This is a genomic window from Tissierella praeacuta (assembly GCF_040396155.1).
Taxonomy (GTDB): Bacteria; Bacillota; Clostridia; order Tissierellales; family Tissierellaceae; genus Tissierella; species Tissierella praeacuta_A.
The window spans coordinates 1-57671 of sequence record NZ_JBEBOY010000019.1; the positions used below are offsets into that span (position 1 = coordinate 1).

Consider the following 57671-nt stretch of genomic DNA (forward strand, 5'->3'; position numbering starts at 1 on the left):
GTAATATGTATACCAAGTACTCCGACCCCACCAACATGCCCAACAGGCACATTTGCTTATACAATAAGATCAGGAGATACATTATTTAACTTAGCAAATAGATTTAATACAACAGTAGAAGCTATATTAAGAGCAAACCCAGGAATAGATCCAAATAATTTACAAGTAGGTCAGGTAATATGTATACCAAGTACTCCGACCCCACCAACATGCCCAACAGGCACATTTGCTTATACAATAAGATCAGGAGATACATTATTTAACTTAGCAAATAGATTTAATACAACAGTAGAAGCTATATTAAGAGCAAACCCAGGAATAGATCCAAATAATTTACAAGTAGGTCAGGTAATATGTATACCAAGTACTCCGACCCCACCAACATGCCCAACAGGCACATTTGCTTATACAATAAGATCAGGAGATACATTATTTAACTTAGCAAATAGATTTAATACAACAGTAGAAGCTATATTAAGAGCAAACCCAGGAATAGATCCAAATAATTTACAAGTAGGTCAGGTAATATGTATACCAAGTACTCCGACCCCACCAACATGCCCAACAGGCACATTTGCTTATACAATAAGATCAGGAGATACATTATTTAACTTAGCAAATAGATTTAATACAACAGTAGAAGCTATATTAAGAGCAAACCCAGGAATAGATCCAAATAATTTACAAGTAGGTCAGGTAATATGTATACCAAGTACTCCGACCCCACCAACATGCCCAACAGGCACATTTGCTTATACAATAAGATCAGGAGATACATTATTTAACTTAGCAAATAGATTTAATACAACAGTAGAAGCTATATTAAGAGCAAACCCAGGAATAGATCCAAATAATTTACAAGTAGGTCAGGTAATATGTATACCAAGTACTCCGACCCCACCAACATGCCCAACAGGCACATTTGCTTATACAATAAGATCAGGAGATACATTATTTAACTTAGCAAATAGATTTAATACAACAGTAGAAGCTATATTAAGAGCAAACCCAGGAATAGATCCAAATAATTTACAAGTAGGTCAGGTAATATGTATACCAAGTACTCCGACCCCGCCATGCCCGCCATGTGATGGAGTATATTATACAGTTAGACTAGGAGATACTTTATATAGTATTGCATCTATGTTCAATATACCTTTGGCCACATTAATAGCAGCTAATCCAGGAGTTGATCCAAATAATCTTCAGGTAGGACAATTAATTTGTATTCCTAAAGGAGAAACACCTGTTATTTGTCCGGGAGGAACAATATACGAAATCAGGCCAAATGATAATTTATCAGCTATATTATTAAGATTTAATATATCTGTAATGGACCTTATGACAGCTAATCCAAATGTAAACTGGGATAGCTTAATGCCAGGTCAAAGGATTTGTATAATGCCACATAGAGATATGGGCTGTCCTTGTCCCACGGGAACTAGGAAGTATACTATAGTTAATGCAGATATTCCATCAAGTGGAGCAGCAGTAGTAGCATTAGCTCAGAGGTTTAATATCTCTGTTTCCGCATTAATGATGATGAATTCGAATTTAACTCCAGCAGATTTTATAGTAGGAAAGATGATTTGTGTTCCAGCATAATTAAAAGCCCCCAATTTGGGGGCTTTTAAAATTCATAGTAATTTAGTATGAATTTTTTATTGACATTTAATAATTAGTTTGATAATATACTATACAAAGTCAACTGTAATTTATATACTACTCGCTAGTATTTTTTTAAAAGCAAGCACTGATAATGATTATCAATATCGGTGGTCTTGATTTAATTAATATATAAACGTACTGATCAATAATATAATTTTATATGAAAGGAGGGAACCCGTTAAGAGATCATTATATCTTTATAACGGTACATAATGTCTATAGTTTTAGTAGGTGGGCATGACAGAATGCATGATGAATATAAAGAAGTTGGCAACAAGCACGGATACAAAATGAAAATTTTTACACAAATGCCATCAAGATTTAATAAAAGTATCGGAAAACCAGATGCCATTGTTCTGTTTATAAGTACAGTTTCCCATAAGATGGTACTTACTGCAACGAAAGAGGCAAAAAGAAAGAGCATACCTATATTGAGATGTTATACGAGTAGTAGGAATTCTCTTGAAGAAACATTGATAAAATTAAAAAGTAATGCAAGTTAAATTTTTTTTGAATACCAATTGATAATGATTATCATTATTGATAATTATAATAAACAAGGAAGGAGATGGGTTATGCTTCCTCTTACATTTGTTAATAAAGGTGAAATAGCAGCAATTAAAAAAATAAATGGAAAGGATGATACTAAGAGATTTTTAGGTACTTTAGGGTTTGTAATTGGAGAGGATGTAACGGTGATATCTGAATTCCGGGGAAATCTGATTGTCAATGTTAAAGGCACTAGAGTAGCTATTGATAGTCAAATGGCTAGTAGAATTATGGTTTAAAAGGAGGATATAGAAATGAAGACACTTGAAAATGCTCTTCCAGGAGAGAATGTAACAGTAATAAAATTGGAAGGTGAGGGAGCTGTAAGAAGGAGAATTATGGACATGGGAATTACAAAGGGAACGAAAGTCTATATTCGTAAAATTGCTCCTTTAGGCGATCCAATTGAAATAACTGTAAGGGGATATGAATTATCCTTGAGAAAGTTTGATGCGAGTAAAATATTCATCGAATGATGAAGTAAGAAATTTAAATATAGGAGGGAAAGATTTGGATATGAAAATTGCATTAGCTGGTAATCCCAATAGTGGTAAAACAACTATGTTTAATGAACTAACAGGTTCTCAACAGTATGTTGGAAACTGGCCTGGGGTTACTGTAGAAAAGAAAGAAGGAAAATTAAAGAAGCATAAGGAAGTAAAAATCATTGACTTGCCTGGTATATATTCATTATCTCCATATACACTAGAAGAAGTTATTACTAGAAATTATTTAATAGATGAGAAACCAGATGCAATAATAAATATAGTAGATGCTTCTAATATGGAACGTAACTTATATCTTACAACTCAAATTGTAGAAATAGGTATACCTACAGTAGTAGCATTGAATATGATGGATATTGTAGATAAGTACGGAGATAAAATAGATACAGCAAAATTATCTAAAGAATTAGGCTGTGCAGTGGTAGAGACTTCAGCTATTAGTGGGAAAGGATTAGATGAATTAATAAATATAGCAATGGAAATGGCAGCTAATGGCTCAAGCATAAAACCATTACATAAATTTGATAAAAGAGTTCAGAATTCAATAGATAGAATACTGGAATTAATAGAAAATAAGGTGGCAGATAGAGAAAGAGCATATTGGTATGCAGTGAAATTATTTGAGCAAGATGAAAAAATCTTAGAGAAGTTAAATTTAGATGGAAGTATTTTAAATGAGATAAAAAGAATAGTAAATAAATGTGAAAATGAATTTGATGATGATATAGAAAGTATAGTTACTGGGGAAAGATATAGTTATATAGAAAGAACTATTTCTAAATGTTATAAAAGAAAACAAAGACATGCGACTACATCAGATAAAATAGATTCAATAGTAACTAATAAGTGGTTGGCGCTGCCAATTTTCTTTGGAATACTTTGGTTTATTTATTACGTGTCTATATCTACAGTTGGAGATTGGACAATAGGATATATAGAGTCTTTTACTGAAGCTATGCAAGAGTCATCTATTAGTTTTTTAGAGAATGCTGGAGCAGCTGATTGGATAGCTGATCTTATAGGTAATGGAATAATTGCAAGTATAGGGGCTATATTCACGTATGTACCGCAGTTAATGATATTATTCTTCTTTTTATCACTTTTAGAAGACAGTGGATATATGGCTAGAATTGCATTTATTATGGATAGGATTTTCAGGAAATTTGGTCTTTCAGGGAAATCATTTATTCCAATGTTAATTGGTACAGGTTGTTCCATACCAGGTATCATGGCAAGTAGGACAATTGAGAACGAAAAAGATAGAAAAATGACTATCCTTTTAACACCATTTATACCATGTGGTGCTAAACTACCTGTATTTGCAATGTTTATAGCCATGATGTTCAAGGAACAAACTTGGGTAGGACCTTCTATCTATATAATTTCAATAATGGCAGTTATTGTATCTGGAATACTACTTAAGAAAACTAAGTTTTTTGCTGGAGAACCAGCACCATTTGTAATGGAACTTCCAACATATAAGCTACCAAGGATTAAGGGTGTAGCAATTCATATGTGGGAGAAAGCAAAATCATTTATTAAAAAGGCTGGATCAATAATATTTGTGGCATGTGTAGCTATATGGGTACTTCAATCATTTAGCTTTTCATTTGAATATTTAGAAGGTGAAATGATAGAGAGAAGTATGTTAGCAAAAATCGGAGAAGGTATTAGATGGATATTTGTACCTCTTGGATTTGGAGATTCTTGGGCACCTGCTGTTGCAACATTTACTGGTCTTGTTGCTAAGGAAGTAGTAGTAGCTACATTTGCATCCGTAGGATCAGTAGTACCAATTGAATTTACACAAGTTACGGCATTTGCTTTTATAGTATTTACTATTTTTGCGGCACCTTGTTTTGCTGCTATAGGAGCTATGAAAAGAGAGTTTGGAAGCTGGAAATTAACATTGCTTGCTATAGGATATCAAACAGGACTTGCCTATATATCAGCACTGATAGTTAATGTTGTAGGAGGAATTATATTTAAGGGAACTGCTGCAACTACTCCAGTAGTATTGGATATAGGAGCTATGGAAGAGGCTTCTGAGGGAGCAATAGTAAATGGAGATATAGTATTAATGGTATTTGGAGCTTTGCTAGTTATTGCAATAATTATAGGAATAGTGAACCAATTTAGTAGTAGTCGAAGGGAAAAGGCAGTTGCTTCTAAGTAAAGGAGATAATAATTATGATAAATTATATTATTATTGGATTAATTATTGTAAGTTTATTTTTCGCCATAAGGAGTATTATAAGAAATAAAAAAAAGGGTGGATGCCCTGGATGCGGATCTTGTAGCGGATGTGAAACTATAAAAACACATAAATTCAAATAAAGTTAAATATGTAAAAACATTTTAGCTATGACTAATTATTATGAAAGGAAGGTATAATATGAAAAAAGTATCTATAATATATTGGACAGGAACAGGTAATACAGAGGAGATGGCTAATTTAATAGCTAAGGGAGCAAAAGAAAAGGATTCTGATGTAAAATTAATCCCTGTTGCAAATGCAAAATTACAAGATGTAGAGGAGGCTGATATCCTGCTACTTGGCTCACCTTCAATGGGAAGTGAGTCTATTGAAGAAGACGAGATGGAGCCTTTTGTAGAATCTATAAAGGATGTTGTAAAGGATAAGACAGTTGGATTATTTGGTTCTTATGATTGGGGTGATGGTGAATGGATGAGAAATTGGGTTGAAAGAATGAATTCCTACGGAGCTAAAGTATTTGAAGAAGGCTGTATAGCTAACTTATTCCCAGAAGGAGAAGAAGCAGATAAGTGTATAAATTATGGTAGAAATATTATAGGATAAGAGATCTATGGCTGACAATTTATTAATGAGTTTTTTGAAAGAAATTGAATTATTAAATGAAAATGATTATGCAGAAAAATTTATTGGATATATGCTGTCGCCAGTTATTACAGGAATTAAGCCGGCTTCTACAATAACATTAAAAAATTGCAGAAGGAAGCTTTATAGCTTTTGGAATGAAAGTGGCAGCAATATATTGAAACAATATAATCTAGAGTCTATGGTTCTTCAAGAAACAAAAGAAGGAATTATTTTGTTGGTCTATGATAGATTTAATCTTACCCAACATTTGGAATTACAGAAAAATCATAAGCTATTATGTGAATTTGGGTATAACCATAATTTTAAATTAGAAAGATGCTTAAATTGTCTAAAAAGAAGAGTAGTGAATGGTAAGTTTCCTCACGAAAGTGGTATATTTTTAGGCATACCTTATGAGGATGTAGTTGGATTTATCAATGGAGATGAATGTTTATTTAGCGGGTATTGGAAAGTATATAAAAATAATAATAAATATAAAGAAATATTCGATTTATATGATAAATCAAAACAAATTTACATGTTAAATGCTTTAGGAAATAAAAAAGGTAGAATTAAAAACCTATATGTAAATCATAGACTAGCCTTATACGCGTAGTTAAAACAATGCTATATATTATAGGCTAAAGGCTAGAAAACAATTAATAAAGATGTCATAAAGACATTAAATAATCTAAAAGAACTATTTCAAAACAAAACTTTGAGATAGTTCTTTTTCATCTGCCATGGATATTTATAACTAATTTTTAATAAAAATCATGGACTAATTATTTACAGCTTATTTAATAATATAATACTAAATTAATTCATATATTGATAAAATTATTATAGCGCTAAATCCTATAAAAATAATTATAGATATAAATAAAGGTAAATTGAAAATTCTTTCCTTGGATAATTCCTTATTTTCTTTGAAAGGAATATGGTTTAATTTAAATAATAGATTAATTAACTTAAAAACAAATATGATACCTAATAAAGCGTAGGATGTAAGCAATAAGAAATTTGTACTATTTTCATATACCATATCTGGATTAACTGGATATAGGTAATTTAGTATAATAGGCAGACCATTATTTATCATATGGATAAAGATACCTGCGAATATGGAATTAGTGGCAAATACCACAAGAGATGCTACAAATCCAGCTATAAATGTATGAAAAAATTGAAAAGAATTTAAATGCAGCATACCAAACATAAAACCATTCATTAAAGCTGCTACTATTCTGGATTTATTTCTGTACCCATCTAATATAATTCCTCTCATCAAAATTTCTTCTAAGATTGCAGGAGTAACAGCAGTAAAAAATATATTTAAAATAAAAGATTCATGGGCATCTTGGCTAACTAAATCAACTAAAGTATTTCCAAAGAAATACATATATAACTCAACTATGAGAAATATAAGCGGTAATGTTGCTAGCCATATGATAAATACGATTATTATACTGCTAAGGTTTAACATATCTGGTTTTAATATCCTATCTATTTCATTTCTATTTAAAAATAAGTAAATGCTAATAGGTATTAAAAATGCTATATATTGATATGAATTATCTGGTATAGGTAAGAATTGAACAACTATAGACCATATAATGGTACAAAGAAAAAATAGATTTACCCTATATATGGAGCTTTCTTTTTTTAATATTTTAGCTTCCATAGTGACCTCCCTTCATATAGACATCTATACTATTGTACAATAAAATATGGAAAATAGAAATAATTTAGGGTGTTTGTAATAAAATTGTAACGATTTATTATTTGGCATATGTTATAGTTTGGGTATAATAAGATTAATTAAAAAAATTAGAAAGTGGTGATGTTATGAAGAAGTCTATAAATATAGCTATTATTTTTATTTTGATTTTATCAGTTGTAACCCTTTCATCTTGTAAGAAGAAATCTCCAATAACTGAGCCACCTAAGGAACCGGTAGAACCTACAGAAAACTTAGGTGAAGATGAAAAGAGCAGAGAAAAGATAATGGCAGACTTTGATAATGTTGTAGATGGAAAGGAATCAGAAAAAATAGTATCATTTATAGATGAAAATATAGGAAAGCTTTCCCAAATAGAAGGAGATAAAATGGTATCAGAATTGGAGACAGTACTTTCTAAATCCTTAGATTCTGTGACAGATACTATATTAAAAGCTGATACCAATGGAGAATTAATTAAAATTGGAGGAACAGAATTTTTCTTTCCTGAGGATAAGGTAAAAGATATAAAAGATGAAAATCTTCGCAATGAAATAACAAAATTGATAAATAATAAATATAAGTTTGTTAATCTTGAAGGAAACTATTATCCATTAGTAGATTATGAAAAGTTAAAACAATATAATAATTATGTTTCAGATGAAATGAAAGAATATATTGCAATTAGAGCTATTGATTCAAATGAACCAGTAGCAGTAGATGCAGGACTAAGGATCTCTTACGATGAGCTAGCAGCAAGAATAATAAAGATTGAGAAGTATGTTGAAAGATATTCACAAGGTCAAAGACATGAGGAAATGCTAGGAAGTTATAAAAATAAATTTGCTATTTATTTAGAAGGATTAGATAATACACCAATAGCAGATCCTGAAACTAAGAAGATATATAATGAGGTATTGGAAAGTTATAAGAAAACAGCAAAGGTAAAGGATTCAACTACTGCTTTTGTAATGAGTAAATATCTCAATGTTATTGAAGAAAATAAATTGATAATAAATAAGAATGTAGAAGATAAAATAGTATCCTTTATAAATGAAGCACTGGATTTATTAGAGGTAAGTAAATAAGTTAGAGTTGAAATTATCATAAGAATAAGAAAGACCACCATTAGGTGGTCTTTCTTATTCTGCTGCTCCTTCTGCAATTTCTATTTGTCCATCTTCAATTAATTTTTTTGCTACCCATTCTGCAACTTTTCCAGTTATTTCAATACAATGCTTTCTTCTCTCTGGACTTTGGAAATTATCTCCTGCCCATTGTCTGGTAATAACTCTACAACAAGTTGCACCATATTCGTCTTTTATAAAATCATGTAGAGCTGCAGCAACAGGGAACATTTTTTCATTCATAGGTTCGCCATGAACTCTACCATATGCCATTCCAAGAGCCATTTGCCCACCACTTACTGCACCGCATAAACAACCTGATTTCCCCATGCCTATTGGGAAACCTGAAGCCATTTTTACAATATTGTTGTCATATGGATTGTTTAGTAGATTGTTAATGGTTTGAGCTACTGCTTCTGAACAGAAAAATTCTCCCCTTGCGAAATATCCCTCTGCTTCTTCTTTAACCTTTGCCAATAATTCTTCCTTTGTCATTGAAAAATACCTCCTTAAATTCATTATATTGATATTTTAGAACTAGATTATTTAGCTTTTTCAGTTTTAGTAAATAGAAAGCTTATATATCTAATTAATACATAAAATGTAATACAAACTGCTATTAGTTCTTCAAACTTAACAACATATTTTAGAACAGCAATTGGTTTCTCAGCATTAATTAGAAAACCATTGGTTAATTTAATAGAAATTGCACTAATAACCATTGGGAATGTAAAAGCTGAATAAGATGGATAGAATTTTAATTTCAACAAACTTGGTAACTTAGATAGTACATATAAATATGACAATTGTGATAGAGCTACTAATAACCATACAATTATCATATTTTTATTTTGGAATGAATTCATATATCCTGCCAAACAAAGAGCAACAGGTGCAGCAAAGATTGCAAGAGTTGGCAATGCTGGATCAGGTATTTCTTTAATGATAGTAACTCTTTTAATAACTATTGGTAATAATAAGAAATAAGATATAAAACCAAACCAAAATAGAACTTGTCCAATATTTGCTTTGTCAAATGCAGGAGCAGTTACTGATCCAACTACTATTCCAACATAAACAATAAACCAAGATGGGAAAACCTTTTTGATGTTAAAATCAAAAATATACTTTTTAGTAAAGTAAATAATTAGAACTGCGTGTAGTATTAGCCCAGCAATCCACATACCAAATGCTAATAATGGAGCAAATGGTTTAAGATACGTAGATAAAAGCATGATCCCCATAGAAAGAGTAGGGAAAACACTTGCAACTACAGGATTATCTAGACTTTCAGAAACTCCTTTTGGAAACATGAGAACTTTAAGTAGGATTAGAAGTAAAATAATTGCTGATAATATACCAAAGATATTTCTGTATATTTCTCCGTAAGATAAGACTAAATTTCCAGCAGCTGCTAAAGCAAGCATTAGACCTACAATGGGTACTGGTAATTTTCTGATGATATCCTTCATAGCATCTCTCCTTTTTTAATTTTTAATAGTATTTCCCTCGATATACTACCATACAAATAAAATTTAATCCAATAAAATATATCTATAGTAAGAAACATATTATCGAGATGAATTATTGTGCCATTATTTTACTATGGATATTTAAAATGGATATTTAAATAAAATTTTTATATAATCATATGATATGCAATTTATTTTTATTAGATATTAAAGAAAATTTCAAATATTCATATTAATTATTGTAATTAGCAATATTTCGTGATATCATGGTAATATGATAAAGGAAAGAGATGAAAATATAATAAAAAATGAAGGGAGGGACTCTTATGTCAGATAATATTAATAAAAAACATTCTGGCAAAGATTATTCACGATTCATACTTCCATCTTTAATAGGTATTATGCTCTTTATGATTCCTTTAAAGTATAATGGGGACTATACGATTCCAGTTGCAATATTATCTAAGGGGATTGCTGGATTATTAGAACCTGCATTACCAACTATAATTACTTTGCTTATTACATTTACCGGAATTATGACTATAATTTATAAAATAGCAAAGCCAAACTTCATTGAAGAATCTAAAGAAATGAAAGGATTATTTAATGTAAATGGATTTTGGTTTACAGTTAGAGTTGTTGGCATGATATTGGCTGTTTTGACATATTTTGAAATTGGACCTAGTTGGATATGGAATGAAAATACTGGGGGGCTATTATTGCATGGACTTTTAACAACATTACTTACTATATTCTTTTTCGCAGCATTTTTGCTTCCTTTATTATTGGATTTTGGATTACTTGAATTTGTAGGGTCAATGTTTACACCAGTTATGAGACCAATATTTAAACTTCCTGGAAGATCCTCAATAGACTGTATTACTTCTTGGCTAGGGGATGGAACCATTGGAGTTTTGCTTACAAATAATCAATATGAGGAAGGCTATTATTCTACTAGAGAGGCATCAGTTATAGCTACAACCTTTTCAGCAGTATCTATTACATTTGCGTTGGTAGTATTGGCGGAAGTAGGATTAGAAAAACTTTTTGTTCCTTATTACTTGGCAGTTACTTTTGCAGGGGTAGTGGCAGCTATTATAGTACCTCGTATACCACCATTGTCATGGAAAAAAGATGATTATCTAACAGAGATTAGTAGAGATAATATGGAAAGTGTACCTGTAGGCTATACTCCTTTTACTTGGGGACTTGAACAGGCAGTTGAAAAGGCAAAGAATAGCACAGATTTCAAAGGTTTTGTTAAAAGTGGATTTCACAATGTCCTTGAAATGTGGGTAGGGGTTATGCCTGTTATTATGGCTTTCGGAACTGTGGCAACAATTCTTGCTGAATTTACACCAGTATTTACTTGGTTAGGTATGCCATTTATTCCAATATTAAAGCTGTTACAGATACCTTTTGCAGCAGAAGCAAGTCAAACTATGATAATAGGTTTTGCAGATATGTTTTTACCATCTGTAATAGGAGCTAGTATAGAATCTGAATTAACTAAGTTTGTAATCGCTGGAGTATCAGTTACTCAACTTATTTATCTTTCAGAAGTAGGTGCTGTTATTTTAGGTTCTAAGATACCTGTAAATGTAGGAGAGTTATTTATTATATTTATTGAAAGAACTTTGGTTACATTGCCAATTATTGCATTAATCGGGCATTTATTGTTTTAATATTAGATAGTTCCATTTTTAAATAAGGAATCACTTCTTTTTTGAGGCTTTAAGCCTCTTTTTTTTTGTGGAAAAAATTATTGTATTTAAATTGTAACTTTATTTTGCTGTGTTTTTAATTGTAATTAGTCGACATATGTAGTATCATTTAATGTATAATTTAATTGCTAGAGGTGTAACAATGAAAAAAAAGTTTATATTATCATTTGTATTATCTTTTATATTTTTCGCCATAACTTTTACTTTTGTTGGTGAAAAATTATTCTCAAAAAGCGACTCTTTTGCAACTACTGACGATGATATCGGTGGAGAAGTGAAGGAGGAAAATAAACCAGATCCAAAAAATAAAGATGAAATTCTATTCCTGATGATGGGTGTAGATGCTGAAAATGTTAAAAAGTCAAAGGGTACAAGAACAGATACTATGATGCTCTTTAAAGTTAATTTTGAAACAGGTGAAATAAGTTTACTATCTATACCTAGAGATACAAGGGTATTAGTAAAGGGTAAGGAAGATAAAATCAATCATGCACATGCCTATGGAGGACCAGAACTTACTATGAAAACTTTAAGGGATTTCCTTAACCTAGATATAGATTATTATGTAAAGGTTGATTATAAAGCTGTAATGTCAATAGTAGATGCAATAGGTGGAGTAGAAATAGATGTACCGCAAAGAATGAAATACGATGATACAACACCTGGAATCCCACCCCTTCATATAGATTTAAAAAAGGGACTGCAGACATTAAATGGTAAGCAAGCACATGATTTTTTAAGATTTAGGAAGGGCTATGCAGAAGGGGATATAGGCAGGATAAAAGCACAGCAAATGTTTATGAAGGAATTAATTAAGCAAACTTTAACACCTAAAAATATAGTAAAATTACCAAAGTTTATTGAGACATATTATGATTATGTGGAAACCAATATTCCATTTAAGGTTATTGCAAAAGGTGCATTATCGGCTACAAAAATTGATATGCAAAATATGACAACAAATACAATTCCGGGAGAAGGTAAGAGAATTTCAGGAGTTGACTATTGGATATATTATAAGGAAGAAACAAGAAAAATTGTAGAAGAAATGTTTGAAGACTATTTATTAACTCAATAGATAGAGGTGAAGATATGAGAGAAAAAAGGAAAAAAGAACATGTGGAGAACTATCTAAGAACTACCTATAAAGGTGTTACATTATTAGAAGATGTATTTTTACAACATAATGCTTTACCAGACTTAAATTTTGAAGATATAGACACTAAAACAGTTTTTTTAGGGAAAACTGTAGATTATCCAATTATAATCAATGCTATGACAGGAGGTTCTGACTTTTCCTGGGAAATAAATCGAGATTTGTCATTACTTGCTAAAGAATTTAATATTCCTATGGCTGTTGGTTCTCAGACCATAGCATTATATGATGATGACAAATGTAAAGAGTCATTTAAAATAGTGAGACAAACTATTGGAGATGATGGTGTAGTTATAGCCAATCTCAATGCACAAGCATCATTAGAGGATATAAAAAAGGCTTTAGATATGATAGAGGGTGATGCAATACAATTGCATTTAAATCCTGCTCAAGAAATAGTTATGGTTGAAGGAGATAGAAAATTTAGAGGAATTTTGGATAATATTGAAGTCATTGTCGAAAAAGTTGACAAGCCTGTTATAGTAAAGGAAGTTGGTTTTGGCATATCAAAGGAAGCTGCTTCAAAATTATATAATGTTGGAGTTAGAAATATAGATATATCAGGATATGGGGGAACTAATTTTATTGAAATCGAAGATATTAGATATAATAATATAGATTTTTCTGATCTTTATTCATGGGGTATTCCCACTGCTTTAGCTCTAATTAAATGTAGAGAGTTGCCTAAGGATTTAAATTTAATTGCTAGTGGCGGTATAAGGACTAGTATGGATATTGTAAAGTCATTAGTAATTGGCGGAAATATAGTAGGTATATCAGGAGAGATACTATCATATCTGCTTCATGGCGGATATGAAAATGCAAGAAATTATTTAGAGGCAACTTTGTATAAAATGAAGATATTGATGTTACTTTTGGGTAAGAAAAATATTGAAGAATTAAAAGCTGCTGATTATAAAGTAATTGGAGATTTAAAAGATTTATTGAGTGATTAATGATGAAAAAAATGAATAGCTAAAAATTAAAAGAGACCTATCTATAGTTAGTTTGATATACTATCATACTTAATTTAGTAACGGGTCTTTTTTAGAATCATTATATAAATAGTATATTTAATGTAATATTTAACAGTCATCTCATATAATAACAATATGATAATGATTAAGGTAATTATTGTTTAGAAAGTTTATAGGAGATATAATATATTTATGGTTTATCCAAGAATAGGAGTGATATAATATGGGTTTAGTAATTGGTATTGTAGGTGCTACAGGTGCTGTAGGTCAAAAGATGATTGAAGTCATTATGGAAAGGAATTTGCCTATATCAGAACTAAGACTTTTTGCATCTGAAAAATCAGCAGGAAAAACTATAAAATTAGATAAATATAATAGAGAGGTTACAGTTGAACTTTTAACTGAGGAGGCCATGAAGGAACAATATGATTATCTATTATTTTCTGCAGGAGGAAGTATATCAGAAAAATATGCACCAATAGCAGCTAAGGCAGGTAATATGGTAATAGATAATTCATCACATTTTAGAATGGTGAAAGATATACCTTTAGTAGTACCAGAAGTAAACTCACATGTATTAAAGGGATATAGAGGAATAGTAGCTAACCCAAACTGTTCTACTATTCAAATGCTTGTAGCCATAGCTCCTTTATATAGGGAATATGGTATAAAAAGGATTGTTGTATCTACTTATCAAGCAGTATCAGGTAGTGGGTACAAGGCTATAGAAGAATTAAAAAATCAATTAATAGATGAAGAATACCCAAATAAGATGTATACAAGAAAGATAGCAGGAAATTGTATACCTCATATAGATGTGTTTAATGAGAATGGATTTACAAAAGAAGAATTGAAGATGGTTTATGAAACCCATAAGATTTTTGAGGATGACACTATAGAAATTAATCCTACAGCTGTTAGAATTCCAGTTTTTTATGGTCATAGTGAATCCATATACTTAGAGCTTAAGGAAGAAGTAGAGATAGATAAAATCAAGAAAACATTAGGGGATTTTAAGGGTATAATAGTAGAAGATGAACCAGAAATAAATAAATATCCTACTCCTAGAGAAATAGCAAATACTGATTTTACTTATGTTGGTAGAATAAGAAAGGATCTTTATAATCCTAAGGGTCTATCTCTTTGGGTAGTAGCGGATAATCTTAGAAAAGGAGCAGCTACTAATGCTGTTCAAATTATAGAGGCAATAGAAAATATTAAAGTGGAGGGATAATTATGTTTAAAGGAGCAGGTGTTGCCATAGTCACCCCATTTAAGGATGGGAAATTTCATAAAGAAGCTTATGAAAAATTAATTGAGTTTCAAATTGAAAATGGAACTCAGGCTTTAATAGTATTAGGTACTACAGGTGAAGCAGCAACATTAACCTATGAAGAAAGGGAAGAAGTAATTAAATCAGCAATAGATAAAAATGCAAAGAGAATTCCTATTATAGTAGGTACTGGTTCTAATTGTACTGATACTGCAGTTAAATATACTAAACAAGCAGAGGAATTAGGTGCTGATGGAATACTAATTGTGACACCTTATTATAATAAATGTACAAATAAGGGAATGATAGAACATTTTACAGCAGTGGCTAATACTACAACTTTACCAGTTATACTGTATAATGTACCTGGTAGAACGGCAGTAAATATACCTCCAGATATAGTTGTAGCAATGTCAAAGGTGAAGAATGTAATAGGGGTTAAGGAAGCTAGTGGAAATATTTCACAAATTTTAGAGATAAAAAGATTGGTTCCAGAGGACTTTATGATTTATTCAGGCAATGATGACCAAGTAGTACCTATATATGCTTGTGGTGGTCATGGAGTTATTTCCGTTGCATCTAATGTAATTCCTAAGGAAATGCAGGAAATGTGTGAAGCTTTTATGAATGGAAATGTGGCTAAAGCATTGGAACTTCAATTGGAATATAAGAAGTTTATAGATTTATTATTCTCTGAAGTAAATCCTATACCAGTTAAGGCAGCTTTGGCAGAGATGAAATATATCGAAGATGAACTAAGACTTCCTCTTACATCTATGGAAGAGAACAATAGAATCAAATTGATTCAAGAGATGAAAAGGTTGAATCTTATTTAGGAGGTTAATATGAATTTATTAATCAATGGGATAAAAGGAAAGATGGGGAACATAATTAAAGAACTAGCGATAAAAGATGTTTATTGGAGTAATGTTTATGGTTTATGTAAAGATACTCCCATGCCAAAAGATGATATTGAATTTGATGTATTGGTAGATTTTACTCATGAGTCTGCTTTAGATAAAGTACTTGAGATTGGATTAAGTAGAAATCTACCTATTATAATAGGTACAACTGGATATAGTAAAGAACAATTAGAAAATATAAATAAGGCAGCAGCTACAATACCAATTCTTTATGCAACTAATATGTCTTTAGGTATGAATCTACTTTTTGCATTGGTAGAAAAAACGGCAGAAATACTTGGAGATAATGTAGATATTGAAGTAATAGAGGCTCATCATAATAGAAAAAAAGATGCACCATCAGGTAGTGCTGTAACAATAATAGAATCCATAGAAAAAGGCTTAGGTTCAATTAGGAAACATCAATATGGAAGAGTTGGAGAATGTCCTAGAGAAAAAGGTGAAATAGGAGTTCATGCCATAAGAGGCGGAAATATAGCTGGATATCATGAAATAGACTTTATAAATGAACTAGAGTCTATTAAGATTTGTCATGAAGCTTATGATAGAAAGGTATTTGCCAATGGTGCATTAGAAGCAGCTAAATTTATAATTAATAAAGAACCGGGATTATATAGTATGAAAGACATATTGAAAATATAATTGATAAGATTAAAATTAACTAAGGAATAATAATTTATAGAAGGGGCGAAATAATTCGTCTCTTTTATAAATTAGATCTATTTGTTAATGTTAGGATAATTTGAGTTTTAGTACAAGTTAATGGATTTAAATCTATACTTACTATACAGATAAAAATAAGAGTTTTATTTCTTGATTATAAATAAAAGAGGGATGATAAATTGAAAAATAAAATTTTAGAAATTTTAAAAAATAAAGATGATTTTATTTCAGGAGAAGAAATATCTAAAGAGTTTCATATGACTAGGGCGGCCATATGGAAATATATGAATATGTTGAAGGAAGATGGATATATTATAGAATCTGTTCCTAGAAAGGGCTATAAGATTATATCACTGCCAGATATACTTACATATGAAGAGATAAAAAAATATTTGGATACGGAATTTATAGGGAGAAATATATATTATTTTGATTCAATAAATTCTACAAATAAAAAAGCAAAGGAAATGGCTTTAGAAGAAAAAGAAGGAACTGTCGTAGTTGCAGAAGAACAAATAAGTGGAAAGGGCAGATTAGGCAGACAATGGATATCACCTAAGGGAAAAGGCATATGGATGAGTATAATTCTAAAACCTAAGTGTGAACCGATGACAGTTGCGAAGATAACATTATTAGGTGCAGCAGCAGTACATAAAGCTTTATCAAATATGAATATTAAATCTCAAATAAAATGGCCAAATGATATATTAATAAATGGAAAAAAGATTTGCGGTATATTAACGGAGATGAGTGCAGAATTAAATATGATTAATTATGTAGTCATGGGCATAGGGATAAATGCTAATCTTTCTGAAGAGGACATACCTGAAGATTTAAAAGATAAAGGCACATCAATTAAGATTAGTGAAGGGAAAAAAATAGATAGAAAAGAATTATTAGCTAATATTGTAAATGAATTTGAGAAATTTTATATAGAATTTAGGGATAATAATACTATATCTATAGCAATAGATATATGTAAAGAAAACTCTGCTTTAATAGGTAGAGAGATTAGAGTAATTAAAGGACGGGAAATAAAATTAGGAAAAGCAGTAAATATAAATGAAGAAGGGGAATTGGTTGTAGAATTTGAGGATGGAGTTATTGCAAATCTTTATTCTGGAGAAGTGTCAGTTAGAGGAATAAATGGATATAATTAATTATAGAAATTTATATGTTGAAATAGTTGCACAATTTTCAAATTTATGATACAATTTAAAAAAATTTTTAAATTTGAAGAGGTGATGTTTTGAAAAAGAAAAGAAACGATGCATTTATTTTAGGAGCGGCATTATTTTCTATGTTTTTTGGTGCAGGAAATTTAATATTTCCTCCATTTTTAGGGTTGCTAGCAGGTCAGAAATGGAATTGGTCAATTTTCGGTTTCTTTATTACAGGAATTGGATTGCCACTTTTAGGCATAATGGCTTCTGCTAAGGCTGGAGGAGATGTAGATAAACTGGGAAGAAGAGTTTCTCCTTTATTTAGTAAATTTTTAGGTATAACAGTTGTTCTGGCTATAGGACCATTACTAGCAATTCCAAGGACAGGAGCAACTGCTTTTGAAATAGGAGTTTTACCTATCATGCCTAATGGAAATCCTACAATATTTGCTATACTGTATTTTGGATTAACTTTATTATTAGTTATAAAACCAAATGGAGTAATTGATAAAATAGGTAAGATTTTAACACCTACATTACTTATATTATTAGGTTTAATTATAGTTAAAGGTATTCTAGATCCTATGGGAATGCCTGTACCGGAAAGTTTTGCAAGACCATTTTCTGAGGGGTTCATTAGTGGATATCAAACTATGGATGCTTTAGCATCTATATTATTTGGCGGAATAATAACTACATCTCTAATTCAAAGTGGATATGATGATGAAAAAGATCAAATCAGTATGACTAAGAAGGCTGGTCTAATAGCAGTAGGAGGTTTAACTATTGTTTATGGAGGATTAGGATATTTAGGAGCCACTGGAGGTTCTTTATTTTCAAAGGATATAGAAAAGGTAGAGTTAATAGTAAATATAGCAGATAATTCTTTAGAGAGCTTTGGAAAAATAGGTTTAGGATTAGTAGTATCCTTAGCTTGTTTGACGACTACCATAGGACTTACTGCTACAGTTGGGGAATACTTTAGTAAAATAAGTAAAGGAAAATTAAAATATGAAACAATAGTAATAGCAACTACAATATTTAGTGCTATTATGTCTGTAAGAGGAGTAGAGTCTATAATCTCTTTTTCAGAACCAATACTGGTATTCATGTATCCAGTTGTAATAGTAATGATTTTATTAACTATGATCTTGGGGAACAAACCAAATAAGAACATTTACAGACATGCAATATATGCCACTTTAATAGTAAGTACTTTGGAGCTTTTATATAGGTTTAAGATATGGACATATTTTACTCATATAGTTAAATATTTACCTTTGGCATCATGGGGATTGTCATGGCTAGTTCCAGCAATATTGGGCGCTGTTTTAGGAATGCTCCTACCAGATAAATCAGATATTCAAATAAGCTAATTAAAAATAGCTGACTCAAAATAAAAATTTGAGACAGCTATTTTTTATGTTTTTATAAAATGAAAAGAAAAAGGCTTTTAAAGCCTTTTATAGTAAAATTTGAGTATAATAAAGAATAAGTTCCATAATAAGTATATAAAAGATATATAATTATCTTAATCTAAGGATAATCCTTTTTGATTAAGTGTAGGTAAGGTCTTTATGGCAACAATTGAAGCTATTATAAATTTTATAAAATCTCCAGGCAAGAAAAGTAAGCACCCCGTTTTTATAATGAGATTAAATGATAGCCCCTTTGCCATTACTATATTTACTATATAATACATATAAGGTAGCCCAAATAAATATATTATTATGTTTCCAACTAAAGATGCAATCCAGATTTTTCTAGGTGACAACTTATTTCCTGAATGTGATATTTTTCCTACAATATAAGCTGCAAAGATAAATCCAATAGCAAATCCAAAGCTAGGTTTCATTATATTTTGAAGACCACCGCTAAAACCTGCAAATATTGGTATTCCTATTAATCCTAAGATTATGTATACTATTTGGGATAGAGCACCTAATTTAGGTCCTAAAATAAGACCAGATAAAATAACAAACAAAGTTTGCAAAGTAATAGGTACATCACCTAAGGGTATACTAATAAAAGCTCCTATGGCAGTAAGGCCTGTAAACATAGAGACTAAAGCCATTTCCTTTGTAGACATTTTCATTTTATTACCTCCCCATTGTAAACTATAATATATAAAAGGGTTTACATTAGTATAATAGATGAATTTTATATAATTGTCAACTGAAAAATTTCTTGACAAAGGTATAATATATGTATATACTGTATATATAGATTATATACAGTATATACAACAATAACAGTTATGTTAGGAGGCTGATTATGAAAATAATAGTATCTAATTCTTCTAGTGAGTCTATATATGAACAGATAGCCAAGCAGATAAAAGCCATGATAATAAAGGGAGAATTAGAAGAGGGAGAGGCTTTACCATCTATAAGAGGTCTTGCGAAGGATCTTCAAATATCTGTTATTACCACTAAGAGGGCATATGAGGAATTGGAAAAAGAAGGATTTATAGAAACAATGCAAGGAAAAGGTTCATTTGTAGCTATGCAAAATAAAGAGCTGTTAAAGGAAAAGAAGTTAAAGATTATAGAAGATAAATTATCTGAAGTGGTACAAGAATCTAAATTATTAGGACTTAGATATGCAGAGATAAAAGAAATGTTGAGAATTTTATTTGAGGAGGTTTAACTATGCTAGAAATTAAAAATTTGTCTAAGAATTTTAAGAAATTTAAACTTGATAATGTATCATTTAAATTAGAGTCTGGCTATATTATGGGATTTATTGGACCAAATGGTGCAGGTAAGAGTACAACTATAAAGCTTATAATGAATTTACTAAAAAAAGATTCTGGAGAAATAAAAATATTTGGCAAAGATAATATAAAATTTGAAAAAGAAATTAAAAATAGAATAGGATTTGTATATGATGAATCTTACTTTTACGAGGATTTAACTATCAAACAAATGAAAAATATAATAGCACCTTTTTATAAAGAGTGGGATGAGAGATTATTTAATCAATATATGAAGGACTTTGATTTAGACATTAGCCAAAAAATAAAGAAGTTATCTAAAGGGATGAAAATGAAATTTTCCTTGGGAGTAGCTTTATCTCATAATGCAGATTTAATAATAATGGATGAACCTACTTCAGGACTAGATCCAGTATTTAGAAGGGAAATCTTAGATATATTATATAATATAATTCAGGATGAAAATAAATCTATTTTCTTTTCTACTCATATAACTACAGATTTAGAAAAGATTGCAGATTATATTACATTTATAAATAATGGAAAAATAATTTTCTCTAAATCCAAAGACGATATCTTGGAATCCTATGGAATAATAAAAGGTGGAAATAATCTATTGGATGATGATATAAGAAAAGAATTTATAGGTATTAGGGAAACAAAAGTTGGATTTGAAGGTTTAGTAGAAAATCCACAAAAATTAAAAAAGTTATTTGGTGATGAAGCAATAATAGAAAGACCAACACTTGAAGATATAATGGTTTACAGTGTAAGGAGGTAGAGAGATGTTAAACTTAATAAGGAAAGATTTAATGTTGAACTTTTCAAATAAAAAAAGTGTAGTTTTTTTAATATTATTTTTTCCTTTTCTCTTATTAATATTGGAAATCAATAGTACAAATATATCTCCTTTGATGATATTAAGTTATGGCTATATATTAACTAATATGCCTTTTAAATATGAAATAAAAGATAATACTCATACTCTAATACAATCCTTACCAATTACAAAGAAGGAGGTTGTAATAAGCAAGTATATATCCATATTTATAAATTATTTTTTAAGTGTTATATTAGTTGGAGTATATTTTTGGATTATTAGTATTTTTAAACTTAAAATAGCTGGGGGATTAAATATTTCCGTAATAAAAGAGACATTAATTATATTTACCATTATTACATCAGTATCTTTACCAGCATATTTTAAGTTACCACCTAAATTGGGTAATATTGTAAATATAGTAATGTATATGATAATTATAAATATTTGTGTTATTGGATCTAGTGAAGATATTAATATATTTAACTCATTAAATATTCAAGGAATAAATTCACTAATTATAACAGCTATAGTATATCTGGTATCAATGGTAATATCTATCGGATTATATAAAACAAGGGATTTGGCATAGGAGGGATAGAGATGAAACAGCTTGTGATTAAGGACATACGATTACTTAGAATGATAAATTTATTTGTATTCTGTGGAGTGGCGATTTTTGGTTATATTGGAATGGTTACTGAAAATATATATAAATCTAAACTTATATATGGATTTTCTGTTTTTATAATGATATATATAGTTTCAATATTTTCTACTCACCATGAGATAAGAGCTAAATCAGATGTGATGTTAAATTCTCTGCCAGTCAATAGATATGATATAGTTGGAGCAAAATATATATCCATGGGGTTTTATATATTTGCCATATCAGGAGTTGGATTTATAACATCAAATATATCTAAAATTATCATAAGCAGTAAAGCCATAGGTAGTCCAGTTACTATATTTGATATATTTTTCATTATTGGATTATCTTTAGTATTTTTTTCAATATATTTACCATTTCAATATTATAGTATAGGAAAATCCCAGGCCTTTAGCCAAATATTTTACATGCTTTTGATTATTTTGCCTAATGTAATAAGTAGATTTGGAAGAAAAATTGAGACTACAAATTTATTTAAAAATATAATAAGAATGGATTTAAAATTATTTGCACTTATATTTGCAGTTAGTGGAATAATATTATATTTAATATCTTTACAGATTTCAAAAAGAATATATAAGATGAAGGAATTTTAGAAAAAAGGTATTGATAAATAGAATGATTTATCAATACCTTTTTTACTGTACAGCTGTAATACAAGTTTACTTTTGTGTAGGAATATAGTAAACTATATATGAATATGCGAATAATTTTAATATTCTAAAATCGTTATAAACTTATCTATAATCAATACTTTTAGGAGTGAAAATAATGGGCCATATACAGTATTTTGATTGGGGTAGTATAGAGTGGATTTATGAACCAGATATTAAGAATTCGACAAATATAATGCATATAGGGATTAGTACAATTTTACCGGGGAAAAGGCAGAAAGAGCATATTCATTATGGAGATGAGCAATTATTATATGTGTTATCTGGACTAGGAGAACAAGTTATAGGAAAAGAATTAAGTATCAAAGAACCTGGCTCCTTATATCATATAGATGCAGGCTCAGTACATGAAGCTATAAATACTGGAGAAATACCAATAAAAGAATTGTTGATATCTGTTCCAGTATATTATAATCAGCGTACTCCTTCAAATTATATTTTAAATAATGGGCAGATGTATATAGAAGATTTTGAAGATACCATAGTATTAAATCATAAGATTAAGCATCTATATGATGAGGCCAGTGAGATATTAGCAATTCCATTATCGATATTTGATAAAACAAATAATCCGGTTATTATTTCTGATAATTATCCAGAATTTTGTATGAAAAAATGTAATGTACATAAAGATACAAGAAACTGTAACTTATATAATATCTATGATGAATATATGCCTCCCCATTATAAAGATCCATTTGCCTTTGTTTGTCAATATGGATTGAGGGTATTTGTTATGCCGATTATTATCAACAATAGTCTAGTTGGTACTATAAAAGGAGGACATATTAGGATATATGATGAAAATCATATGGATATGAAAGAAGAATTGGGACAAGACTATGAATCATTTCGCAAGATTCAAGTAGTACATCAAGGACGTATTATGGCTATATTACAGCATATAAAAACTTTAAGCAAAAATATCTCATATTATTATTTATTGGAAAACACTGAGATGGAATTATATAAAAAAGAAGAGATTATCAAAGATATTGCCAAAAATGAATTATTGCTTGAGGAGAGTCTAAAGTCTACAAAAGAGCAAGTTTTAAGTATACAAATTAATAATCATTTTCTTTTCAATACATTAAATGCAATTGCTAGTTTAGCCATAAAAGAAGGTAGTATAAATACTTATGAATCAATAGTTAGATTATCGAAGATTTTTAGATATTCATTAAAATCCAGCAGTTCTATTGCTACATTAAATGATGAGATTTTATTTATTATGGATTATTTAGAATTACAAAAATTAAGATATGGCGAAAGACTTAATGTAAATATCAATATTTGTGCAGATGCTAAATTATCAAGAATTCCCTTTAATTTTATTCAGCCAATAATCGAAAATTCCTTTGTTCATGGTTTTAGAAACAAAGTGGACAATCTTAATATTGAGATTAATTGTACAAAACGACAAGACAGGATTTCCATTATGATACAAGATAATGGAACTGGGTTAGATGAGGAGGAAGTTAATAAGCTGAATAATATGATTAAAGGACAAGCAGAAGGATTTATAATCAGTGGATTGATGATGATATATAGAAAGCTAGAATTACTTCATCATAATAATTTCGAATTCAAAATTTCAAGTAAAAAAAACATTGGGACTAAAGTAACAATAGTAATTCCAGCTATAAAGGAGGAATTATGATTAAGACATTAGTTGTTGATGATGAAGCCTTAGCTAGAGATTTATTAAAGATTTTAATAAAGAATAATAATATGCCATTGGAAGTAGTAGGAGAGGCTGAAAATGGAAAAGAAGCTATAAAGCGAATATTTGACTTAAAGCCAGAACTGGTTTTTTTAGATATAGAAATGCCTAGTAGTGATGGGATAGATGTTATGGAGTATATAAATAATTACTATATTGAACCAATAACTTTTATTGTAGTTACTGCTTTTAGTTATTTTGAGTATGCTCAGTCTTCTTTAAGATTAGGAGCAAAGGATATATTGTTAAAACCAGTGGAGTCTAAAGGATTAGAACAATCAATTTCTAGGGTTATAGGGTATAGATTTACTGATAATCCATTGTTAAATGATATTCTTCAATATATAAATATTAGTTATAGAGATGAAATTCAATTAAATCAATGTGCTAAAGATTTTCATATTAGTGTAAATCAAATTAATAGATTATTTAATAAATATTTTGATATGACTTTTATAAAATATTTAAATAAAATTAGAGTTGATAAAGCAATAGAACTGATGCATAGTGAAGAAATCCCTATTAAGGAAGTGGCAAGTCAAGTAGGGTTTAATAATCTAAATTATTTTTATAGAACATTTAAGATGATAACTGGAAACACACCTAAAAATTATAGGCAGTAGCATAAAGCTACTGCCTATTTAATAGATGATTTAGTTCAATTAAATAGTGATTTAGTTAATTTAAAATAATTTGAATATTTGAAATAATGTATTATACCAACTATGTAAAGGAGAGACCAATATGTTAGATACTTTAAAGAAAACAGATTCTACATTATTTCAAATAGTAAATGAGGAGTTAGAGCGTCAGCGAACAGGTATTGAAATGATTGCATCAGAAAGTTATGTACCAACTGAGATACTAGAACTGCAAGGTAGTATATTAACAAACAAAACTACAGAAGGCTTTCCCGGAAAAAGGTATCATGCAGGATGTCATGTAATAGATAAAATGGAAACTCTAGGTATAGAGAGGGCAAAACAGCTTTACAATGCTGGACATGCAAATATACAGGCACATTCAGGTTCACAGGCAAATCAGACAGTTTATGCTGCAGTACTAGAACCTGGAGATACAGTATTGGGACTAAGACTAGATCAAGGTGGACATTTAACTCATGGTAATAAAGTAAACTTTTCAGGAAAAATTTATAATTTCATTGCTTATGGATTAAATAAAGAAACAGAGTTAATTGATTATGATGAAATTGAAAGACTTGCAAAAGAGCATAATCCAAAACTTATAGTTACAGGAGGAAGTGCTTATCCAAGAATTATTGATTTCAAGAAGATATCAGAAATAGCAAAATCTGTAGGGGCATATTTATTAGTAGATATGGCTCATGTTGCAGGACTTGTAGCAGCTAAAATATATCCTAATCCTATGGAATATGCAGATTTTGTGACATCTACTACTACTAAAACCTTATGTGGGGCAAGGGGCGGTTTTATATTATGTAAAGAGGAACATGCTAAGGCAATTGATAAAGCAATATTTCCAGGCTCTCAAGGTTCACCTCATCTTCATACTATGGCGGCGAAGGCATATACATTTAAACATGCTTCTACAGAAGAATTTGCAAATCTAATGAAGCAAGTTGTAAAAAATGCTAAAAAATTGGGAGAAGTATTATCAGAATTTGGATTTAGAATTGTATCTGGCGGCACTGATACACATTTATTGTTAGTAGATTTAAGACCAAAGAGACTAACAGGTAAACAATTAGAAACAGCATTGGATTATGTTGGGATTACAGTAAATAAAAATATGATACCTTTTGATCCTGAAAAGCCAATGGTAACTAGTGGAGTTAGAATAGGAACTACTGCAATGACAATAAAGGGAATGAAAGAAGAGGATATGAATGAAATAGGTTCAATAATAAATAAAGTAGCTAATAACATAGATAATGAAGATCAACTTAATGAAATAAAGAAGGAAGTATTAGAAATAAGTAAAAGGTTTCCGCTTTATAAAGGATATTTTGAATAGTCATAGATATTAGATAAATTGTACTATTTGTTCAAGGGGATATAGATTTTACAGAATAGGGTCATTAAATAAGGAGGTCTATTATGCTAAATCTAGAAGAGCTGAAAAGATTATATGAGAAGGAAGTAATTGAATTTAGAAGAGATCTTCATATGTATCCAGAGTTAAGTTTTAAGGAGTATAAAACTACTGAGAAGATTAAAGAAAAGCTTGTTTCTTTAGGAATTGAAATATTGGACTTAGGAATAGAAACTGGTGTCGTAGGATTGTTAAGAGGAAAAGAATCAGGACCTACTATTGCTTTAAGAGGAGATATTGATGGACTTCCAATTCAAGAATTAAATGATATCCCATATAAATCTAAAATAGATGGAATAATGCATGCCTGTGGTCATGATTTTCATACTTCATCTGTAATAGGTGCTGCAATAATCTTATCTAATATTAAAGATAAGTTGCAGGGTAATGTAATATTTGTGTTTCAGCCAGCAGAAGAAGTAAACAAGGGAGCAAAATTAATGGTTGAGAAAGGCTTATTTACAGATGTTAAGGCTGATTTAATATTTGGACTTCATAATAATCCAGAGATACCATGGGGGAAGATTGCCATTAAAAAAGGTGGATTAATGGCAGCTGTTGATACTATAAGAATAAGAGTGAAAGGTAAGGGAGGACATGGTGGCATACCAAATGCTACAAGGGATCCTATTATAGCAGCATCTGCTATGGTAATGAATTTACAAACAATAATAAGCCGCAATATTAGTCCTTTAGATTCAGCAGTTATTTCCATAGGCACTTTTAATGCTGGAACTGCTAATAATGTTATTTCAGAACTTGTGGAAATGTCAGGTACTGTAAGAAGCTTCAATCCATATGTAAGAGAAATGCTGCCAAAGAGGATAAAGGAAGTATTAGAATATACGGCAAAGGCATATATGGTAGAGGTTGAGCTAGACTATATTTTTGATTTGCCAGCTGTATTTAATGACGATGAGCTAACAAAATTAGCATATAATGCAACAAAGGAAATAGTAGGAGATGAAGGAATTATTGATCCAATACCTTCAATGGGCGGAGAGGATTTTTCAATTTTTACTGAAAAAATACCTGGATTTTTCTTTTGGCTTGGAGTAGGAAACAAGGGAAAAGATATGAACTATGTTTGGCATAATCCAAGATTTGATGGTGATGATAGAGCAATTATTATTGCATCAGTGGTAATGAGTAATATGGTATTACATGGAATATCTTATGTAAATCAAAAGAAAATGAGGTGAGAAAATGAGGAATGTAAAACTACATTTATTGGCATTAGGGCTAGTAGTTATTTCTGAATTTATTGGTGTTGTAAATATTCCCATTGGAATCGGAACAATCGTACTGTTACCAATGTTATATGCTATGATTTTCGGTGTATTATTGACTCCTAAGTTTTTAAATATTGCAAAAGAAAAAGAAATGGATGATGCTGGGTCTTTAATAAGTTTAACTCTAATGCTTCTAATGGCTAAGTATGGTACAAATATCGGACCTACTTTGCCTAAAATATTGGCTGCTAGTCCTGCTCTTATTTTGCAAGAGTTTGGAAATATAGGAACTGTTTTATTGGGAATTCCAATTGCTGTATTCTTGGGGTTGAAAAGGGAAGCCATAGGAGGAGCTCATTCAATAGCAAGAGAACCAAATGTTGCTTTAATAGGAGATAAGTTTGGACTTGATAGTGAGGAAGGACAGGGAGTACTAGGAGTATATATAGTTGGAACTGTATTTGGAACTATATTTATTGGATTGATGGCAAGTTTTCTTGCTGCAAATACACCGCTGCATCCCTATTCTTTAGCTATGGCCTCTGGAGTAGGTTCAGGCAGTATGATGACAGCGGGAGTAGGTTCACTAGTTGCTATGTTTCCAGAAATGGAAGAGATGATAACAGCTTTTGGAGCTGCAAGTAATATGCTCTCTGGACTAGATGGTTTATATATGTCACTATGGATAGCACTGCCAATGTCTGAATGGCTATATAAGAGGGTGTATAAAATAAAATATGGGCAATTACCTGAAGGTCCTGTAGCTAAGGAGGAAAATTAATATGAAATTAAAGGATTCAATTATTATATTGTTGATAACAGCATTAATCTCAGTTGTAGGAAACTATGTTGGTTATAAGGTCAATATGATAGAAGCAATTCCGGGTATGTTGATTTTAGTATTAATAGCAGTAGTTGGAATCCTATTAGCTAAGATAATTCCAGCTAAAATTCCTAGTGTGGCATATATTGTAACATTGTCTACATTATTTACAGTACCTGGAGTTCCTGGAGCAGCAACTATATCAAATTTAGTTTCAAAAGTTAATTTTCTAGCATTAGCTACTCCTATATTGGGATATGCAGGAATCTATACTGGAAAAAATCTAGATTCTCTTAAAAAGACGGGATGGAGAATTGTAGTGCTTGCAATTTTTGTAATGGTAGGAACTTATTTAGGTTCTGCAATTATTGCAAATATTTTATTGAAGATGTTAGGACAAATTTAGATCATATATTAGATAGGTGTAGTTTCATCGAGATGAACAGTCGAATAAACTATACTTTCATTTCTATATCTGTTACATAAAAATTCATAGTTTTCTTTAAAAAATTTTCTTATTTCAATATCAGTTAACTTGTTATAGAATTTTGGATCAGAGGTAACTACAATATCACACAATCTAACTGCATCTTTTCTAATTTTTTTATCTGTTTGCACATTTTCTTTTATAATTTCATCTGCTTTATAAAAAATAGGCGAAGGTGACAAAGATATAAATTTAAATTTAATCTTTCCCTTCGCTATAAAAATTTTAGCAGATGAAAACATTCTCTAAGTTTTTGATAATAAAAAAACCTGTAGGCTCAGGCTTTAAAGATATACTGAAATTATTAAATTTTCTTATCAAAATTAAAATAGACAGTTTTTGACAAACTTATCATAGTGCTTATGTTATCATATATTAACCCTATAGAAAAGGGGAGGATTTTTATGAAAATTAAATTGAGCTCTAAAATAGTATGTTTATCAATGGCATGGCTTTAGTATTTATAGGTAATAATGAGTCTTATGCATATAGTGAAAAGTCAGATGGAGGAAATAGAACTGCAAAATTTTTAGTAACAACAGATATTGGTCTAATTCCATGTGCTGCAAAGCATAGTTATTTTAATACAGAAGAATATTATATAAATAGTGATGAAGTAGTAATTAAGACAAGTATTATGGGATCATATTATACAGATTGGACAGGGTGGGTTTTATTAGATTTAAATAACTCAACAATAAATAAAGTGAATTTTTATAATTCAAATGATAAATATGTTGGAACAAGTGATCTATTAGATAAAGTATATCAGATGATTTTACCAGGAGATGCCGAAGGAATCTCAACTAGACAAAATAATAAAGAAGTAAGAATAAAACCATACTCGGCTAAAGCCAAAACAACTTTCTCATTAAAATGTGATGATGCTGTAAATCCAATATCATCTGTAAACACAAGTATAACTATGAAGTAGTTAAAACAGTTATTTAAAAATAAAAGGGGCTGAATAAAATGAAAAAAAAATATATGTATGGTACTGTAATTACTTTAATAATGTTAACTATAATGTCAAGTATAGTGTATGCTAGTAACACTATAAATGGAAAAGGTATAGCAAAACAAGTTAAAAATTTATTTATAGAACAGCTAGAGAAAGATGATGATATTTTATGCTATGTTAATGGTATAGAAATATCACAGAAGAAATTTGATATATTTAGAGAAACAAGAAAGTCATATAATGGAGATAAAGATGATGATACTTTGCTTAAAGAGTATATTCAATTTATATTGATAGTAAATGAAGCAGAAGAGGAAGGTTTTACTGTTTCGGAAAGTGAAGTTGAGGATTACACGAATGACTTATTTGAATCCTTAGAAGAAGATGATGATGAAAATATGAAAATACTAAAAGAATATGTAAAGGAAATGAATATTACAATGGATCAATATAAAGAACAAGTAAGAGATTACAATTATAAAATATTAAGTACTATGAAATTACAAGAAAAATTAGTTTCTAAATATATGGAAGAAAATATAAATATAATGCACTCACGAAGTAATAATGAAGAAGATATTCAAACAGATATAAATGAATTTTTAAAGGATTATAAAGAGAATCTTTATAATAATGCAGAAATAATTATGAATAAATAAAAGGAGCTATTTCAAAATAAAAAGTCCATAAAAGTAAAACAGGGCTGTTTCATAACTAATTTAATTAGTTATGGAACAGCCCCTTTTTTACTTATAGGGTTTCTAGTAATCATTAGTTAATTTTAGTTAATAGATGATTTAGTTCAATTAAATAGTGATTTTGTTAATTCAAAATAGTTTAAATATTTGAAATAATAACAATATAGCAATCGGGAAGGGAGAGGTGGATATGTTCCATTTTATCTAAATAAGATATAAAAATTGCACTAAAGTTCATAGGTTTCCTTCAAACCTAAATATATTGTATAAGGAGAAAAGTATATGGATATTAAAGGCATTGTAACATTTTTAGAGACTATTATTTGGAGTAAGTATCTAGTAGGTTTATGCCTATTAACAGGAATTTACTTTTCATTGAGGATGAAATTCCCACAAGTTAGACTTTTCAAAGATATGATAAGATTATTAACTAAAGGAGAAACATCAGAAACAGGAGTTACACCATTTCAAGCTTTTGCAACAAGTGTGGGAGGAAGAGTTGGTGTAGGAAATATTGGAGGAGTTGCTGTTGCTATTGCGTTAGGTGGTCCAGGCTCTATTTTTTGGATGTGGGCAATTGCATTTCTAGGAGCCGCTTCTGCCTTTGTAGAATCTTCTCTAGCTCAAGCATATAAGGTAAAGGAAGGAAATATTTATATAGGAGGTCCAGCTTATTTTATAGAAAAAGGAATAGGAAGTAGACTATATGGAATTGCTTTTGCAATAATGACTATTTTAGCTCCAGGTATATTGATGCCAGGTGCTCAAACCCATACTATTGCAACTTCTATGAAAGAAGCTTTTGGAATAAATATCTACTTAACAGGATTAATTTTAGCTGCATTAATTGCAGTTGTAATATTTGGTGGAGTTAAGAGAATTGGCAAAACTGCAGAAATAATAGCACCAATTATGGCAGCTGGATATGTGATAATGGCTTTCATTATTATAGGTGTCAATATAACAAAAGTTCCACAGGCATTTGCCTTGATATTTAAGTCAGCCTTTGGGAAAGAGGCTTTATTCTCTGGTATTTTAGGCAGTACCATAGCATGGGGTGTTAAACGTGGAGTTTATTCAAATGAAGCTGGACAAGGTTCCGGTGCAATAGTGTCAGCGGCAGCTGAAGCCTCTCATCCTGCGAAACAAGGATTAGTGCAAGCATTTTCCGTATATATAGATACATTGCTAGTGTGTACGGCAACTGCATTAATGATAATATTGACAAATTCATATAATGTGTTAGATGCAAGTGGAAACTTTATAGTAGAGAATTTGCCTGGTATAGAATATGGTGTACTATATACGCAGTATGCTGTAGATACATTATTTTTAGGATTAGGTAGCAAGTTTGTAGCAGTAGCTATATTTTTGTTTGCTTATACATCTTTACTTGCATACTACTATCAGGCAGAAAGTAATATAATGTATATGTTCCCAAGAAATAAAACTGCAATATTTATTATGCGTATAATATTTATATTATCATCTTTCTCAGGAGTTTTAAATACAAGTGATTTAATTTGGACATGTGGAGACTTAGGTGTAGGATTAATGGCATGGTTAAATATAATTGCAATATTAATTTTATCTAAACAAGGAATTGAAATATTAAAGGATTATGAAGGACAGATCGCTAAAGGAATTGATCCTGTTTTCAATCCTAAGTTGTTAAATATAAAGGACAGTATATGGGAAAAAAGGTATAATAATACGAAGAAAACTGTATAGGGATAATAGATAAAATAACCCTTAATAGACTAAAATTTTTCGAGAGTTATTTTTTAGTTAGTATTTGCCTTTTTTCTTTTCTTATCTATATTTATCATATATACTAAATATAAAAGATATCGTATTGGAGGTTTTTCACATGAATTTTCCATTATTAAATGAATTGAGATCTGCGAAGGAAGTAGTTTGGTATAATAACAATTATACTAGTTTTGATGAGATTAAAAATTCATTACCAATATCCTTTGAAGATGTATTTGAAGCAGAAAATAGACTTAAACGATTTGCACTATATATAAAAAAGATGTTTCCTGAAGTAATAGATGGAATTATTGAATCCCCCATATCTAGAATTGACAAAATGAAGACTCTAATGGAGAAAGAATATGGAACGAAGATATATGGTAATTTAATCCTCAAAAGAGATGATCTTCTTCCCATAGCTGGTTCAATTAAAGCCCGTGGTGGCATATATGAAGTATTAAAACACGCTGAAACTTTAGCTATAGATAAAGGGGCTCTTAAATTAGATGATGATTATAGTATAATGGCCAATGATGATTTTAAGGAATTTTTCTCCCAATATACGATACAAGTGGGAAGTACAGGAAATCTAGGATTAAGTATTGGCACCATATCTGCAAGAATAGGATTTAATGTAATAGTTCATATGTCTCAGGATGCTAAAGAATGGAAAAAGGAATTACTTCGCTCTAGGGGAGCAAATGTAATTGAGTATACATCAGATTATTCAAAAGCTGTTGAGGAAGGAAGAAAGCTATCTGATAATAACCCTCAATCCTATTTTATAGATGATGAAAACTCAAAGGACCTTTTTATGGGATATGCTGTTGGAGGCATAAGGACTAAAAAACAACTTGATAACATGGGAGTCGTTGTTGATAAAGACCATCCTCTTTTTGTATATCTACCTTGTGGAGTAGGAGGAGGCCCTGGAGGGGTAGCCTATGGATTGAAATTAATGTATGGAGATAATGTAAATTGCTTCTTTGCAGAACCAACTCATTCTCCTGCCATGTTATTAGGACTCTTTTCAGGTCTTCATGATGAAATTTCAGTAGAAGACATAGGCCTTGATAATAGAACTGATGCAGATGGTTTAGCTGTTGGAAGAGCTTCTTCTTTTGTAGGCAAAATCATGGATAAAATATTGACTGGTGCATTTACTATTGATGATTATAGATTGTATGATTTCTTAAATGCATTATATGAAGAAGAAAAAATATTTTTAGAACCTTCTGCTTTGGCTGGATTTTTAGGTCCTATAATTACAAGTGCAAAATATAAAAATGAAAATATAACTCATATATGTTGGGGTACTGGAGGAAGTCTAGTCCCTGAGGAAATTAGACAGTCGCTTATTAAGAAATAATAGATAAAAATGATGTAAAATAGATATTCTTGCTTTCTGTTGTCATTTTATTTTATATTTTAGCCATTCTAATTTACAGCAAAAAGATGTATAATAAGGGATGGAAACTTTTATGTATTTAAAAAGAAAGTAGGAATTATTATGAAAAAATATTTGAATTATATAATATTAATAGGGCTTATAGTACTTACCTTATGTATTTTTGTTAACAACAATGATTTTAATAATTTTTCTGAATTGATTAAAAGCACAAACACACTGTTTTTATTGGCAGGTGTCTTATGCATGGTACTATATTGGTTCTTTGAGGCATATATACTCTATAAAATGAAGAAAACATTAAATATTAAAAGTACCTATGGATCATCCCTTAAGCTTTGTATGATTGGTCAGTATTATAGTGCCATTACTCCATTTTCCACTGGAGGGCAGCCAGTTCAGATATATTCACTGGTAAATGATGGGGTTCCTATAGGTACTGCATCATCGTTATTTGTTAATAGGTTTTTAATATACCAATTAGTAGTTACTTTCTATGCATTGTTTATGTTTATAATAAGGTTCAACTTACTTTATTCTGAGGCTCGATTGGCACTGCCATTTGTTGTAGTTGGCTGTCTTGTAAATATAATAATCTTAATTATGATATTTGGATTTTTGTTAAATGAAAAATTCATCAGAAGTATCTTAGAAAAATCAATTAGAATTTTACACAAATTTAAAATAGTAAAGGATATAAAAAAATCTGAGGAAAAAATAAATAATACTTTACTAGATTATAAAAAAAGCGTTGAAGAAATGAAAAAGGACAAGAAAACTACATTAGAACTAATTATAGTGTCTATAATACAATTAACAATTAGTTTTTCTATTACTTTTTTTGTTTACCTAGCATTAGGTTTTGAAAAAGGACATTTCATAGATATTATTGCTATTCAGTCACTACATTATATGGCAGTATCCTTTATGCCTACTCCTGGAACTGCTGGTGCAGCAGAAGGCGGATTTTATATGTTATTTAGGGTCATATTCCCTAAGAAGATTTTATCCTTTGCCTTGATGTTGTGGAGATTTATTGATTATTATTTAAGAGTTATTGTAACTGGATTGGTTACATTAGTTGATTTTATATGCAGAAAGAAAAAAATAAGTGTTAATTAAAAAATAACCCTCGAAAAGCTTTAGCTTATCGGGGGTTATTCACAATTTCATATCTTGTGTTTTTAAATAAAAAGTTGGATATTGGAGTCTAAAGCATCTACTAAATATTCTTCTGCTGTAACTATGCTGACTTCTTTAAGAAGTTCTTCCTCTTTGAAGCCCATTACTTCGCAGGAAAGTTTACATGCCTTCATATTTACACCTTTTTTCAATGCCCCATTTAAGAAATCAGATAATTTTGGAGTATCGCTGTCATCCATCATTCCCAAGAGCATTTTTTTGCCTATTCCTGCAAAGTTCATTTTAGATAAAGGTAAGTCTTCAATATATCTTGGAGTCATATTTGCAAACATTTTTTCTGCTGTAGTTTTTTCTCCATCTGGGATACTATTTGGGTCTCTTACTAGCATTAGTCCCCAAAATGCAAAGAACATAGTTACATCTACATTTATCTGTCTTGCAGAGTTAGCCAGTATAAGAGCTGCTAAGGCTTTATCGTATTCGCCGCTAAACATAAGTATACTCATTTTTTTATGAGTGTTATTATCCATAAAAAAACCTCCTTTCCACTAGGTTTAGTAGAAAGGAGAATTTCTATACTTATTTTTATAAAATTCTATATCCTTGCTGATTTCTTTTAGCAGATATGAGAGCAGATATATTTCATTATAGTCATTATATAAGCCAAAGCTTATTCTTACTAAACCTGGACGAGGCAGAGATTCATCGTACATATATTTTTCTATATCCTCATTAGGTATTTTAAGTAATCTTTGAACATAAGGTTGTGCACAGAAACAGCCATCTCTAACAGCAATTCCTCCTTCACGGGCAAGTATAGTTGCTAATTCGTTATGCTCAAGGCCTTCCATATTAAATGAGATAATGGATACCTTTTCTTCTATATTCATATCATCATACAAAATAAGTCTAGGTATATCTTTTAGAAGTTCTAAGGCATATCGAGTTAAACTTCTTTCATAATCTTCAATATTTCTCATATCTAAATCTTGTAAAGTTTTTATACTTGTAGATAGAGCAATTACTCCCATTAGATTAGGAGTTCCGGCTTCTTCTTTTTCAGGTGGATCTTCCCATATGGTGTCTTTAATAGATACAAATTTTACAGTTCCACCTCCTACTTGTTCTGAGAAACCTTTTTCAAAAATTTCCTTTGGTGCCACTAATACTCCTGTACCAAAGGGGGCATACATTTTATGTGCAGAAAATGCTATATAATCAATATGCTCAGGGCTATATATAGGTCTCATATCAAATTGGCTATGGGGAATAAGCTGTGCTCCGTCTACTAAAATCTTAGCACCGTATTTATGACATAATTTTGCAATATCATATATAGGATTAATATAACCAGTAACATTAGACGCACCAGTTATGGCAACTAAACCAACTTTTCCTTTATAAAGTTCTAGTTTAAACTCCAGATCCTCTAGACATAACCTTCCCACACTATCGACTTCTACATAATCTGTAGCATATTTATATTTCCAAGGAAGCAGATTAGAATGATGCTCCATATATGTAGATAAAACTACTTTATCCTTTAGAGTATCCTGTAATCTATAAGATAGTTTATTTATGCATTCTGTAGTATTTTTTAAGAAAACTACTGTATGATAGTCTTTGTTTCCTCCAATAAAATTTAATACTATTTCTCTTCCTTCATCATATAACATAGAAGATATAATGGATTTATACCCTGTGCCTCTGTGTACTGAAGAATAGGTATTAGAGAAATCAACTATTTCATCTATAACTGATTTAAACGGAGGAGTCGTAGCAGCATTATCGAAGTTTATATAATGTACAGATTTGCCATTTGCAAGTCTAACTGTACTGTCGCCACCTATAATTAAGTTTTTATTCATAAAATCACCCTTAATATTTTGATATAATACTATTTTATTATAAAGTATATTTTTGGTGTCAGTTTACTTAATAGAAGTTATTTATATAGTATATTATGGTATAATTAAATGGATAGAGAGGGGGAATTTTTTTGGAAAATAAAAAAACTTTATACGCGGATTTATCTTTATTTTTAGTTGCTATTATTTGGGGTTCTGGATTTGTGGTCACAAAGAACGCATTAGACCATTTAACTCCTTATTATTTATTGTTTTTCAGATTCATTATCTCCGCCATAGTATTATCCATTATATTTTTTAAGAAAATTAAAAAGGCATCTATAAAAGATATAAAAGCTGGAGTAATTGTTGGTTTGTTTCTATTTGGTGGATTTGCACCTCAGACAGTAGGGCTACAATATACTGAGGCTGGGAAACAAGCTTTTATTACGGCTACGAATGTGGTCATGGTGCCATTTATTTACTGGGGTATATCTAAGAAAAGGCCAGATAAATTTGATTTAATAGCTGCCTTCTTATGTTTAACTGGAATTGGAGTCCTTAGCCTAAATAGTGATTTAAAAATAGGCTATGGGGATTTCCTTACATTATTATGTGCAATAATGTTTGCATCTCATATTTCATCTACAGGATACTTTGCTAAAGAATCAGATCCATATGTAATATCAATAGTACAATTAGGGACAGCAGGAATGCTTTCTTTAATATTTGCATTATTATTTGAAGGTACGAAGTTCTATATTCAAAGTCAAGCAATAATACCAATACTATATTTATCCATATTCGGTACAATGTTTGCATTTCTAATACAGACCGTTGCACAAAAGTATACTAACTCAACTCATACAGCTATAATATTAAGTTTAGAGGCAGTATTTGGCAGCACATTTGCCATTGTTTTTCTAAAAGAGAAATTTAGTATAAGATTTTTAATAGGTTGTATGGCAATTTTGATTTCAGTTATAACTAGTGAGACAAAATGGGAGTTTTTAAAATCAAAACAAGATTGTAATAAATAATTATAATCGGAGGATAAATAATGAAGATATTTATATTGGATAAAAAAATGGATGATATAAATACTTTAAAAGAAATTATCCATAACAATCACTTAGGGTCATTAGTAGGTATATCTAGTGACCCTTTAGAAGATATAGAAGAAATAATGACATCTCAACCAGATTTGATTATTTTAGATATGCTAGATGAAGAATTTAGTAGTTTCCGTATAATTGAAGAAATAAATAAAAAGAAAAATCCTATTAAATTTATTATGATTTCTGATTTTACAGCTAAAGAAAATGTGGAAAAGGCATATAGATATGGGATAGAATATTTCATTTATAAGCCTATAAATCCTTTAGAAGTTGAAACTATAATAAAAAAGGTTAAATATAATATAGAATTAGAAGAAAAGATGAAAAAAATTCAACAAATATTTAACGATATTTCTCCAATATCTGTAGAAAAAGTTGAAAACAAAGCTTGTGAACAAGATATCAATATGATACTACTAAAGCTCGGAATTATTGGGGAAATAGGAAGTGATGATCTGCTAAAAGTTGTAAACTTCTTGATAAAAAATAAAATAAAAATAAGTGCTACATCAATAAGGGAGCTTTGCATCAACTTCACTAATAATCCTAAGGCTATGGAACAAAGAATGAGAAGGGCTATTAATATAGCAATGGGAAATATAGCATCTTTGGGTATAGAAGATTATATGAATGAAATATTCGTAGAATATTCAAATACCTTGTTTAATTTTGAACAGATAAAGAAGGAAATGGACCATATCCGTGGAAAATCTATTGAAAAAGGCTCAATAAATATGAAAAAATTCCTATCTGGTATATGTATACTTTGCGAAAAGTATAACAATTGAAAATATTCAGAAATCAATTGTGAGGTTTCTTGAGTTTTTTTGAAGCACTGTGTATATAATTGATTTACTCTAATAAATAAAAGGAGGTAAATCATGGATAGGTTAATGGAAATCAATGGTATTATTAATAGCTTCGTATGGGGACCACCAATGCTTATTTTATTGGTAGGAACAGGCATTTATTTATCTTTACGCACTAATTTCTTTTCATTGACAAAACTTGGTTATATTTTAAGAAACACATTGATGAAGATGTTTTCTAAGGACGAACATGGCGAGGGTGAGGTAACGGCATTCCAAGCAGTAGCTACAGCCTTAGCTGCGACTGTAGGTACAGGTAATATTGCTGGTGTTGCAACAGCAATTGCCCTTGGAGGGCCAGGAGCTATATTTTGGATGTGGCTGGCTGCAATATTTGGTATGACTACGAAATTTGCAGAAGTAGTTCTTGCTATACAATATAGAGAAAAGACAGAAGATGGAAGATTTGTCGGAGGTCCAATGTATTATATTTCAAATGGATTAAATATGAAATGGTTAGCTTATATATTTGCGTTCTTTGGAGCAGTAGCAGCTTTTGGTATAGGAAATATGGTTCAGTCGAATTCTATAGCTCAATCACTAGAAGTAACATTTGGTGTTAGTAAGTTAGCTACAGGAATTATAATAGCCATAGGTGCAGCTTTAGTTGTTATAGGTGGTATTAAAAGAATAGGTCAAGTAACAGAGAAATTAGTACCATTTATGGCGGCATTTTATATATTAGGTGGCTTAATAATAATTATTATAAATGCAGCTCATATTCCAGAAGCATTTGGTTTAATCTTTGGCAGTGCATTTACAGGGACAGCTGCTATAGGTGGATTTGCAGGATCATTTCTTAAGGAAACAATGAGGTATGGTGTTGCTCGTGGAGTATTTACTAACGAGGCAGGCTTAGGTAGTGCGCCAATAGCTCATGCTGCTGCGACTACTGATCATCCAGTACGTCAAGGGCTATGGGGAGTATTTGAAGTATTTGTAGATACTATAGTTATTTGTTCCATAACTGCATTATCTATTATAACTACAGGCGTATGGAAAGAAGGAGCAACAGGAGCCGCTCTTACAACTCAAGCCTTTAGTCACGGGTTACCAGGAACTTGGGGTGGAGCTGTAGTTTCAATAGGTATTTTATTATTTGCATTTTCCACTATACTGGGTTGGGAATACTATGGGGAACGTTGTGCTGAATATCTATTTGGGCCTAAGGTTAATTTTATTTATAGGATTTTATGGATACCTTTTATAGTTATGGGTGCCATAGGAGGACTTGAACCACTTTGGGACTTAGCAGATACATTAAATGGTTTAATGGCTATTCCAAACTTAATAGGGGTATTTGCTTTAAGTGGAGTGGTTATTAAATTGACTAAGGAGTATTTTCAAAAAGAAAGAGCAAAGGGTAATATGTAATATATAAACAGGACAGATCTTTGATAGGATCTGTCCTTTGATTATTTATATTCTTTAATTTCTTTCCTATACTTTTCCATTACTCCTGCAAAGATTTCAGCACTTGTAGGTGGAGTGTAAGTTATGGCATTGGCACCAGCTTCTATAGTTGCAAGTATTGATTCATCTGTAGGGCCGCCTGTAGCAATAATAGGCAATTCTTTTCCAAATTCATCTCGGATTTTTTTCACAAGAGATGTAGTCTTAGCGCCCCCAGATATATTTAAGATACTAGCACCAGATTTAACTTTTCCCTTATAATCATCACATTCGGAAACAACAGTAGCTATAATAGGGATATCGATTGTTTCCCTCATTTCAGCAATTACGTCATTGGCAGTAGGAGCATTTACTACAACTCCATAGGCACCCATGAGTTCAGCTTGAAAAGCAATTCCTACAGATCTTTTGCCAGTTGTAAGTCCACCGCCTACACCTACAAATACAGGGATAGGAGCAACCTCAAGTAAGGCTTGAGTAATGGATAACTGAGGGGTAAAAGGATAGACTGCTATAATTGAGTTGGCATTTGTATTTTTTATAATTGCCACGTCTGTAGAAAATAACAAGGATTTGATTCTTGTTCCTAATACCTTTATACCACTTGCTTTATAAATCACAGGTGGAACCTCTATAATCCTAGACCTAAGCTGGGATTTTACTTCTGGTATATATTTTTCTTTTTCCATCATACACCTCCTAAAATATTTGTATGAATATATTATACACCATAAATATTGGTTTCTACTACGATTTTCTTTTTACATAATAAGTTTGTCAGGAATATGCTATAATGGATATATAATGCAAACTATAAAAGAATATCAAAAGGAGTGAATTGCATGAAGGGATTACAAAATTTAAGTGCACTCTGGGAAACCGCTGTTAACATAATACCCCTAACTGCTATATTGGCTATAATTCAGATATTTATACTAAAAAAGCCATTAAATAATGTAAAAGATTTTACAATAGGGTTTTTATTATCTGTATTAGGTCTTCATTTATTCCTAAAGGGAACTACAATGAGTTTAATACCTTTAGGAGATTCCGTAGGTAGAAATTTTGTAATGATAGAGAGAAAATGGATTATACTAGTAATAGGGTTTGTAATAGGTTATGCTGCTACATTAGTAGAGCCAGGACTAAAAGCATTAGCTTTGGAAGTAGAAGAATTATCAGCAGGAGCTATACCATATAAAGTTTTAATACATGGAGTTGCCATAGGATTTGGTGGTGGTATGATTATTGGACTTTTGAAGATATTATTAAATCTTCCCTATATAAAGGTTCTAATACCATTATTATTAATAGTAATATTATTATCTTTTTTTGCACCAGCACCTTTTGACTCAATAGCCTTTGATGCTGCTTCTGCCACAACAGGACCTGTAAATATACCGATAAATATGGCATTAGCTGTAGGCTTGGCTTCAGTTATTGAAGGTGTGGACCCATTAATGTCTGGTTTTGGGATAGTAGGACTTACATCAATAGGCTCTATGATTTCTGTGATGATATTGGGAATACTAACTAAATTATAGGAGGTGGTATTGTGATTGAAATTAAATGTGTAATTACTATAGTTGAAAGAGGAAAGGCTGATAAAATAGTAAGTGCTGCAAAACTTGCAGGAGCAAATGGTGCTACTATTTTTTATGGCAGAGGAACTGGAGAGTCTGAAGTAAAGAAATTTTTAAATATGCATGTTGAAGCATCTAAGGAGATAATAATAATATTAACAGAAATAGATAAATATAAGGCCATAATGAATGCTATGGTAGAGGCAGGACAATTGAGAAAGCCAGGTACAGGTATTATATTTACAGTACCAGTTACTAATCTAATAGGTTTACATCATCGAGAAGAATTTGAAGAATAATAAAATACAGGGGAATTAATATGAGAAGAGAATATGTGGAATATATGAAGGATTTACCTATAAACATATTTTTGGCTAATATTATGGAATATCCTATTCATTGGCGAGATTCCATACAGATTTTATTTGTCTTAAAAGGAACCTTGGATATTGGTGTAGAAAATGAAGTATATACACTATATGAAAGAGAAATAGAAATAATAAATGTCAACGAAGTATATAGCATAAAATCCAGTGATTCAGATAATTTGGTACTTGTACTTAATATAGATCCGAATTTTTTTGAAAGATACTATAGTGATGCAAAGGAAATATTTTTTTATACCGATTCTTCAGATAGACATGCTCAGGAAGATGAAAAATACTATGAATTGAGAAAATATATATCAATACTTCTTTATGAAGCGGTATCGAAGATAGATGATTATGAAGATAAAATAGAAGAAAATCTATTAGAAATGATGTACCATTTATTAAATAATTTTCATTATCTATTTTATGAGAGTGAAGGATTGGAAGAAGATGAGGAGCAACTTGAGAGATACCATAGAATAGTTAAATACTTGAGCAACAATTATATGAATAAGGTGAGCCTACAGGAAATAGCTGATAAGGAATTTCTTAGCTCTCAATACTTATCCTATAAAATCAAAGATATATTAGGTCATGGATTTAATGAGTATTTAAATCAAATAAGGGTAGAAGAATCAACTAAACTCCTTTTAGATTCAGATAGCAATATATCTGAAATATCGGAGGAAGTAGGATTTTCTCATGTAAGATATTATAATAAACATTTTAAACTTCACTATAATTGTACACCTATGCAGTATAGGAAGAAATATAAGGTAAGTGAAGAAGAACTAGAGAACATGACTAAAGTAAAATATCTTAATATTAAAGAAGCTTTGCCTTATATTACTGGATATATTGAAGATTATGAAAGATATGATTATGATAATAGAATTATTAAGATTGATATAGATTTAAATAAAGATACCTTGGAAAGATATAGAAAACCAGATGTAATAGATTTAGGAGATATTTATCTTTTGCTAGAAGAGGAAAATAGAAAGATTTTAGAGGAAATTCAAAGGGAAATAAAATTTGAATATTGTATAGTTAATAGACTTTTCTCAGAGGATATGGATATTTATAGAGACAAAAACCATAAGTTTATTAATTGGACTAGAGTAGAGAATATATTAGATATTCTAATAGGACAAAATCTTACTCCTATAATTATTACGGAAAATGTTGACAAATACATAATTGATGATTTTATCAATCATTTTTCAAATCTCTATGAGGAAGATGTGGAGAGATGGTTAACTATAAAGGTGGAAGATTTAGAACCATATTTTCCAAAGAAAAACATCAATAAGGTTCAGGATACAATTTCTATGGTACCTTATATTCTATATAATTATATTCATTTGAATAACAGGGTAGTATTAAATATGACAGATGAAATATCTAAAGAAACCATACTAAACAATGATACTTTCTTTGGAGGAAATGGAATATTTACTTCTAATTATTTAAAGAAACCATCTTATTATGCCTATATGCTATTGTCCCTATTGGGAGATACTGTAATAGATAAGGGGGAAGGATATATAGTTACAAAATCAGAAGATGGATATCAGATAATGCTATTTAATCCCATAGAAATAGATGAAGAAATAATATATAATAATCTGCCAATGGAAAAGATTAAAGAAAGAAAGGTATCACTGAATATATTGAATATGGAAAACAACTTTCAAGTTACAAAATATGTATTAGATAAGAGTTTTGGCTCAGTATATGATAAATGGATTGGATTAAATAAACCAGAAAGGTTAGATAATGATAATTGGGAATTATTAAAAGAATATGTACATCCTAATATATCCTTCTATTATGGAAAAAAATCTACAGTATATAATACAATTGCCACTATAAAACCTTATGGAGTGATACTTTTTGTATTAAATAATGTACTAAATTAATAAAAATTTGGATTATCTTAAGTTTTTTTAAAAGAAAGTTTATTTAAAAATCCAAACATAGTCCAATATATTAAGTAAACGAGTGAATGAAAATAGACCTCCGTTTATGTTAACATAATAAGGTAACATAAATGGAGGTTTTATTATGGGTAAAAGCAATAAATTATTCGCGGAAGAAAAAATTGGGAAGCTATTACTTAAGTTTTCCATTCCAATAATAATTTCATTTTTAGTATCGGAACTATATAATATGGTAGATACCCTATTTGTAGGTAGAAATGTAGGGAGATATGGAATAGGTGCATTGGTTCTTGTGTTCCCTATACAAAGGATAATAATAGCATTAAGTATTATGATAGCTGTAGGAACATCAACTGCGTTTTCTAGATCTAACGGACAAAATAATGTGGATAAGGCAAGAAAATTTGTTAGAAATGGCTTTTCTTTATCTTGCTTATTAATGTTATCAATTACAGGGATTATATATCTTTTCTCAGAGAAAATTCTTTTAGGCCTTGGTGCTAGTAATCAGACATTACCTTATGCAAATACCTATTTGGATATAATAATATTTGGTTCTATATTTTTAAGTTTAACAACTTTTATATCTAATATTATGATATCCTTGGGAAATAACAGAGTTTCAATAACAAGCACAAGTATAGGAGCAATAGTAAATGTAATTTTAGACTATATATTAGTTGTTAAATTCCATATGGGAGTTAAAGGAGCGGCAATAGCAACTACGGTTTCTCAGATGATAGGGTTTAGTTATGCATATTATAACTATTCAAAGATAAAAAAAGAATATAAAATACCATCAGGTTTTCATTTAGATAAAAAGTTTATCACTCCAATTGTATTAGTAGGTTTATCTGCTTTTATTATTGAGTCAGAAGATGGTGTATTAATGGCAGTATTAAACCATTTATTACTTAATACAGCAGGAGATAAGGGAATTATAGTACTTGGAGTTATATCTAAGGTTTATATGTTCTTATTTATAACAATGTTTGGAATAGCCTCAGCCATGCAGCCAATAGCCGCATATAATGTAGGGGCAAAAAATTATAGAAGGTTAAAGTCAGTAATGGAGAAGACTGTTATTTATGCATTTCTTACATCTGCCATAATGTGGGCAGGATCAATGATTTTTACACCACAATTAATGGCTTTGTTTGTAAAAGATAAAGAGATAATACAGGAATCAGTAAAGGCATTTAGAATAATGGTATCAGTGCTTCCAATAGTGAGTATTTATTATATATCAATATTCTATTTTCAAGCCCTTGGAAAGGCAAAGACTTCAATATTAATGTCAATATTTAAACAGTTAATTTTGATGCTGCCTATATCCATTATATTAGTAAAGGTATTCAATCTAGGAGCTATGGGGGTTTGGTTATCCTATCCTATATCGGATATATTAGCTAGTGTTGCAGCATGTATGTTAATTAGAGAAGAAAGTTGTAAATTAAATATAAAAGTAGAGCGACAAATAGAAATAGAGAATACAAAGGGAACCATTCCTTTTGCTTCAAACTAGGTAATGAGCCAAAGAATTAACTTCTTGGCTCATTATTTTATTGGTTTTAAATGGTCTAGAATATTTTAGGGTATAATATATAAAATAAAACATGTTAGGGTGAGTAAAATGACTAAAGAAAGTAAAAATATAGCTAAAATAGTTAATACGCCTATAGGCTCTCTAATACATGTAGGAGAAAAAAAGATTGGCTATAAAAACTTTCTAGCCAATCTTAAATTTTTCTCATTATAAGGAGGATAGAGTATATTATTATCTAGTTTTCCTTTAGATTTAAATATGCTTTTTTCATGAGAAAAAGTATTAAATGTATATTTAGAATGATAGTTCCCCATACCACTATATCCAAATCCTCCAAATGGAAGATTTTGATTCGCCACATGGGATATTGCGTGGTTAATACATCCCCCACCAAATTGGATATTTTCTATAATGTAATTTTCAATGGATCTATTTTCTGTGAAAAGATATAGCGCTAAGGGATAGGGATTTGTTCTAACTATGTTTACAATATCATGAATATCCCTGTAGGTTAATATAGGAAGTATTGGACCAAAGATTTCTTCTTTCATAATTGGATGAGTAGTATCTATTCCATCAATTAATGTTGGAGCAATAAACCTATTTTCTCTATTATAATTTCCACCTTCTAATATATTACATTCCTTTAATAGAGATATTAATCTATCGAACCTTTTCTCATTTATTATTCTTCCTAAATTTTTACTTTCTTCAATATTTTCTCCATAATATTTTGTTATATATAGTTTTATTTTATTGATTAGTGTTTCTTTCTGTGATTCATGTACTAATAGATAATCAGGAGCTACACAGGTCTGTCCTGCATTATAAAATTTTGCCCAAGTAATTCTTTTTGCAGCTATGTTTATATCTGCATCCTCATGAACTATTGTAGGAGATTTTCCTCCTAATTCTAAAGTTACTGGTATTAGATATTTCGATGAAATCTCTAATATTTTTTTCCCTACACTTACACTGCCGGTGAAAAAAATATGGTCAAATCTATAATTCTCCATTAAAGGTGTAACAGTTTCAGAACCTGGTCCTTCTACTACACTAATATAATTGTCATTAAAGGCTTCATGGATTATTTTTGAAATTATTTTTTCAGTCTCTTGAGATTGGTTTGACGGTTTTAAGACTACGCAATTTCCCGAAGCTATTGCACCTATTAAAGGTGAAATGGCTAATTGGAATGGGTAATTCCACGGACTGATTATTAATACTATGCCTTTTGGTTCTTTATAGATATAGCTATTAGCTGGCTGTAGGTAAATGGGTGTATGAACTTTTTTAGGCTTCATCCAGTACCTTAAATTTTTTATTGCATGATTTAATTCTTGATATACTACTCCTATTTCAGCAGTATAGGATTCAAATATAGGTTTGCCTAAATCTAAAGTAAGGGAATTGATTATATCTTCTTCATATTTATTTATGACTGTTTTTAGTTTTTCAAGTTGTATTTTCCTGAACTCATAGCTTCTAGTATTGCCATTATCAAAGTATTTTCTTTTCGATCCATATGGATTTTGCAGCATAGTATCATTCCTTTTTATTTAGTATATATATGATATCATATAACTTTTGAAGCTAATCTATACTTTTAATTTTAAAACAGGAAAGAGATATAAATATTTTAATTAATAAAAAAACTATTGAAAAAGTGTATTGCTAATGCTATGATATATATACAGACACTACATAAATTAAGGAGAATTATACCCATACAATTAAGGAAGGTGAATAAAAATGAAAGATATGAATACTAAGACAATAACAAGAATAGCAGTGCTTATGGCTTTAACCACTGTAATGACTATGGTAATTCATATACCTACTATCGGGACAAATGGATATTTAAACTTAGGTGATATGGTAGTATTTTTAGGAGCTATGATATTAGGTCGAAAGGGCGGATTTTTAGTAGGTGGTTTAGGCTCTGCTCTAGCAGATATATTGCTAGGATATAGTCATTATGCACCTATTACTTTAGTGGTAAAAGGTATAGAAGGATATATCGCAGGAATTTTACTTGATACTAAAGTAGGGCAGAAAAATCCACTTATTGCTACAGTAATTGGGGGAGTATGGATGGCATTTGGATATTATTTTGCAGAAATATTTATGTATGGGGCAAAGGCCGCTTTAGCATCTATACCTTCAAATCTAATGCAAGGTTTACTTGGAGCAGTTACAGCAGTAGCATTATATAGACTGTTGAAAAAGACAAGAGTAACCAACTAAATAAAGCCTGACAGATATTTTGTCAGGCTTATATTATAAATTTCCAAAACACTTATCCTTATTTTCCCATATCCAGATTAGCATTTTTCTGTTTTGCATTGCTAGATTCTTATATTCCTCTTTCCCATTCAACCACGCTATGAATATCATTTGAATAGAGTAAATCACATATTTTATAAGATTGTTGTCATTGGTCTCTAAGTTTTTATCTTGTTTCCTAAGGATTTTGTGTAGATTACCAATGGCTTCACCATATTTTTTTCCAGTTTCAATTCTATTTCCTGCATAACGTTCTTCAGGTGTCAAAAATTTACCTTTGATAGCATTGGTAAGATAGAAGTATCTATCATCCTCAATAACAAAATCCTCATCTTTAATGGTTTTAATAGGAGTTGCTGCAATGATTCCAGATTTCTCTAGTTCTCTTGAAATAGCAATATGAGTTTTTAAACCTGCAATATTTTTTCCTGTTTTGAAGATATATTCTTCATCAATTAGCCATGTATCATTAACCTTTACGGTACCACCTGAAGCAAATGTATCTTCTATTTCTAATTTTAAGTCCAGATCCCAATTTGATAGTAACTGCTTTATTTCTCTTTGTGTAAGCATAAATTTTGCCTCCCTAATTAAATTTACTGCTATTGGCCTTTTAGCAGTGTTTAGTTTCAAAAACTTTGAAGGAGAGCAGCCAAATTCACGCTTGAATGCTTTGAAAAATCCTGCATAGGTATCAAAACCATATAGAAGAGCTATATCTATTGTTTTCTTACCACTTTGAATCTCATAGATTCCATGGTAAAGCCTACGCTTAGTAATAAAAGCAGATACAGGAATACCTACATAGCTGGAAAAAATACGACAGAAATAATATGTTGAGAATCCTGAGATTTCTGCAAGTTCTGATAAAGAAAGTTCAGATTTTAGATTCTCCTCAATATAGTCAATTGATTTTTGAAGCAATTGGGTAGTGGTCATGGTTATTCTCCTCCCTGCCCTAGGGTAATATAAGTTTAGCATAGGGATAGAGCAAAAATATTTCCTGTGTTGCCATATTAATTTCCTGCTTTCAATTGTTTTCCCAATTTATATCCTTTAGTTTTCGAGGATTTTTCTTTTTTATCAGTTAATTCATATTTTCTAGTATGATTATTTAATTCACGATTTTCCTTAGCAACTGATAACATTAATTTAATTCTGTTTTCTTGGTTTACTTTAGTAGCGCCAGGATCATAGTCTATAGGCACTATATTTGCAGTAGGATATAAGGATTTGATTTTGCGTATCATACCTTTTCCTACTATATGATTAGGTAAGCATCCAAAGGGTTGAGTACATACGATATTTTCATATCCTGCTTTAACTAAATCAACCATTTCAGCTGTTAATATCCAGCCTTCTCCCATTTTACAGCCAGGATTTATTACATCAACAGATAGAGATTTTAAATCTTCAAATGAAGATGGAGCTATAAATTCACTATGCTTTTTAATTGCATCGATTATCATATTTTCATATATTTGTAGATATTTCATTGCCATAGATGGGCCTATCTTTTTAAGTTCATTTCCGCCATAGATATTAATATCTTCTATGGAGTTATCAACACAATACATAGCAAATCCCATGATACCGGGAACCATTACTTCACAATCTTCATCTATAAGAAATTCTTCCAGATGGTTGTTTCCTAATTTTGAATATTTAACATAAATCTCTCCAACAATTCCGACTTTAATTTTTTCTTCGTGGAAAACTGGAATTTTAGTAAATGATTTTACTATTCTTTCTAGATTTCTTTTTACTTCTTTTATTTTAAGTCCCTTATCATGGTCAAATTGTTTTCCTAAATGCTCAATCCAAAATCTTACCAAGTCTTTACTATCTCCCTTGGTTATTTCATAGGGGATAACTTGATTTTTCAACAGCATTAAAATATCACCATAGGTTAGAGCTACTAATAATTTGTCTATAATAGGCAAGGTAAGCTTAAATCCACTATTTTTTTCAAGACCCTTAACATTAAAGGAAATAATCGGTATATTGTTATATCCAGCTTTATTTAAGGCTTTCCTAAGTAAATGTATATAGTTAGATGCTCTACATCCTCCGCCTGTTTGACTAATAATTAAAGCTACTTTATTTACATCATATTTACCACTATTTAATGCATCAATCATTTGACCAATAACAAGTAATGCTGGGTAACAGATATCATTATGCACGTATTTTAATCCCTCATTTACAACAGAAGGACCTTCGTTTTTAAGGAGTTCTACTTTATATCCAAATTGCTCCAAAACTTTTTTAAAAAGGGAAAAGTGAATTGAAGACATATCTGGAATTAAAATGGTATAATCCTTTTTCATTTCCTTAGTAAATACAACATTTGAATCTTGGATATCAATACAATCTGCCATATTACCATGACTCCTTTCATTGATTGAGAGCTTCCATCAGGCTACGAAGTCTAATTTTAACAGCTCCAAGATTAGTTATTTCATCTATTTTTATTTGAGTATAGATTTTTCCTTCTTTTTCTAATATCTCTCTAACTTCATCTGTTGTAACGGCATCTAAACCACACCCAAAAGAAACTAATTGGACCAAATTCATATTATTTTTATTCCCTATATATTTAGCTGCAGCATATAGTCTAGCATGATATGTCCATTGATTTAAAACTGAAGTTGAAAATTTAGATATATCTCCGCTAATAACATCTTCTGATATAACTACAGCACCTAATTGACATATCAATTTATCTATTCCGTTGTTTATTTCAGGGTCTACATGATAAGGTCTCCCTGCCAGAACTATAATAGGTAAATTATTTTTATTTGCATAATCTATATAATGTTTGCCCATGTTCTGAATATTTTTTAAATGAGAATAATATTCATCATAGGCTTTATTGGAAGCTATTTTGACTTCATTTAAACTAATATCTTTAAAACTTTGATTTAAGATAACATGGATTTTTTTAATAAAATCCTTCGGTCTGTGGAGTCCAATATAATTATAGATAAAGTTAATATCTTTAATCTGAGGAACATTTCCTTCTATTACTTCAGGATAGTATGCAACTACAGGGCAATTATAGTGATTATCTCCAAGACCCTCATCTAAATTATAGCTCATACAAGGATAGAATATATTACTAACGCCTGCGTCTATTAAGGACTCAATATGGCCATGAACAAGTTTTGCAGGGTAACAAATAGTATCAGAAGGAATAGTATGCTGACCTTTTAGATATAGTTCCCTATTGGATTTAGGGGAAATAACTACTTCAAATCCTAATTCTGTAAAGAATTTATGCCAGAAGGGCAACAATTCATACATATTCAATACCATAGGAATGCCTATTTGTCCACGTTTATTTTCACTTCTAACAGAACTATATTTATTTAATAGTTTTAGTTTATAGTCGTATATACTTAATTGCTTTTTGCCTTCTTTTTTCGCCAAAGGTCGTTCGCATCGGTTTCCACTAATAAATTTCCTATCATCATCAAATTTATTGATGGTTAATCTGCAATTATTGCTGCAAAGTCCACAGTTAGTTCCTTGTACTTCATGAGAAAAGGATTCCAATTTGTCTTTAGATAGAATTGTGGATTTCTCCTTAGTATTGGATTTTGCATAGAGGGCTGCACCATATGCTCCCATTAAGCCTGCAATATTGGGTCTAATAACATTTTGTCCTATTTCCATTTCAAAAGCACGAAGCACAGCATTATTTAAAAATGTGCCGCCTTGAACTACAATATTCTTACCCAATCCATCTGAAGATGTAACTCTAATTACTTTATATAATGCATTTTTAACTACTGAAGTTGATAAACCTGCAGATATATCTTCAATAGTGGCACCATCTTTTTGAGCCTGTTTTACAGAAGAATTCATAAAAACAGTGCAACGGGAACCTAAATCTACAGGATTTAGGGCAAAAATACCTAAATTTGCAAAGTCTTTAATGTTATAATTCAAAGCACCTGCAAAGGTTTGTAAAAATGAACCGCAACCAGAGGAACAAGCTTCATTTAAAAATATATTATCAATAATACCATTCCTTATTTTAAAGCATTTAATATCCTGTCCGCCTATATCTATTATAAAATCCACATTTGGTCTAAACTTTTTAGCGCCAGTAAAATGTGCAATAGTTTCTACGATACCATAATCTATTTGAAAAGCATTCTTTATTATCTCTTCACCATAGCCAGTTACTGTACTAGAGGCTATTTTAATATTTGGAAAATCCTTATAGAAACCTTGTAGAAAATCTTTTACAATAGACACAGGATTTCCTCGATTTGGAAGATAGACTGAATTTAATATATTTTCATCATCATCAACTACTATCATCTTTATTGTAGTAGAGCCTGCATCAATACCAAGATATGCATTTCCATTATATTCATTGGGATTTGCGTATATTACCTTTTCCTCATTATGTCTAGAAATAAAAGCTTCATATTCCTTCTTATTGTTAAATAATGGAGAAGTATGGGCAAAGGTACCATCATTATTTTCATTTTCAATCATATTTATGATGGATTTTATATTCATTTTCTGATTCTCAGACATAAAAGCTGCACCAAGAGCAACGAAATATAGGGAATTATTTGGTGATATACCATTAGTATTGAGGGTTTTATCAAAGCTTTTTCTAAGTTCAGATAAAAATGTAAGAGGGCCTCCAAGATAGACAATATTTCCAGATAATTCTCTGCCCTGAGCTAGACCTGCTATAGTTTGATTTACAACGGCATAAAAAATACTGGCAGCCACATCGTTTTTCTTGGCACCTTGATTTAATAGAGGTTGTACATCTGATTTTGCAAATACACCACATCTGGAGGCAATGGTATATAACCTGTCATAAGATTTAGCTAAATCATTCATTTCGGTGGGAGTAATATTAAGTAAAGTTGCCATCTGGTCGATAAAAGCCCCAGTACCGCCGGCACAGGAACCATTCATACGAACTTCCAGACCATCAGTTAGAAATAGTATTTTTGCATCTTCGCCTCCCAACTCAATGACTATATCAGCTTCTGGTATCAATTTTCCTACAGCAACCCGTGTGGCATAGACTTCCTGTATAAATGGGATTTCACATCTATCGGCAAGCCCCATACCAGCAGAACCAGAAATAGCAAGATTAACATATTCATCAGAAGAATATTCTTCCATAATTTTTTCTAACAGTTCTTTAGTCTTTTTAATAATCTGAGAATAATGACGTTCATAGGAACTAAAGACTATATTGTCATTTTCATCTAGTACAATACATTTCAATGTAGTAGAACCTACATCAATACCAATTCTCACTCTATATCGTCCTTTCATTTTGTATAATTAACTTTATTATACTATATCATAGTTTTATAATAATTCAATATATAGAAAAGATACTATTTTGTCATTTTTATGCAGAGATAATCTGATGTATAAGAGATTTAAGAAGAATACTTAACTGGGACTTTATGGTATAATATTTTAAATGAAAGAGGTGGAGATATGATAAAGATACTTTTAGTAGAAGATGATAAAACTTTAGCTATGGGAATAGAATATACCTTAAAAAATGAAGAGTATATAGTAGATGTGGCAAATAGCTTTTCTAAGGGAAAAGAATTAATAGATAGGGGAGATTATGATTTAATAATACTAGATATTGGATTGCCAGATGGAAATGGATTTGAATTATGTAAATATATAAGGAAGGATAAAACAACACCTATTATATTTTTAACAGCTCAGGATGAAGAAGTAAATATAGTAATGGGCTTAGATATTGGCGGAGATGATTATATAACTAAACCTTTCAGAATAAAAGAGTTGATTTCTAGGATTAAGGCAGTACTTAGGAGAGCGTCTAATGTTATTCAAAAGGATATTTTAATATCAGGAGATATTAAGATAAATTTAATGGAATATAAAGTATATGTTAAAGGAGAATTAGCCCAATTAACACCATCAGAATATAAGCTCTTAAATATTTTAATGAATAATTCCCATAAAGTATTGTCTAGAACAAAGATATTAGAAAATCTATGGGATGTGGACGGAGAGTTTGTAGATGATAATTCACTATCAGTATATATAAGGCGACTTAGAGAAAAAGTAGAAGAAGATTCATCTAATCCTAAATATATAAAAACCGTAAGAGGAGTAGGATACAGATGGGATTTAGATGTTAGGGGGTAGTAGTTTGTTTCGAAATGAAGAGTTTAAATCTATGGTATTAAAGCTTATATTATTACAGATAATATTTGCTATATTAGGGCTTTTTCTTGCAAATATATCCATAGATAATATAAATAAAAAAATAATAGAACGGGATATGGCATTAGTTGGTAATATGATGAAAAATCATCCAGAATTAAAAGAAGAGATGGTATCATATATAACAAAGGAAATTCTAGAGCAAGATAAAAAGATTGGAGAAGAAGTATTAAAGTCTTATGGCTATCATGAAGAGTTAAATAAGTCCTTTCAGCCAATATTAAAAAGAATTAGCCCAAATCTGCAAATATTTCTATTTTTATTAATACTTTCCTTTACAATTCCATTGGGTTATATGATAAAAGGTGAATATAAAAAGATATATAAAAAGGTACAAGATATATATACTGCATCAGAAAAGGTAGTCGAGGGAGATTTTGGAGTTTATTTATCAGAAGAGGGAGAGGGAGATTTTAATATACTAAATCATCAATTCAATCAGATGGCAGATAGATTAGAAAATAGTCTAGATATATTAAAAAAAGAGAAGGTATTTTTAAAAAATATGATATCAGACATTTCTCATCAGCTAAAGACACCTTTATCATCTTTAATAGTAATTAATGACCTTCTGTTAGAAGATGAAGATATGGAACTAGATATAAGACAAAATTTCCTAGAAAAGGAAAGAACCCAATTAGAGAGAATGGAATGGCTTACAATTAATTTATTAAAATTGGCAAGAATAGAGGCAGGAGCCATTGAATTTAAAAAAGAAAAAGTATTATTAAAAGATGTAGTTAATATAGCTGTATATTCATTAAGCCATAAATTAGAAGGACAAAGTTTAGTAATAGAAGGAAATGAAAATGCTTTTTTTTATGGGGATAAAGATTGGACTAGGGAAGCCATTATAAATATAATTAAAAATGGTATAGAACATGGAAGAGGAAAGATTAATATTAAGTTAGAAGAAACCCCATTGTTTAGCAGTGTTATCATAATGGATAATGGTGAAGGAATAGATGAGGAGCATTTACCCCATATTTTTGAAAGATTCTATAAAGTAAATAGTGAAGTGAAGCCAGAGAGCATAGGTATAGGACTTAATTTAGCAAAAATAATAGTAGAATCCCAAAACGGTACTATTTCTGTAAAAAGCAAGAAAAATCATGGCACTGAGATGATAGTAACTTTTCTAAAAGGGATAATTTAGAGGATAAAAAATATTTTCCTGTTGTTTAAGTCAACCTTACTAAATTGTAATTATTCCATTCACTAAGATGTAAGACTGACATTATATAATATAGTTAGAAAATGAATAGGAGGGAATAAAGATGGATGTAGTGAAGGTTGTTGATTTGTGTAAATCATATGGAACAGGAAATACTAAAGTAGAAGCTCTAAAAAAGGTTAATCTAACTATAGAACAAGGAGAATTTATAGCAGTAGTAGGAGCCAGCGGTTCTGGCAAATCTACACTATTACATTTACTGGGGGGAGTAGATAAACCAACTAGTGGCAAGGTTTATGTGAACGGTATAGATATATATGGTCTTTCAGAGAAGGAGCTAGCCATATTTAGAAGAAGAAAGGTAGGATTTATCTTTCAATTCTATAATTTAGTTCCAGTACTTACGGCAGAGGAAAATATGCTTTTGCCTTTACTTTTAGATACAAAGAAGGTAAATAAAGAGCATTTTGAAGAATTGATAAATATTCTTGGACTACAGGAAAGAAGACATCATTTACCTAATGAACTTTCTGGAGGGCAGCAGCAAAGGGTATCCATAGGAAGAGCATTGGCTTATAGTCCTTCTATAGTGCTGGCAGACGAGCCTACAGGAAATCTGGACAGTAAAAATAGTAAGGAAATAATAGATTTACTTAAAATATCTGTAAAAAAATACAATCAAACTCTAATCCTTATTACACATGATCTAAATATTGCATCACAAGCTGATAGAATAATAACCATAGAGGATGGAAACATCGTAAAGGATGAGGTGATTAATAGTGAAAAGCTATAAAGAAATCACCTACAGATATTTAAAGGGACAGAGAAATAGGACTTTACTTACTATATTAGGAATAATCCTATCTGTAGCACTTGTTTCAGCAATAGGAACTATAATAGTATCTGTTAGAGGAGCAATGATTACAGAAGCCATAAGGGAAAATGGATCCTATCATGCTAAGTTTCTTGATATGAATAAAGACAATATAAATAAGATAGTTAGTCATGTAGGGGTATCGGAAGTAGGAATTACTAAAATTGAAGGTGCAGCTATAGTTAAAGAGACTACAAAAGCGGAGCAAGAGGATTATGGATTGAATATTCCTTATAGATATATAGAGATAGAGGGATATGAAGATAAAGCACTGGAAATGCTTCCATTTAATCTTAAGGAAGGAAGATTTCCAAAGACTTCAGATGAAATAGCTATGGAGTATTGGGTTACAAGTTATTTTGATAAGGAAGTAAAACTAGGAGATAAAATAAGACTAACAATTGGAGAGAGATTAATTGAGAATGATGGGGAAACTCAGGAAGAGCAAATAGGCAGGAAAGAAACTTTCAAAAAAACAGGAGAAAGAGAATATACAGTTGTAGGATTCACAAAACCCCCATATATTTGGAAGGGAGATTTAGTTACTAAAGGTATTACTGGATTAGATAATAAAATAGATGATGGAAAATATAATGCCTATATAAAAATTCCAGATATAAAAGATGCACATGAAAAAATAATATCAATTGCAAAGGACATAGGAAAGACAGAAAAGGATTTTAGTTATAACTATAGGGTGCTGCGACTATATGCTGAAAGTTTAAGTGATACTTTTAATAAATCAATGGTGGCTCTTTTAGCTTTCGTCATAATTTTAATCGTAGTGTCTACTATAGCAGTTATATATAATGCCTTTAATATATCTGTTCTAGAGAGGATATCTCAATTTGGACTCCTAAGATCAGTTGGTGCTACTCCTAAACAAATTAGGGGAATAGTATTTAAGGAATCAGCCATACTTAGTTTAATAGGAATACCTATCGGATTATTCTCAGGAGTATTTGCAATGAAAGTAGTTCTATATATTATTGGTTTATTGAAATCAGATATAAATATCTTTAGAGATATGAAAATAACCATATCAGGAACTGTATTTTTAATTAGCTCCATAACAGGGTTAATTACAGTATTTTTATCAGCCATAGGTCCAGCAAGACGTGCAGGAAGAGTATCTCCTTTAGAAGCCGTTAGGAATACAGGTAATTTTAAGAAAGAAAAATTTAAAAAAGTAAAAAATACTACGTTTATTAGAAAATTATTAGGTGTAGAAGGAGAAATTGCCTATAAGAATCTAAGAAGAAATCGAAAGAGGTTTGTAATTACTGTATTTTCTATGGTTATAAGCATATCTTTATTTATTACATTCTCTAGTTTCTCAGATTTTATGTTTAAAATGGGAGTTGTAGAGAATGGAGATATGGGGGATTTTTTCATCTATGGGGATATAGATGATAAGGCAGAAAAAATATATACAGAGCT

The 57671-nt window shown here is 30.4% G+C and carries 56 protein-coding genes (1 of these 56 running past the window's edge); 44 read left to right on the forward strand and 12 right to left on the reverse strand.

From position 1 onward, the window contains the following. From ABWP20_RS10440 to ABWP20_RS10475, 8 genes are all read left to right on the forward strand, one after another. Positions 1 to 1605, forward strand: a 1605-nt coding sequence (locus ABWP20_RS10440; protein WP_353095741.1) for a LysM peptidoglycan-binding domain-containing protein, incomplete at its 5' end; no start/stop codon positions are given. 275 nt (positions 1606 to 1880) lie between these two features. Next, the gene (locus ABWP20_RS10445; protein WP_353095742.1) at positions 1881 to 2171 is read left to right on the forward strand and encodes a DUF2325 domain-containing protein; all 291 of its coding nucleotides are present in this window, start codon (positions 1881 to 1883) and stop codon (positions 2169 to 2171) included. 72 nt (positions 2172 to 2243) lie between these two features. Beyond that, positions 2244 to 2456, forward strand: a complete 213-nt coding sequence (locus tag ABWP20_RS10450; RefSeq protein ID WP_353095743.1) for a FeoA family protein — start codon at positions 2244 to 2246, stop codon at positions 2454 to 2456. 15 nt (positions 2457 to 2471) lie between these two features. Further along, entirely contained in the window at positions 2472 to 2693 is a 222-nt protein-coding gene (locus tag ABWP20_RS10455; protein WP_353095744.1) for a FeoA family protein, read from the forward strand. 40 nt (positions 2694 to 2733) lie between these two features. Beyond that, on the forward strand, positions 2734 to 4899 hold the full coding sequence (feoB, locus tag ABWP20_RS10460; RefSeq protein ID WP_353095798.1) for a ferrous iron transport protein B: 2166 nt from the start codon (positions 2734 to 2736) through the stop codon (positions 4897 to 4899). Between the two features lie 14 nt (positions 4900 to 4913). Further along, complete coding sequence (locus tag ABWP20_RS10465; RefSeq protein ID WP_353095745.1) at positions 4914 to 5060, forward strand: FeoB-associated Cys-rich membrane protein; 147 nt, start codon at positions 4914 to 4916, stop codon at positions 5058 to 5060. A 58-nt stretch (positions 5061 to 5118) separates the two neighbouring features. Continuing rightward, positions 5119 to 5544 carry a flavodoxin gene (locus tag ABWP20_RS10470; RefSeq protein ID WP_353095746.1) on the forward strand — a complete coding sequence of 142 codons (426 nt, stop codon included), beginning with the start codon at positions 5119 to 5121 and terminating at the stop codon, positions 5542 to 5544. Positions 5545 to 5551: 7 nt separating this feature from the next. Further along, positions 5552 to 6181: a DUF3793 family protein gene (locus ABWP20_RS10475; protein WP_353095747.1), complete on the forward strand. Its 630-nt coding sequence runs from the start codon at positions 5552 to 5554 to the stop codon at positions 6179 to 6181. A gap of 198 nt (positions 6182 to 6379) precedes the next feature. Here the strand turns inward: ABWP20_RS10475 and ABWP20_RS10480 are convergent, their stop codons facing one another. Beyond that, positions 6380 to 7249, reverse strand: a complete 870-nt coding sequence (locus ABWP20_RS10480) for a CPBP family intramembrane glutamic endopeptidase (protein ID WP_353095748.1) — start codon at positions 7247 to 7249, stop codon at positions 6380 to 6382. Positions 7250 to 7413: 164 nt separating this feature from the next. Here ABWP20_RS10480 and ABWP20_RS10485 point away from each other — a divergent pair, with 164 nt between their 5' ends. Next, entirely contained in the window at positions 7414 to 8373 is a 960-nt protein-coding gene (locus ABWP20_RS10485) for a hypothetical protein (protein ID WP_353095749.1), read from the forward strand. Positions 8374 to 8427: 54 nt separating this feature from the next. On the opposite strand, the gene ABWP20_RS10490 is transcribed toward ABWP20_RS10485, so the two are convergent. Continuing rightward, a complete protein-coding gene (locus ABWP20_RS10490) occupies positions 8428 to 8907 on the reverse strand; it encodes a C-GCAxxG-C-C family protein (RefSeq protein ID WP_353095750.1) in 480 nt (159 codons plus the stop codon). Positions 8908 to 8954: 47 nt separating this feature from the next. Next, on the reverse strand, positions 8955 to 9884 hold the full coding sequence (locus ABWP20_RS10495) for a TDT family transporter (protein WP_353095751.1): 930 nt from the start codon (positions 9882 to 9884) through the stop codon (positions 8955 to 8957). Positions 9885 to 10210: 326 nt separating this feature from the next. Here ABWP20_RS10495 and ABWP20_RS10500 point away from each other — a divergent pair, with 326 nt between their 5' ends. From ABWP20_RS10500 to brnQ, 8 genes are all read left to right on the forward strand, one after another. Next, a complete protein-coding gene (locus tag ABWP20_RS10500; protein ID WP_353095752.1) occupies positions 10211 to 11569 on the forward strand; it encodes a YjiH family protein in 1359 nt (452 codons plus the stop codon). A 181-nt stretch (positions 11570 to 11750) separates the two neighbouring features. After that, complete coding sequence (locus ABWP20_RS10505; protein WP_353095753.1) at positions 11751 to 12686, forward strand: LCP family protein; 936 nt, start codon at positions 11751 to 11753, stop codon at positions 12684 to 12686. Positions 12687 to 12700: 14 nt separating this feature from the next. Beyond that, positions 12701 to 13720 carry a type 2 isopentenyl-diphosphate Delta-isomerase gene (gene fni / locus ABWP20_RS10510; RefSeq protein WP_353095754.1) on the forward strand — a complete coding sequence of 340 codons (1020 nt, stop codon included), beginning with the start codon at positions 12701 to 12703 and terminating at the stop codon, positions 13718 to 13720. 244 nt (positions 13721 to 13964) lie between these two features. After that, positions 13965 to 14975 carry an aspartate-semialdehyde dehydrogenase gene (locus tag ABWP20_RS10515; RefSeq protein WP_353095755.1) on the forward strand — a complete coding sequence of 337 codons (1011 nt, stop codon included), beginning with the start codon at positions 13965 to 13967 and terminating at the stop codon, positions 14973 to 14975. A gap of 2 nt (positions 14976 to 14977) precedes the next feature. After that, positions 14978 to 15850, forward strand: coding sequence for a 4-hydroxy-tetrahydrodipicolinate synthase (dapA, locus tag ABWP20_RS10520; protein WP_353095756.1), 873 nt, complete (start codon positions 14978 to 14980; stop codon positions 15848 to 15850). 9 nt (positions 15851 to 15859) lie between these two features. Next, the gene (dapB, locus tag ABWP20_RS10525; protein ID WP_353095757.1) at positions 15860 to 16579 is read left to right on the forward strand and encodes a 4-hydroxy-tetrahydrodipicolinate reductase; all 720 of its coding nucleotides are present in this window, start codon (positions 15860 to 15862) and stop codon (positions 16577 to 16579) included. A gap of 200 nt (positions 16580 to 16779) precedes the next feature. Next, positions 16780 to 17760 (forward strand): biotin--[acetyl-CoA-carboxylase] ligase, encoded by a 981-nt coding sequence (locus ABWP20_RS10530; RefSeq protein ID WP_353095758.1) that lies wholly within the window; start codon positions 16780 to 16782, stop codon positions 17758 to 17760. 89 nt (positions 17761 to 17849) lie between these two features. Further along, on the forward strand, positions 17850 to 19139 hold the full coding sequence (gene brnQ / locus ABWP20_RS10535; RefSeq protein WP_353095759.1) for a branched-chain amino acid transport system II carrier protein: 1290 nt from the start codon (positions 17850 to 17852) through the stop codon (positions 19137 to 19139). Between the two features lie 155 nt (positions 19140 to 19294). Here the strand turns inward: brnQ and ABWP20_RS10540 are convergent, their stop codons facing one another. Then, on the reverse strand, positions 19295 to 19858 hold the full coding sequence (locus tag ABWP20_RS10540) for a biotin transporter BioY (protein ID WP_353095760.1): 564 nt from the start codon (positions 19856 to 19858) through the stop codon (positions 19295 to 19297). Between the two features lie 179 nt (positions 19859 to 20037). Between ABWP20_RS10540 and ABWP20_RS10545 the strand changes: the two genes are divergently transcribed. From ABWP20_RS10545 to ABWP20_RS10590, 10 genes are all read left to right on the forward strand, one after another. Continuing rightward, positions 20038 to 20412: a GntR family transcriptional regulator gene (locus ABWP20_RS10545; RefSeq protein ID WP_353095761.1), complete on the forward strand. Its 375-nt coding sequence runs from the start codon at positions 20038 to 20040 to the stop codon at positions 20410 to 20412. Positions 20413 to 20414: 2 nt separating this feature from the next. Continuing rightward, positions 20415 to 21260: an ABC transporter ATP-binding protein gene (locus tag ABWP20_RS10550; protein WP_353095762.1), complete on the forward strand. Its 846-nt coding sequence runs from the start codon at positions 20415 to 20417 to the stop codon at positions 21258 to 21260. Between the two features lie 4 nt (positions 21261 to 21264). Next, complete coding sequence (locus tag ABWP20_RS10555) at positions 21265 to 21891, forward strand: ABC-2 transporter permease (RefSeq protein ID WP_353095763.1); 627 nt, start codon at positions 21265 to 21267, stop codon at positions 21889 to 21891. An 11-nt stretch (positions 21892 to 21902) separates the two neighbouring features. Further along, on the forward strand, positions 21903 to 22565 hold the full coding sequence (locus tag ABWP20_RS10560; RefSeq protein WP_353095764.1) for an ABC-2 transporter permease: 663 nt from the start codon (positions 21903 to 21905) through the stop codon (positions 22563 to 22565). A gap of 175 nt (positions 22566 to 22740) precedes the next feature. Further along, on the forward strand, positions 22741 to 24303 hold the full coding sequence (locus tag ABWP20_RS10565) for a histidine kinase (RefSeq protein WP_353095765.1): 1563 nt from the start codon (positions 22741 to 22743) through the stop codon (positions 24301 to 24303). Continuing rightward, complete coding sequence (locus tag ABWP20_RS10570; protein WP_353095766.1) at positions 24300 to 24989, forward strand: response regulator transcription factor; 690 nt, start codon at positions 24300 to 24302, stop codon at positions 24987 to 24989. Before ABWP20_RS10565 ends, ABWP20_RS10570 begins: the two co-directional genes overlap by 4 nt. Before the next feature lie 121 nt (positions 24990 to 25110). After that, complete coding sequence (glyA, locus tag ABWP20_RS10575) at positions 25111 to 26361, forward strand: serine hydroxymethyltransferase (protein WP_353095767.1); 1251 nt, start codon at positions 25111 to 25113, stop codon at positions 26359 to 26361. Positions 26362 to 26444: 83 nt separating this feature from the next. After that, complete coding sequence (locus tag ABWP20_RS10580; RefSeq protein ID WP_353095768.1) at positions 26445 to 27641, forward strand: M20 metallopeptidase family protein; 1197 nt, start codon at positions 26445 to 26447, stop codon at positions 27639 to 27641. A 4-nt stretch (positions 27642 to 27645) separates the two neighbouring features. Continuing rightward, positions 27646 to 28452 carry a DUF3100 domain-containing protein gene (locus ABWP20_RS10585; RefSeq protein ID WP_353095769.1) on the forward strand — a complete coding sequence of 269 codons (807 nt, stop codon included), beginning with the start codon at positions 27646 to 27648 and terminating at the stop codon, positions 28450 to 28452. A 1-nt stretch (position 28453) separates the two neighbouring features. Then, positions 28454 to 28900 (forward strand): DUF340 domain-containing protein, encoded by a 447-nt coding sequence (locus ABWP20_RS10590; protein ID WP_353095770.1) that lies wholly within the window; start codon positions 28454 to 28456, stop codon positions 28898 to 28900. Between the two features lie 8 nt (positions 28901 to 28908). On the opposite strand, the gene ABWP20_RS10595 is transcribed toward ABWP20_RS10590, so the two are convergent. Beyond that, positions 28909 to 29223: a plasmid recombination protein gene (locus tag ABWP20_RS10595; RefSeq protein WP_353095771.1), complete on the reverse strand. Its 315-nt coding sequence runs from the start codon at positions 29221 to 29223 to the stop codon at positions 28909 to 28911. Positions 29224 to 29414: 191 nt separating this feature from the next. Between ABWP20_RS10595 and ABWP20_RS10600 the strand changes: the two genes are divergently transcribed. The 5 genes from ABWP20_RS10600 (at position 29415) to ABWP20_RS10620 (ending at position 34925) form a co-directional block, all read left to right on the forward strand. Beyond that, positions 29415 to 29915 (forward strand): hypothetical protein, encoded by a 501-nt coding sequence (locus ABWP20_RS10600; protein ID WP_353095772.1) that lies wholly within the window; start codon positions 29415 to 29417, stop codon positions 29913 to 29915. A 38-nt stretch (positions 29916 to 29953) separates the two neighbouring features. Beyond that, positions 29954 to 30601 carry a SurA N-terminal domain-containing protein gene (locus ABWP20_RS10605; RefSeq protein ID WP_353095773.1) on the forward strand — a complete coding sequence of 216 codons (648 nt, stop codon included), beginning with the start codon at positions 29954 to 29956 and terminating at the stop codon, positions 30599 to 30601. 321 nt (positions 30602 to 30922) lie between these two features. Continuing rightward, positions 30923 to 32371, forward strand: a complete 1449-nt coding sequence (locus tag ABWP20_RS10610; protein WP_353095774.1) for an alanine/glycine:cation symporter family protein — start codon at positions 30923 to 30925, stop codon at positions 32369 to 32371. A gap of 139 nt (positions 32372 to 32510) precedes the next feature. Next, positions 32511 to 33764 (forward strand): D-serine ammonia-lyase, encoded by a 1254-nt coding sequence (gene dsdA / locus ABWP20_RS10615; protein WP_353095775.1) that lies wholly within the window; start codon positions 32511 to 32513, stop codon positions 33762 to 33764. 141 nt (positions 33765 to 33905) lie between these two features. Next, positions 33906 to 34925: a lysylphosphatidylglycerol synthase transmembrane domain-containing protein gene (locus tag ABWP20_RS10620; RefSeq protein WP_353095776.1), complete on the forward strand. Its 1020-nt coding sequence runs from the start codon at positions 33906 to 33908 to the stop codon at positions 34923 to 34925. 62 nt (positions 34926 to 34987) lie between these two features. Here the strand turns inward: ABWP20_RS10620 and ABWP20_RS10625 are convergent, their stop codons facing one another. After that, positions 34988 to 35476: a DsrE/DsrF/DrsH-like family protein gene (locus ABWP20_RS10625; protein ID WP_353095777.1), complete on the reverse strand. Its 489-nt coding sequence runs from the start codon at positions 35474 to 35476 to the stop codon at positions 34988 to 34990. Between the two features lie 24 nt (positions 35477 to 35500). Next, positions 35501 to 36814 (reverse strand): aminotransferase class V-fold PLP-dependent enzyme, encoded by a 1314-nt coding sequence (locus tag ABWP20_RS10630; RefSeq protein WP_353095778.1) that lies wholly within the window; start codon positions 36812 to 36814, stop codon positions 35501 to 35503. A gap of 131 nt (positions 36815 to 36945) precedes the next feature. Here ABWP20_RS10630 and ABWP20_RS10635 point away from each other — a divergent pair, with 131 nt between their 5' ends. From ABWP20_RS10635 to ABWP20_RS10645, 3 genes are all read left to right on the forward strand, one after another. Beyond that, a complete protein-coding gene (locus ABWP20_RS10635; RefSeq protein ID WP_353095779.1) occupies positions 36946 to 37833 on the forward strand; it encodes a DMT family transporter in 888 nt (295 codons plus the stop codon). 20 nt (positions 37834 to 37853) lie between these two features. Next, positions 37854 to 38699 carry a DNA-binding domain-containing protein gene (locus tag ABWP20_RS10640; RefSeq protein ID WP_353095780.1) on the forward strand — a complete coding sequence of 282 codons (846 nt, stop codon included), beginning with the start codon at positions 37854 to 37856 and terminating at the stop codon, positions 38697 to 38699. A gap of 93 nt (positions 38700 to 38792) precedes the next feature. Next, positions 38793 to 40154: an alanine/glycine:cation symporter family protein gene (locus tag ABWP20_RS10645; RefSeq protein WP_353095781.1), complete on the forward strand. Its 1362-nt coding sequence runs from the start codon at positions 38793 to 38795 to the stop codon at positions 40152 to 40154. A 41-nt stretch (positions 40155 to 40195) separates the two neighbouring features. On the opposite strand, the gene ABWP20_RS10650 is transcribed toward ABWP20_RS10645, so the two are convergent. Then, positions 40196 to 40882, reverse strand: a complete 687-nt coding sequence (locus ABWP20_RS10650; protein WP_353095782.1) for a hydrolase — start codon at positions 40880 to 40882, stop codon at positions 40196 to 40198. A gap of 153 nt (positions 40883 to 41035) precedes the next feature. On the opposite strand from ABWP20_RS10650, the gene ABWP20_RS10655 reads away from it, so the two are divergent. The 4 genes from ABWP20_RS10655 to ABWP20_RS10670 all read left to right on the forward strand — a co-directional run bounded on the left by ABWP20_RS10655 (position 41036) and on the right by ABWP20_RS10670 (position 45615). Beyond that, entirely contained in the window at positions 41036 to 41737 is a 702-nt protein-coding gene (locus tag ABWP20_RS10655; RefSeq protein WP_353095783.1) for a DUF1538 domain-containing protein, read from the forward strand. Between the two features lie 11 nt (positions 41738 to 41748). Continuing rightward, positions 41749 to 42075: a P-II family nitrogen regulator gene (locus ABWP20_RS10660; protein WP_353095784.1), complete on the forward strand. Its 327-nt coding sequence runs from the start codon at positions 41749 to 41751 to the stop codon at positions 42073 to 42075. Positions 42076 to 42095: 20 nt separating this feature from the next. Then, positions 42096 to 44069, forward strand: coding sequence for a helix-turn-helix domain-containing protein (locus tag ABWP20_RS10665; protein WP_353095785.1), 1974 nt, complete (start codon positions 42096 to 42098; stop codon positions 44067 to 44069). Between the two features lie 145 nt (positions 44070 to 44214). After that, positions 44215 to 45615: an MATE family efflux transporter gene (locus ABWP20_RS10670; protein WP_353095786.1), complete on the forward strand. Its 1401-nt coding sequence runs from the start codon at positions 44215 to 44217 to the stop codon at positions 45613 to 45615. Positions 45616 to 45806: 191 nt separating this feature from the next. Here ABWP20_RS10670 and ABWP20_RS10675 read toward each other — a convergent pair whose 3' ends face one another. After that, entirely contained in the window at positions 45807 to 47177 is a 1371-nt protein-coding gene (locus tag ABWP20_RS10675) for an aldehyde dehydrogenase (protein ID WP_353095787.1), read from the reverse strand. Between the two features lie 211 nt (positions 47178 to 47388). On the opposite strand from ABWP20_RS10675, the gene ABWP20_RS10680 reads away from it, so the two are divergent. Next, entirely contained in the window at positions 47389 to 47883 is a 495-nt protein-coding gene (locus ABWP20_RS10680; protein WP_353095788.1) for an ECF transporter S component, read from the forward strand. Between the two features lie 33 nt (positions 47884 to 47916). Here ABWP20_RS10680 and ABWP20_RS10685 read toward each other — a convergent pair whose 3' ends face one another. The 3 genes from ABWP20_RS10685 to ABWP20_RS10695 all read right to left on the reverse strand — a co-directional run bounded on the left by ABWP20_RS10685 (position 47917) and on the right by ABWP20_RS10695 (position 53223). Then, positions 47917 to 48861, reverse strand: coding sequence for a helix-turn-helix domain-containing protein (locus ABWP20_RS10685; protein WP_353095789.1), 945 nt, complete (start codon positions 48859 to 48861; stop codon positions 47917 to 47919). Positions 48862 to 48938: 77 nt separating this feature from the next. Continuing rightward, complete coding sequence (locus ABWP20_RS10690; RefSeq protein ID WP_353095790.1) at positions 48939 to 50303, reverse strand: hypothetical protein; 1365 nt, start codon at positions 50301 to 50303, stop codon at positions 48939 to 48941. 16 nt (positions 50304 to 50319) lie between these two features. Beyond that, positions 50320 to 53223, reverse strand: coding sequence for an acyl-CoA dehydratase activase (locus tag ABWP20_RS10695; protein WP_353095791.1), 2904 nt, complete (start codon positions 53221 to 53223; stop codon positions 50320 to 50322). Between the two features lie 189 nt (positions 53224 to 53412). Between ABWP20_RS10695 and ABWP20_RS10700 the strand changes: the two genes are divergently transcribed. From ABWP20_RS10700 to ABWP20_RS10715, 4 genes are all read left to right on the forward strand, one after another. Continuing rightward, positions 53413 to 54102 carry a response regulator transcription factor gene (locus ABWP20_RS10700; protein WP_353095792.1) on the forward strand — a complete coding sequence of 230 codons (690 nt, stop codon included), beginning with the start codon at positions 53413 to 53415 and terminating at the stop codon, positions 54100 to 54102. A 4-nt stretch (positions 54103 to 54106) separates the two neighbouring features. Continuing rightward, positions 54107 to 55336, forward strand: coding sequence for a HAMP domain-containing sensor histidine kinase (locus ABWP20_RS10705; RefSeq protein WP_353095793.1), 1230 nt, complete (start codon positions 54107 to 54109; stop codon positions 55334 to 55336). Between the two features lie 121 nt (positions 55337 to 55457). After that, entirely contained in the window at positions 55458 to 56150 is a 693-nt protein-coding gene (locus ABWP20_RS10710; protein ID WP_353095794.1) for an ABC transporter ATP-binding protein, read from the forward strand. Beyond that, positions 56137 to 57671, forward strand: the 5' portion of a protein-coding gene (locus tag ABWP20_RS10715; RefSeq protein WP_353095795.1) for an FtsX-like permease family protein. 1081 nt of this gene lie beyond the right edge of the window; 1535 of the gene's 2616 nt are visible here — the first part of the coding sequence; it begins with the start codon at positions 56137 to 56139; its stop codon lies off the right edge, out of view. Before ABWP20_RS10710 ends, ABWP20_RS10715 begins: the two co-directional genes overlap by 14 nt.

Coding starts and splice junctions, on each gene's coding strand:
- ABWP20_RS10515 (WP_353095755.1), top strand. CDS start 13,965: ATGGGTTTAGTAATTGGTATTGTAGGTGCTACAGGTGCTGTAGGTCAA.
- ABWP20_RS10630 (WP_353095778.1), bottom strand. CDS start 36,814: ATGAATAAAAACTTAATTATAGGTGGCGACAGTACAGTTAGACTTGCA.
- ABWP20_RS10445 (WP_353095742.1), top strand. CDS start 1,881: ATGTCTATAGTTTTAGTAGGTGGGCATGACAGAATGCATGATGAATAT.
- ABWP20_RS10550 (WP_353095762.1), top strand. CDS start 20,415: ATGCTAGAAATTAAAAATTTGTCTAAGAATTTTAAGAAATTTAAACTT.
- feoB (WP_353095798.1), top strand. CDS start 2,734: ATGAAAATTGCATTAGCTGGTAATCCCAATAGTGGTAAAACAACTATG.
- ABWP20_RS10470 (WP_353095746.1), top strand. CDS start 5,119: ATGAAAAAAGTATCTATAATATATTGGACAGGAACAGGTAATACAGAG.
- ABWP20_RS10585 (WP_353095769.1), top strand. CDS start 27,646: ATGAGGAATGTAAAACTACATTTATTGGCATTAGGGCTAGTAGTTATT.
- ABWP20_RS10540 (WP_353095760.1), bottom strand. CDS start 19,858: ATGAAAATGTCTACAAAGGAAATGGCTTTAGTCTCTATGTTTACAGGC.
- ABWP20_RS10505 (WP_353095753.1), top strand. CDS start 11,751: ATGAAAAAAAAGTTTATATTATCATTTGTATTATCTTTTATATTTTTC.
- ABWP20_RS10675 (WP_353095787.1), bottom strand. CDS start 47,177: ATGCTGCAAAATCCATATGGATCGAAAAGAAAATACTTTGATAATGGC.
- ABWP20_RS10620 (WP_353095776.1), top strand. CDS start 33,906: ATGAAAAAATATTTGAATTATATAATATTAATAGGGCTTATAGTACTT.
- ABWP20_RS10545 (WP_353095761.1), top strand. CDS start 20,038: ATGAAAATAATAGTATCTAATTCTTCTAGTGAGTCTATATATGAACAG.
- ABWP20_RS10685 (WP_353095789.1), bottom strand. CDS start 48,861: ATGACCACTACCCAATTGCTTCAAAAATCAATTGACTATATTGAGGAG.
- ABWP20_RS10465 (WP_353095745.1), top strand. CDS start 4,914: ATGATAAATTATATTATTATTGGATTAATTATTGTAAGTTTATTTTTC.
- ABWP20_RS10700 (WP_353095792.1), top strand. CDS start 53,413: ATGATAAAGATACTTTTAGTAGAAGATGATAAAACTTTAGCTATGGGA.
- ABWP20_RS10710 (WP_353095794.1), top strand. CDS start 55,458: ATGGATGTAGTGAAGGTTGTTGATTTGTGTAAATCATATGGAACAGGA.
- ABWP20_RS10485 (WP_353095749.1), top strand. CDS start 7,414: ATGAAGAAGTCTATAAATATAGCTATTATTTTTATTTTGATTTTATCA.
- dapB (WP_353095757.1), top strand. CDS start 15,860: ATGAATTTATTAATCAATGGGATAAAAGGAAAGATGGGGAACATAATT.
- ABWP20_RS10480 (WP_353095748.1), bottom strand. CDS start 7,249: ATGGAAGCTAAAATATTAAAAAAAGAAAGCTCCATATATAGGGTAAAT.
- ABWP20_RS10455 (WP_353095744.1), top strand. CDS start 2,472: ATGAAGACACTTGAAAATGCTCTTCCAGGAGAGAATGTAACAGTAATA.
- ABWP20_RS10665 (WP_353095785.1), top strand. CDS start 42,096: ATGAGAAGAGAATATGTGGAATATATGAAGGATTTACCTATAAACATA.
- ABWP20_RS10650 (WP_353095782.1), bottom strand. CDS start 40,882: ATGGAAAAAGAAAAATATATACCAGAAGTAAAATCCCAGCTTAGGTCT.
- ABWP20_RS10690 (WP_353095790.1), bottom strand. CDS start 50,303: ATGGCAGATTGTATTGATATCCAAGATTCAAATGTTGTATTTACTAAG.
- ABWP20_RS10610 (WP_353095774.1), top strand. CDS start 30,923: ATGGATATTAAAGGCATTGTAACATTTTTAGAGACTATTATTTGGAGT.
- ABWP20_RS10595 (WP_353095771.1), bottom strand. CDS start 29,223: ATGTTTTCATCTGCTAAAATTTTTATAGCGAAGGGAAAGATTAAATTT.
- ABWP20_RS10625 (WP_353095777.1), bottom strand. CDS start 35,476: ATGGATAATAACACTCATAAAAAAATGAGTATACTTATGTTTAGCGGC.
- ABWP20_RS10670 (WP_353095786.1), top strand. CDS start 44,215: ATGGGTAAAAGCAATAAATTATTCGCGGAAGAAAAAATTGGGAAGCTA.
- ABWP20_RS10490 (WP_353095750.1), bottom strand. CDS start 8,907: ATGACAAAGGAAGAATTATTGGCAAAGGTTAAAGAAGAAGCAGAGGGA.
- ABWP20_RS10605 (WP_353095773.1), top strand. CDS start 29,954: ATGAAAAAAAAATATATGTATGGTACTGTAATTACTTTAATAATGTTA.
- ABWP20_RS10640 (WP_353095780.1), top strand. CDS start 37,854: ATGAAGATATTTATATTGGATAAAAAAATGGATGATATAAATACTTTA.
- ABWP20_RS10560 (WP_353095764.1), top strand. CDS start 21,903: ATGAAACAGCTTGTGATTAAGGACATACGATTACTTAGAATGATAAAT.
- dapA (WP_353095756.1), top strand. CDS start 14,978: ATGTTTAAAGGAGCAGGTGTTGCCATAGTCACCCCATTTAAGGATGGG.
- ABWP20_RS10645 (WP_353095781.1), top strand. CDS start 38,793: ATGGATAGGTTAATGGAAATCAATGGTATTATTAATAGCTTCGTATGG.
- fni (WP_353095754.1), top strand. CDS start 12,701: ATGAGAGAAAAAAGGAAAAAAGAACATGTGGAGAACTATCTAAGAACT.
- ABWP20_RS10600 (WP_353095772.1), top strand. CDS start 29,415: ATGTTTATCAATGGCATGGCTTTAGTATTTATAGGTAATAATGAGTCT.
- ABWP20_RS10565 (WP_353095765.1), top strand. CDS start 22,741: ATGGGCCATATACAGTATTTTGATTGGGGTAGTATAGAGTGGATTTAT.
- ABWP20_RS10495 (WP_353095751.1), bottom strand. CDS start 9,884: ATGAAGGATATCATCAGAAAATTACCAGTACCCATTGTAGGTCTAATG.
- ABWP20_RS10570 (WP_353095766.1), top strand. CDS start 24,300: ATGATTAAGACATTAGTTGTTGATGATGAAGCCTTAGCTAGAGATTTA.
- dsdA (WP_353095775.1), top strand. CDS start 32,511: ATGAATTTTCCATTATTAAATGAATTGAGATCTGCGAAGGAAGTAGTT.
- ABWP20_RS10475 (WP_353095747.1), top strand. CDS start 5,552: ATGGCTGACAATTTATTAATGAGTTTTTTGAAAGAAATTGAATTATTA.
- ABWP20_RS10500 (WP_353095752.1), top strand. CDS start 10,211: ATGTCAGATAATATTAATAAAAAACATTCTGGCAAAGATTATTCACGA.
- ABWP20_RS10590 (WP_353095770.1), top strand. CDS start 28,454: ATGAAATTAAAGGATTCAATTATTATATTGTTGATAACAGCATTAATC.
- ABWP20_RS10580 (WP_353095768.1), top strand. CDS start 26,445: ATGCTAAATCTAGAAGAGCTGAAAAGATTATATGAGAAGGAAGTAATT.
- glyA (WP_353095767.1), top strand. CDS start 25,111: ATGTTAGATACTTTAAAGAAAACAGATTCTACATTATTTCAAATAGTA.
- ABWP20_RS10655 (WP_353095783.1), top strand. CDS start 41,036: ATGAAGGGATTACAAAATTTAAGTGCACTCTGGGAAACCGCTGTTAAC.
- ABWP20_RS10450 (WP_353095743.1), top strand. CDS start 2,244: ATGCTTCCTCTTACATTTGTTAATAAAGGTGAAATAGCAGCAATTAAA.
- ABWP20_RS10680 (WP_353095788.1), top strand. CDS start 47,389: ATGAAAGATATGAATACTAAGACAATAACAAGAATAGCAGTGCTTATG.
- ABWP20_RS10555 (WP_353095763.1), top strand. CDS start 21,265: ATGTTAAACTTAATAAGGAAAGATTTAATGTTGAACTTTTCAAATAAA.